The organism is Hyphomicrobium sp. MC1 (genome assembly GCF_000253295.1).
In the GTDB taxonomy this organism is placed as follows: domain Bacteria; phylum Pseudomonadota; class Alphaproteobacteria; order Rhizobiales; family Hyphomicrobiaceae; genus Hyphomicrobium_B.
On sequence record NC_015717.1, the window covers coordinates 3756286 to 3813956 of the forward strand.

Annotated in this window: 49 protein-coding genes (1 of these 49 running past the window's edge); 12 read left to right on the top strand and 37 right to left on the bottom strand. The window is 57.9% G+C overall.

What is annotated here, in order from left to right:
• Positions 1 to 207: 207 nt before the first annotated feature.
• From HYPMC_RS24565 to HYPMC_RS18180, 8 genes are all read right to left on the bottom strand, one after another.
• On the bottom strand, positions 208 to 1266 hold the full coding sequence (locus HYPMC_RS24565) for an ABC transporter ATP-binding protein (RefSeq protein WP_013949526.1): 1059 nt from the start codon (positions 1264 to 1266) through the stop codon (positions 208 to 210).
• The gene (locus tag HYPMC_RS24345) at positions 1263 to 1424 is read right to left on the bottom strand and encodes a hypothetical protein (protein WP_155831279.1); all 162 of its coding nucleotides are present in this window, start codon (positions 1422 to 1424) and stop codon (positions 1263 to 1265) included. Before HYPMC_RS24345 ends, HYPMC_RS24565 begins: the two co-directional genes overlap by 4 nt.
• Before the next feature lie 265 nt (positions 1425 to 1689).
• Positions 1690 to 3072 carry an ABC transporter substrate-binding protein gene (locus HYPMC_RS18155; protein WP_024276413.1) on the bottom strand — a complete coding sequence of 461 codons (1383 nt, stop codon included), beginning with the start codon at positions 3070 to 3072 and terminating at the stop codon, positions 1690 to 1692.
• 104 nt (positions 3073 to 3176) lie between these two features.
• Positions 3177 to 4127 (bottom strand): phosphotransferase, encoded by a 951-nt coding sequence (locus HYPMC_RS18160; protein WP_013949529.1) that lies wholly within the window; start codon positions 4125 to 4127, stop codon positions 3177 to 3179.
• Positions 4128 to 4299: 172 nt separating this feature from the next.
• Positions 4300 to 5136 carry a DeoR/GlpR family DNA-binding transcription regulator gene (locus HYPMC_RS18165; protein ID WP_013949530.1) on the bottom strand — a complete coding sequence of 279 codons (837 nt, stop codon included), beginning with the start codon at positions 5134 to 5136 and terminating at the stop codon, positions 4300 to 4302.
• 1 nt (position 5137) lies between these two features.
• Positions 5138 to 5971 (bottom strand): carbohydrate ABC transporter permease, encoded by an 834-nt coding sequence (locus HYPMC_RS18170; protein WP_013949531.1) that lies wholly within the window; start codon positions 5969 to 5971, stop codon positions 5138 to 5140.
• The gene (locus HYPMC_RS18175; protein WP_013949532.1) at positions 5971 to 6873 is read right to left on the bottom strand and encodes a carbohydrate ABC transporter permease; all 903 of its coding nucleotides are present in this window, start codon (positions 6871 to 6873) and stop codon (positions 5971 to 5973) included. Before HYPMC_RS18175 ends, HYPMC_RS18170 begins: the two co-directional genes overlap by 1 nt.
• Before the next feature lie 5 nt (positions 6874 to 6878).
• Entirely contained in the window at positions 6879 to 9272 is a 2394-nt protein-coding gene (locus HYPMC_RS18180) for an FAD-dependent oxidoreductase (protein WP_024276415.1), read from the bottom strand.
• A gap of 229 nt (positions 9273 to 9501) precedes the next feature.
• Between HYPMC_RS18180 and HYPMC_RS18185 the strand changes: the two genes are divergently transcribed.
• Together HYPMC_RS18185 and HYPMC_RS18190 are read left to right on the top strand one after the other, a co-directional pair.
• Complete coding sequence (locus tag HYPMC_RS18185) at positions 9502 to 10233, top strand: HAD family hydrolase (protein ID WP_013949534.1); 732 nt, start codon at positions 9502 to 9504, stop codon at positions 10231 to 10233.
• 354 nt (positions 10234 to 10587) lie between these two features.
• Positions 10588 to 11580: a Dyp-type peroxidase gene (locus HYPMC_RS18190; protein WP_013949535.1), complete on the top strand. Its 993-nt coding sequence runs from the start codon at positions 10588 to 10590 to the stop codon at positions 11578 to 11580.
• A gap of 187 nt (positions 11581 to 11767) precedes the next feature.
• On the opposite strand, the gene HYPMC_RS18195 is transcribed toward HYPMC_RS18190, so the two are convergent.
• The 16 genes from HYPMC_RS18195 to HYPMC_RS18270 all read right to left on the bottom strand — a co-directional run bounded on the left by HYPMC_RS18195 (position 11768) and on the right by HYPMC_RS18270 (position 27315).
• Positions 11768 to 12634, bottom strand: a complete 867-nt coding sequence (locus HYPMC_RS18195) for an urease accessory protein UreD (RefSeq protein WP_013949536.1) — start codon at positions 12632 to 12634, stop codon at positions 11768 to 11770.
• Positions 12631 to 13278 carry an urease accessory protein UreG gene (gene ureG / locus HYPMC_RS18200; RefSeq protein ID WP_013949537.1) on the bottom strand — a complete coding sequence of 216 codons (648 nt, stop codon included), beginning with the start codon at positions 13276 to 13278 and terminating at the stop codon, positions 12631 to 12633. The genes HYPMC_RS18195 and ureG overlap by 4 nt, the downstream gene beginning before the upstream one ends.
• 4 nt (positions 13279 to 13282) lie before the next feature.
• Entirely contained in the window at positions 13283 to 14995 is a 1713-nt protein-coding gene (gene ureC / locus HYPMC_RS18205) for an urease subunit alpha (protein WP_024276416.1), read from the bottom strand.
• 16 nt (positions 14996 to 15011) lie between these two features.
• The gene (locus HYPMC_RS18210) at positions 15012 to 15710 is read right to left on the bottom strand and encodes an urease subunit gamma (RefSeq protein ID WP_013949539.1); all 699 of its coding nucleotides are present in this window, start codon (positions 15708 to 15710) and stop codon (positions 15012 to 15014) included.
• A gap of 21 nt (positions 15711 to 15731) precedes the next feature.
• On the bottom strand, positions 15732 to 16409 hold the full coding sequence (locus tag HYPMC_RS18215; protein ID WP_013949540.1) for an urease accessory protein UreF: 678 nt from the start codon (positions 16407 to 16409) through the stop codon (positions 15732 to 15734).
• On the bottom strand, positions 16406 to 16858 hold the full coding sequence (ureE, locus tag HYPMC_RS18220; RefSeq protein WP_013949541.1) for an urease accessory protein UreE: 453 nt from the start codon (positions 16856 to 16858) through the stop codon (positions 16406 to 16408). The genes HYPMC_RS18215 and ureE overlap by 4 nt, the downstream gene beginning before the upstream one ends.
• Positions 16859 to 17151: 293 nt before the next feature.
• Positions 17152 to 17463 carry a hypothetical protein gene (locus HYPMC_RS18225; RefSeq protein WP_024276418.1) on the bottom strand — a complete coding sequence of 104 codons (312 nt, stop codon included), beginning with the start codon at positions 17461 to 17463 and terminating at the stop codon, positions 17152 to 17154.
• 5 nt (positions 17464 to 17468) lie between these two features.
• Positions 17469 to 18167, bottom strand: coding sequence for a tetratricopeptide repeat protein (locus HYPMC_RS18230; protein ID WP_013949544.1), 699 nt, complete (start codon positions 18165 to 18167; stop codon positions 17469 to 17471).
• The gene (locus tag HYPMC_RS18235) at positions 18148 to 19266 is read right to left on the bottom strand and encodes a dioxygenase Rieske 2Fe-2S domain (RefSeq protein ID WP_013949545.1); all 1119 of its coding nucleotides are present in this window, start codon (positions 19264 to 19266) and stop codon (positions 18148 to 18150) included. Before HYPMC_RS18235 ends, HYPMC_RS18230 begins: the two co-directional genes overlap by 20 nt.
• Before the next feature lie 79 nt (positions 19267 to 19345).
• On the bottom strand, positions 19346 to 21745 hold the full coding sequence (locus tag HYPMC_RS18240; protein WP_013949546.1) for a N,N-dimethylformamidase beta subunit family domain-containing protein: 2400 nt from the start codon (positions 21743 to 21745) through the stop codon (positions 19346 to 19348).
• Positions 21746 to 21873: 128 nt separating this feature from the next.
• Positions 21874 to 22314: a N N-dimethylformamidase small subunit gene (locus HYPMC_RS18245; protein WP_013949547.1), complete on the bottom strand. Its 441-nt coding sequence runs from the start codon at positions 22312 to 22314 to the stop codon at positions 21874 to 21876.
• Between the two features lie 96 nt (positions 22315 to 22410).
• The gene (gene urtE, locus HYPMC_RS18250; protein ID WP_013949548.1) at positions 22411 to 23115 is read right to left on the bottom strand and encodes an urea ABC transporter ATP-binding subunit UrtE; all 705 of its coding nucleotides are present in this window, start codon (positions 23113 to 23115) and stop codon (positions 22411 to 22413) included.
• A complete protein-coding gene (gene urtD, locus HYPMC_RS18255) occupies positions 23112 to 23858 on the bottom strand; it encodes an urea ABC transporter ATP-binding protein UrtD (protein WP_013949549.1) in 747 nt (248 codons plus the stop codon). The genes urtE and urtD overlap by 4 nt, the downstream gene beginning before the upstream one ends.
• Positions 23855 to 24964, bottom strand: coding sequence for an urea ABC transporter permease subunit UrtC (urtC, locus tag HYPMC_RS18260; RefSeq protein ID WP_013949550.1), 1110 nt, complete (start codon positions 24962 to 24964; stop codon positions 23855 to 23857). Before urtC ends, urtD begins: the two co-directional genes overlap by 4 nt.
• A gap of 43 nt (positions 24965 to 25007) precedes the next feature.
• Entirely contained in the window at positions 25008 to 25883 is an 876-nt protein-coding gene (gene urtB, locus HYPMC_RS18265; RefSeq protein ID WP_013949551.1) for an urea ABC transporter permease subunit UrtB, read from the bottom strand.
• Between the two features lie 124 nt (positions 25884 to 26007).
• Complete coding sequence (locus HYPMC_RS18270) at positions 26008 to 27315, bottom strand: transporter substrate-binding domain-containing protein (RefSeq protein WP_013949552.1); 1308 nt, start codon at positions 27313 to 27315, stop codon at positions 26008 to 26010.
• Positions 27316 to 27810: 495 nt separating this feature from the next.
• On the opposite strand from HYPMC_RS18270, the gene HYPMC_RS18275 reads away from it, so the two are divergent.
• Genes HYPMC_RS18275 through HYPMC_RS18285 form a run of 3 tightly spaced genes read left to right on the top strand, consistent with a single transcriptional unit; the run spans position 27811 to position 31335 of the window.
• A complete protein-coding gene (locus HYPMC_RS18275) occupies positions 27811 to 28470 on the top strand; it encodes a response regulator transcription factor (RefSeq protein WP_013949553.1) in 660 nt (219 codons plus the stop codon).
• Positions 28424 to 30007, top strand: coding sequence for an ATP-binding protein (locus tag HYPMC_RS18280; protein ID WP_013949554.1), 1584 nt, complete (start codon positions 28424 to 28426; stop codon positions 30005 to 30007). The genes HYPMC_RS18275 and HYPMC_RS18280 overlap by 47 nt, the downstream gene beginning before the upstream one ends.
• Positions 30008 to 30036: 29 nt before the next feature.
• Complete coding sequence (locus HYPMC_RS18285) at positions 30037 to 31335, top strand: ABC transporter substrate-binding protein (RefSeq protein WP_013949555.1); 1299 nt, start codon at positions 30037 to 30039, stop codon at positions 31333 to 31335.
• Positions 31336 to 31440: 105 nt separating this feature from the next.
• Here the strand turns inward: HYPMC_RS18285 and HYPMC_RS18290 are convergent, their stop codons facing one another.
• Positions 31441 to 32559: a porin gene (locus HYPMC_RS18290; RefSeq protein ID WP_013949556.1), complete on the bottom strand. Its 1119-nt coding sequence runs from the start codon at positions 32557 to 32559 to the stop codon at positions 31441 to 31443.
• A 603-nt stretch (positions 32560 to 33162) separates the two neighbouring features.
• Between HYPMC_RS18290 and HYPMC_RS18295 the strand changes: the two genes are divergently transcribed.
• The 5 genes from HYPMC_RS18295 (at position 33163) to HYPMC_RS18315 (ending at position 37655) form a co-directional block, all read left to right on the top strand.
• Positions 33163 to 33480, top strand: a complete 318-nt coding sequence (locus HYPMC_RS18295; protein ID WP_155831280.1) for a hypothetical protein — start codon at positions 33163 to 33165, stop codon at positions 33478 to 33480.
• Positions 33481 to 33601: 121 nt separating this feature from the next.
• Positions 33602 to 34888: an NAD(P)/FAD-dependent oxidoreductase gene (locus tag HYPMC_RS18300; protein ID WP_013949558.1), complete on the top strand. Its 1287-nt coding sequence runs from the start codon at positions 33602 to 33604 to the stop codon at positions 34886 to 34888.
• Between the two features lie 133 nt (positions 34889 to 35021).
• A complete protein-coding gene (locus HYPMC_RS18305; RefSeq protein ID WP_013949559.1) occupies positions 35022 to 35438 on the top strand; it encodes a RidA family protein in 417 nt (138 codons plus the stop codon).
• A gap of 4 nt (positions 35439 to 35442) precedes the next feature.
• Entirely contained in the window at positions 35443 to 36117 is a 675-nt protein-coding gene (locus HYPMC_RS18310) for a DUF1028 domain-containing protein (RefSeq protein WP_013949560.1), read from the top strand.
• Between the two features lie 32 nt (positions 36118 to 36149).
• A complete protein-coding gene (locus HYPMC_RS18315) occupies positions 36150 to 37655 on the top strand; it encodes an aldehyde dehydrogenase (protein ID WP_013949561.1) in 1506 nt (501 codons plus the stop codon).
• A gap of 26 nt (positions 37656 to 37681) precedes the next feature.
• Here HYPMC_RS18315 and argE read toward each other — a convergent pair whose 3' ends face one another.
• The gene (argE, locus tag HYPMC_RS18320) at positions 37682 to 38833 is read right to left on the bottom strand and encodes an acetylornithine deacetylase (protein ID WP_013949562.1); all 1152 of its coding nucleotides are present in this window, start codon (positions 38831 to 38833) and stop codon (positions 37682 to 37684) included.
• Positions 38834 to 39070: 237 nt separating this feature from the next.
• On the opposite strand from argE, the gene HYPMC_RS18325 reads away from it, so the two are divergent.
• Together HYPMC_RS18325 and HYPMC_RS18330 are read left to right on the top strand one after the other, a co-directional pair.
• Positions 39071 to 41200 carry an FAD-dependent oxidoreductase gene (locus tag HYPMC_RS18325; protein WP_013949563.1) on the top strand — a complete coding sequence of 710 codons (2130 nt, stop codon included), beginning with the start codon at positions 39071 to 39073 and terminating at the stop codon, positions 41198 to 41200.
• Positions 41201 to 41269: 69 nt separating this feature from the next.
• The gene (locus tag HYPMC_RS18330; protein WP_013949564.1) at positions 41270 to 43336 is read left to right on the top strand and encodes an NAD(P)-binding protein; all 2067 of its coding nucleotides are present in this window, start codon (positions 41270 to 41272) and stop codon (positions 43334 to 43336) included.
• Positions 43337 to 43406: 70 nt separating this feature from the next.
• Here HYPMC_RS18330 and HYPMC_RS18335 read toward each other — a convergent pair whose 3' ends face one another.
• From HYPMC_RS18335 to HYPMC_RS18385, 11 genes are all read right to left on the bottom strand, one after another.
• Positions 43407 to 44183: an ABC transporter ATP-binding protein gene (locus HYPMC_RS18335; protein WP_244421065.1), complete on the bottom strand. Its 777-nt coding sequence runs from the start codon at positions 44181 to 44183 to the stop codon at positions 43407 to 43409.
• A 101-nt stretch (positions 44184 to 44284) separates the two neighbouring features.
• On the bottom strand, positions 44285 to 45064 hold the full coding sequence (locus HYPMC_RS18340; RefSeq protein ID WP_244420921.1) for an ABC transporter permease: 780 nt from the start codon (positions 45062 to 45064) through the stop codon (positions 44285 to 44287).
• Between the two features lie 68 nt (positions 45065 to 45132).
• Positions 45133 to 46125, bottom strand: a complete 993-nt coding sequence (locus HYPMC_RS18345) for an ABC transporter substrate-binding protein (RefSeq protein ID WP_024276424.1) — start codon at positions 46123 to 46125, stop codon at positions 45133 to 45135.
• A gap of 282 nt (positions 46126 to 46407) precedes the next feature.
• On the bottom strand, positions 46408 to 47355 hold the full coding sequence (locus HYPMC_RS18350; RefSeq protein WP_013949568.1) for a LysR family transcriptional regulator: 948 nt from the start codon (positions 47353 to 47355) through the stop codon (positions 46408 to 46410).
• Between the two features lie 425 nt (positions 47356 to 47780).
• Positions 47781 to 48713 carry a uroporphyrinogen-III C-methyltransferase gene (gene cobA, locus HYPMC_RS18355; RefSeq protein ID WP_013949569.1) on the bottom strand — a complete coding sequence of 311 codons (933 nt, stop codon included), beginning with the start codon at positions 48711 to 48713 and terminating at the stop codon, positions 47781 to 47783.
• Positions 48714 to 48752: 39 nt separating this feature from the next.
• A complete protein-coding gene (locus HYPMC_RS18360) occupies positions 48753 to 50063 on the bottom strand; it encodes a porin (RefSeq protein ID WP_013949570.1) in 1311 nt (436 codons plus the stop codon).
• A gap of 4 nt (positions 50064 to 50067) precedes the next feature.
• Positions 50068 to 52725 (bottom strand): nitrate reductase, encoded by a 2658-nt coding sequence (locus HYPMC_RS18365; protein ID WP_013949571.1) that lies wholly within the window; start codon positions 52723 to 52725, stop codon positions 50068 to 50070.
• Positions 52726 to 52736: 11 nt separating this feature from the next.
• Entirely contained in the window at positions 52737 to 53078 is a 342-nt protein-coding gene (gene nirD / locus HYPMC_RS18370; protein WP_013949572.1) for a nitrite reductase small subunit NirD, read from the bottom strand.
• Positions 53078 to 55531, bottom strand: coding sequence for a nitrite reductase large subunit NirB (gene nirB / locus HYPMC_RS18375; RefSeq protein ID WP_013949573.1), 2454 nt, complete (start codon positions 55529 to 55531; stop codon positions 53078 to 53080). Before nirB ends, nirD begins: the two co-directional genes overlap by 1 nt.
• A 23-nt stretch (positions 55532 to 55554) precedes the next feature.
• Complete coding sequence (locus tag HYPMC_RS18380) at positions 55555 to 56871, bottom strand: nitrate/nitrite transporter (protein WP_013949574.1); 1317 nt, start codon at positions 56869 to 56871, stop codon at positions 55555 to 55557.
• A gap of 304 nt (positions 56872 to 57175) precedes the next feature.
• A protein-coding gene (locus HYPMC_RS18385) for a CmpA/NrtA family ABC transporter substrate-binding protein (RefSeq protein WP_013949575.1) crosses the window boundary here: on the bottom strand, positions 57176 to 57671 show its 3' end. It continues 728 nt past the right edge of the window; 496 of the gene's 1224 nt are visible here — the last part of the coding sequence; its start codon lies off the right edge, out of view — the gene reads right to left on this strand; it ends in the stop codon at positions 57176 to 57178.

Sequence of the window (57671 nt, forward strand, 5' to 3'; positions counted from 1 at the left end):
TGACTGAGCCCCGGCGCGTGATGACAAACCGTTAGAAAATAGAAAGCAGTTGACCTTGCAGACCCCACGCCTCGAAACCGTTCGCTGCACCGAATGAATCTCTTGTTGAGCCTCTACGAACATCCACTTCCGAGTAGCTCACTTGCGCTGGCGGCTTTAGGGCAGGCGGTAAAAACGAGAGCCGCGGGGTATTTGCGTAACAATCCGCTATCCACGTAATCTGTTGCCATCTTCGCGGAATGCGAGAATTTTTTCTGGAATCGGGTCGAGGGAAACCCAGTCGTCAAAACCGATCTCTTCCTTCCTCGAGCTTCTAACGGAGAGACCGCTCTCGCCGGTATCGATTTCGACGATCGTCTCAGGTCCGAGATGTTCTACTGCCGCGACACGGCCGACACCGACGCCTCCTTCGGATGACCGTTCCATACGCAAATGCTCGGGCCGAATTCCTATAAATTTCGCCTCCGGCGACGTCGCAGGATGCCCGTCCGGCAGCGAAATTGCGCGATCGCCAATCTCGAAGCCACTTGGACTTCGAGCGATAACGTTGATCGACGGCGTTCCGATAAAGCCCGCCACAAAAAGATTGGACGGATCGTCGTAGATTTCGAGCGGTTTGCCAATCTGCTGGACGACGCCGTCGCTCATAACAACGATGCGATCTCCCATCGTCATCGCCTCGATTTGATCGTGCGTCACGTAGATCATCGTCGCGCCAAGGCGATGATGAAGACGGACCAACTCGCTGCGCATCGCGTTGCGCAGTTTGGCATCAAGGTTCGACAGCGGCTCATCGAACAGAAACACTTCCGGCTCGCGCACGATGGCGCGGCCCAGCGCTACGCGCTGGCGCTGGCCGCCGGAAAGCGTCTTTGGCTTATCATTGAGCATAGTGGACAAACCTAATACGTCAGCCGCGGCGTTCACCCGTTCGGCGATCTCCGATCGCGGCACCTTCGCAAGCTTGAGCGCGAATTCCATATTCTCGCGCACCGTTTTATGCGGATAAAGCGCGTAGGACTGAAACACCATCGCAATGTTGCGCAGGCGGGGCGCAAGATCCGTCACATCGCGATCGCCGATCTTTATGGTTCCGCCAGTTGCTTCCTCAAGACCTGCCAGCATTCGTAAAGTGGTTGTCTTACCGCAACCGGACGGTCCGACAAGGACGAGAAATTCGCCGTCCGCAATATCGATCGATACGTCTTTGACGATAACGCGATCACCGAAACGCTTCGAGAGGTTCTCAAGCTGCACGCCACTCACGCGAATGCTCCGAGATGAATAAATTCAAGGGTGATGAAGACAACAACACCCCAAAATGCGGCCTCGCCCGGCTCCAGACGTTTCGTTCGATAATTCCATGCGGAAATGCCAAGCTGTAAAGGCAGAGCGCAGGCAAGCGTCACCAGATGGCCCATCATCGCAAGCCTCCGACACCGCGAAGTGTAGCTTGAATGGCCCATGCGCAAATCGGCAAACATAGAACATCGACGGCCGATATGATCAGTGGCGGCGCCTTGAGCGCAACCATCGCCCAACTGCCCAGCACCAAAAGCAGGGAATAGAGGAACGCGAAGCACCCCTCCGCATAGCGCCCTGCAACAAAGTCTCTGAAGCTTTTGCGAAGAAACCGTTCCGTTCGCACCGGTGAGGGCACGACATCCCCACCGGTACGTGCGCCCCCCATCATTTCTTCATGACCTCTTTGGCTTTCTCGGCAATTGCATTGAGTGCAACGTCGGGTTTTTCCTGATCCGCTCCGGCGGCACTGAGATGCTCCATGATAACCTGCTGCATCTCGATCCACTCCGGAAGCGCCGGACGCGGGTAGAGATAGTTTTTGGCGATCATCTCGCGGAAGAGCTGCACTGGGCCGCTGTCATCCCACTTGCTCTGAGCAAGAACGTCTTTGCGGAAAGTTGCGCAGCCAAACGCTTCGCAACGCTCTTGCACGTCTTTACTCGCCAGCCACTGCGCGAGCAGGAACGCCGCTTCCTTGTTTTGCGACTGCTTGGGGATCACGAAAGCATGCCCCTCAGAAACAGTCTTATGATTGCCGGGATGCAGAAAATATCCGACCTTACCCGCGACCTTGGGGCATTCCTTCGGCATCTCGAAAAAAGCGGTCGAGTCCGCCCAAGACGGAACGGAGAAAAGATTGCCCGCGCAAAAGTCGGCGTATTCCTCGTCCCAGGTGTATTCGCGATAGGATGGCGGCGAATAGGCCCGCCACGACAGCATGGTGTCGAGCGCCTTCTTTGCGACTGGCGAAGAAAACCCTTCTTTGCCATCGGCCGAAATCATCTCGCCGCCCATAGACAGGAGCATGCGCTCGTAGTCGAAGATGACGGTTAGATGGCGCTTGAACGCAGCCGCAGTTCCATAAACCGGATGGTCGAGCGTCTGTCCCGCGAGCTTTTCGCCGGCTTTGCGCCCGAAGAACGAGGCAGCATCAGTCCATTTCTGCCAATCGTCGACATTGACGATCTTGTCGCCGTTGAAGGGCGTGTCATAGCCGAACTTCGCCTTGAAGGCGGCCTGCTCTCCAGGATCCGCAGCGATATCCTTGCGGTAGATGCCGAACGGCGGCAAGAAACTGTAGGGCATAGCGATGAGCTCGCCCTTGTATTTCATCTGCGTGACGAGCGCCGGAACGATATCTTCGATCTTGAAAGACGGATCTCTGAGCTTGGCATCATCGAGAAACGGCTGGACGGGTGTCGCAAACTTTTGCCCGCCCCACACACCTGTCGAGAACGGATTGATCTGCACGAGGTCGTAAATCTGCGTGCCCGTCAACGCATCCGTCAAAATCTGCTGCTGGATTTGTCCGATGTCTCCAGCTTCGACGTGGACGTTTATGCCCGTCGCCTTCTGAAACTCGGGAATAAGTTTTTGATAGGCGATGCATGGCGCGTAGGCCTCGCAGGCCATGTTCACGGTAGCACCCGAATAGGGCTTGGCCGCCTCCGTAAGATCCCACGCTTCCGCCGAAGTGGATGCGAGGTTCGTGAAGAACGATAGCGCGAGTGGTATGACGGCACATATGGATCTGCGGAACGAAAGCATGACGGCACCTGGATCTTGTTGACTGATGACGTGCGCCGGGCTTCCCTGCCCGATCCTCGTTATTGTGCCTCCCAAACAGATGTCGGCCGCTTGCTGCGACTCTCTCACGGGCCTCCGAATTCCTGACGATGCTCCGCCAGGACCCTGAGGAAACGACGGTGATTGACGGCCCCATAGCCGACGTAATCGGCGGCTTCACCGGGAAAGAGATTTCCCATTGCAGCCGCGACTTTCTCTCCTGGAACAACGGAAACGAGTTCTTGCAACGGTGCCCAGAGATATTCGCGCAGCGTTGCGATAACGGCGAAAATCGAAAGCTGACGAACCGCGATCCGATCGGCTGGAACACCGTAGGCTTGCAGCGCATGAGGCCAAAGCTCACGCGGAATTTCGCTGTTGACCAGAAAGCCCGCTACATCATTGAAGGGATGGCCCACGCCGCCGTGATCCCAATCGACGAGCTTGAGACCGCCGCGACCGTCGCGAATGAAGTTTTGCGGTAGTGGATCGTTCTGCGTAAAAGCCGGCGCAAACGGAAGGACTTCATCTTCCAAGGCGTCGGCAAGTTTCTCGTATTCTGAAAGGTCCGGCGTAACCCGGCTTTCGAGCGCACGAAGCTGCCGGCAGTAGCCCCTGACGGTTTCAAAATAGGAAACGTAACGCGTTGGACCAATGAGCCTCGACGTGCCGCGATGGAGCGTTCGCAGCAACGAGAGGACTTGCTCGACCTGCACCCAGTTCTTGAGATCATCGAGCGACAGCGAACCACCTGGAACATACTCCATCACGGCAAGCGAAGGCTCGATGTGGCGCAGCTTGGGATTGACGCCAATGTCCGCCGCCGCACAGATCGCAGTACGGATGAACCGATCGTACATGTCATGCGGCACAATATCGAAGCCTACGCGAGCAACCGAGCGCGTCGAGCTATCGTCGATAAGCCAGGAAAGATTAGTGAGACCGCCAAGCAATGGCGTCGCGCGTGGCTCGCGCCACAGCGGAAGTTCGAGGATGTAGGCCTTGATCTGGTCCTGGGACCAGCCGGGATCGATCATGCCGATTACCCTGCCTCATTTCTGTGCCTGCTAAAGAATACGCCAACATTCAAATTAGTCCAACAATTTTTGTGGCAAATTCCACAAAAGAAGTTGGATTTTTTGCTGGCATTGGGCGCAGTTCACCCATCGCGGAATAGACCACACTCCACCCGGCAGAGATATTTCAGATTCAGTTGGAAACGGCTGCAGCAAGACCGGCTTCGTCGTCGCCCGCGACGAGCGCGATCCGCAATTCAACACCAGCCCGACGAATTGCGTTGTGTAAGTCGCCCTCGGGCTGACGATCGGTGACGATGACATCGATGTCATCGAGCGGGCAAACAAGATCGAGGCGGCGCATACCGAACTTGGTGTGATCGGTCAGCAGAACAACACGTTCCGATCGCTCCATCATCGCGCGAAGATTCCAGGTAATCCCGGGGATCGATTCAAAAGCACCTTCTTCCGTCAGGCCGCTCGCACCTATGAAAACGGTGTTCGCGCGGAATCGTGAAACGAAATTCGTCGTTTCCTGCCCGACGACGGTTGCTTCGCCGGGGTAATATTCCCCCGGCATAAGCAGAACGCGCGTTGCTGGATTGCTGCTGAGCGTTGTCGCGACATTCACGCTTGGCGTCAGCACAGTGACATCGATGGCGCTTGTCGCAAGGCGCTGCGCAAATCCGAACGCCGTAACGCCTGAACTGATCATCAACACTTCACCAGGCGAAACCAGGTTCATCGCCTCGCGCGCAATCGCAGCGCGCTCGGCTTTATTCATTTCCAGGCGCTGCTTTAATGTCGGATCGGTTCCAAGCGGCACGACGGAAGCTCCGCCGTGCGTCCGGTTGATGAGACCCTGGCTGCTGAGCTTATCGAGATCGCGACGGATCGTTTCGCTGCTGACGCCAAACTCGTCCGCAAGCTCATTTAGGCGAATCGTCGAATTCGCCCTGAGCGTCAGAAGGATGCGCTGAAGCCGGTCGGCGCCGCGCAATTTCCGGGACTTTTCCGAGTCTTGAACCATGCTAGCCTTTCACCGCACCGAACGTCAGCCCTCGAACGAGGTGCTTCTGAACGAAGAACGTGAAGATAATAACAGGAATCGACTGCAACGTTGATGCCGCTGCCACTTCTCCCCACAGCGTACTCGTCTGTGAAACCAGCGTCGGGATCATGACCGTAATGGTTCGCTCTCCGCCGGATGTCAGGATCAGGGAAAAGAGCAGCTCATTCCATGAAAACAGCAGGACGAAAATCGTCACGGTGATAAGCCCCGGCCACGCCATCGGCAAACTGACGCGAAAGAAGACGCCGAATGGACCACAACCATCGATTTCCGCCGCTTCTTCGACTTCGCGCGGAACTTCATCGAAGAATGCGCGCATCATCCACACGACCAGCACAAGATTGAAGCTCGCGTGGGCAATGATGATTGCGATGCCCGCACGCAGAAGGCCGAGCTGGAAAAACAACAGATAGAGCGGCAACGCATAAGCGACGGGCGGACCAAGGCGCGTCGAGAGGATCCAGAAGAACAGATGGCTCTTAGCCGGAATTCGGAAACGCGAAAATGCGTATGCCGAAAGCGTCCCGATGAATACGGCAAGTACCGTGCTCGTCACGCCGATGATCAAAGAGTTGAGAAGGTAGCCGTCGAAGTGCTTGCGAAACAGCACAGTTTCATAATTGCCAAGCGTCGGTGAAAATAGGAATGCGGGAGGCGAAACGAATATCGCCGCCCTCGGCTTAAAGCTCGACAGGAACATCCATGCATAGGGCACGAGCGCCGCGACGAGCAGAATCGTCAATGGAATACCCCACGTCACCAAGCCATGGAGATTTCCACGCCGCTTGCGCATCAGCGAGCCTCGCTTTTCGAAACGGCAGAATAAAAAAGCGCCGCCGCGACAATCGAGAGAAAGGCAAGCACCTGACAAACGGCGGCGCCGTATCCGAGCTGCCACGTGCCGAATATCGTCTTCTGTGCAAACAATGTCAGGGATTCCGTCGCGTTCGCACCCGGGCCACCCCCCGTCAATACGTAAATGGTATCGAACACTTTTGACGCGTCGATCGTGCGAAACAGCACTGCGATGATGATGAGCGGTCTCAGCATCGGAAGCTGAACGTGAAAGAAGATCTGCGTGCGCGTCGCACCGTCGAGCTCGGCCGCCTCTTGAGGTTCATGCGGTAACGCATTCAAGCCAGAGAGCAGGATCAGCATCATGAACGGAGTCCATTCCCAGATATCGATCAACATAATCGCGGCGAACGCCGATATTTCTCCGGAAAAGACAGAAGCGTCCGTGAAGAATCCAAACTTGTTCAGCACATATGTTAGGAGGCCGAAACTCGGCATCAGCATAAAGCGCCAAGTCATGGCAACTACGACCGGCGCAATCATCGTGGGAATCATCAGCAATGTCAGGACGAGCCGCCGCCCTTTGAATTCACGTGCGAGGAACAACGCAATCGCCATTCCAAGAGCCAGCTCGACAGGAACCACGATGACGACGAAGACGAGCGTCCGGACGACGGCGCTCCAGAATTGCGGGTCCTCGCCGAGCAGACGGCGATAATTGGAAAGCCCGACGAAAATGTCGTGGCTCCCGAAACTGGTCAATCGCCAGTCCGTCAGACTGTCCGAGATCGCCATCACACTCGGCACAAGCGAGGTAATGGTGAGAAACAAAACGACGGGCACCATGCAAAAGAGAATGAAGACCGATCGGTCGTTCCACATCCGTCTTTTGACGGTCATTGAGATCACTCCCCGATGTGAACCGGTTCCGATTGAAGGCCGTAGCCGGGCATGATCTTGACGGGAATGCGTGTCGCCCCTTTGCGGAGTTCAAACGTGCCATCAACATAGGAACCTGTCTCGCCGATTTCGCGAACGAACCCTATCGCCATGGCCCTGCCGAGGCGGGTCGACCAGCCGCCTACGGTCGTCCAACCGACGCACTTGTCATCGCGGAAGATTGCCTCCGCACCGCTCAGCATCGCGTCCGGATTTTCGCTCACGAAATGTAACAGACATTTGCCGGGGCGATTTTCCGGCGCCGACAGCAGAGCATCACGACCGAAGAACATCGGCTTTCCGAAATCGACCAAATGCTTAAGACTGACTTCCATTGGCGTGGAGTCGGCGCCGAAATCTCGCCCCCAGTCGACTATTCCGGCTTCGAACCTAATGCGTGCCAAAGCGCGGGCGCCTGCGAGCGTTGCACCACCGCGCGGTTTGGCGATCGCGTTCCAGACCGTAACCGCGTATTCGGAGGATACGAGAAGCAACCATTCCAGCGCCTGGCCGTCCGGCGCTTGAACTAACGTCACGGGCGCGCCGGCCACGATGGTAGAGATAACGTTGGACGAGCCGGGTGGGGGCACCTGGAATTCGCGATCCGATAACACGCGAATGACCTCGCGGGCTTCCGGTCCGGCCAGACCGAACGCGGAAATGCCAGCACTGACATCAACGCAAACGGCATCCTCCAGATCCAGCAAATGGCGCCGGATATGGGCTTCCACCAAAACGCCGCGATTTGCTGGCGCGATGATGAGATGATCATTCGGCGCCAATGGAATGGTGAGAACATCCGCCTGAATACGTCCCTGCACGCTTAGAAAAAAGGTGCGAGCGGCGCAGCGATTTTTGTCTATGTCCGACGTCGCCAGGTCTTGCAAAACCTCGGTAGCATTCGGCCCAAGAATACGAAACTTCGCGAGCGAACCGAGATCGAAAAGTGCGACGCTGCTCTGTGCTGCTGCCTGCTCATTTGCGATGGCATCCTCCATCGCCTCGCCCTTCGGCGCATACCACGCAGGGACTTCCCACCCCTGAATCGGTTCGAAGACCGCGCCAGCTGCTTCGCATGCCGAGTGCACCGCGCTCAGGCGCAACGGCCGTCCGGCCTTGAAGATCTCTGTCGGGTCTCCCTTGGCATAGTGGTTGGCGAAGCCCTCCATCGCGCGGACCGCCACTTGCCGATCAGAGCGCATGTATGCGCCAAAGCGACGGATATCGGCAGCCCAAAGATCATAAGGCTGTTCGCCTTCGAGTATCCAAGAGGCAAGCGCTTTTCCAGCGCCGCCGCCCGACGCTATGCCGAAGCCGTTGAAGCCCGCACCGACAAAGACGTTGCGAACTTCCGGCGCCTCACCAAGAATGAACGTACCGTCGTGGGTAAAACTATCGAGGCCGTGAATCCAAGTCTTGATCCCAACATTTTCCAGTGACGGGATGCGATGGAGCGCGCCTTCCATCAGGTACTCGAAATTCTCGATGTTTTCCTCAAAGAGCTTGAACTCCTCGTTCGGAAGCACCGGGCTCTCAAGATAAGGAACGGGCGTGCGCTCATAGCCACCGAACGAGAGACCTCCCACTTCTTCCTTGAAAAATGTACCGAGATCCGGGTCACGCAAGCTCGGCGCGTGCCGTGGCAATCCGGGCATCGGTTCGGTAATGGCGTATTGCACATAGGTTGGCTGAAGCGGAACGCTCACACCGATCGTCGCCGCGAGTTCACGCGTCCAAATTCCGGTACACAGAACCAATGTTTCGCATGTGATGGTCCCTTGATCCGTTGTAACGCCACGCACTTCGTTATTGACGACATCGATCTTCAGGACACGTGTCCGCTCGAAGATCTTCACGCCATTCTGACGGGCACCCTTCGCCATCGACATCGTGACGTCGCTAGGATTGGCCATGCCGTCACCGGGCATCCAAAGCGCGCAACGCACATCGTCGACCTGCATGATCGGCAGTTTTTCCTGCGCCTCTCTCGCGGTGATGAGATCCGCTTCGATCCCATAACTGCGTACAAGTGTGAGCATTCGCTCAAGTTCCACTTGCCGGCCATCGGACGATGCCAACCGCAACGAGCCCGTCTGCACCCAACCCGTCGCCTGGCCGGTTTCCGCTTCAAGCGTTTCGTAGAGGTCGATGGAATCTTTGACGAGGCGCGTCAAGCTGCTGTTGCCGCGCAGATTTCCGATGGCTCCGGCCGCATGCCACGTCGTGCCTGACGTGAGCTGCGCTTTCTCGATCAGCACGACGTCGGTGCAGCCCATCTTGGCGAGATGGTAAGCCGTCGAACAGCCAATGATCCCTCCACCAACAATCACGATACGCGCATGGGAGGGGAGGTTCGTCATGTGCATGCACCAGTTCGTCAAGGATGCACCGACGATGCCGCACACGCCACAACATTGCAACTGTTTTGTTGTAATTCCACAATTTATGTGGAATTTAATGACGAAATGGTTCGAGACGGAAAGCGAGATAGCGTAGATTGCGATCCCCGAGAGGATTGACGTCGACTTTTGCTTAAAGGATCCCTCGCGCTCCATATCGAAGACAGCGTCGTAAACGGTTGGGAAACTGATGCAGCAAATCAAAGGGCTTCTGTTCGATAAAGACGGCACCATCCTGGACTTCTACAAGACCTGGATTCCGATCAATCGGCGTATGGCTCTCGATGCTGCAGGCGGCGATCCGGACGTCGCGGCCGATCTACTGCGGGCATCAGGGCACGATCCTGATACCGATATCGTTGAGCCGGGAGCGCTCCTGATCGGCGCCGACGCAGCCGCAATCGCCGAGCACTTTGCCGGGTTCTTAAAAAACAGGACATCGTCCGACCTTTTCGAAGTCGTATCGCGCAATTTCAGGGAGGGCGGAGCCAAGCATGCGATGCTGATCGACGGAGCCACCGACGAGATTAAACGCCTTCGCAGGGCAGGTTACCGCCTGGGGCTGGCGACTAACGACACGTTTGATGGAATGCAAGCCTCTCTCGGCCGCTTCAGCGGGATACTCGACCTATTTGAGTTTTGTGTCGGCAGCGACAGCGGCCACGGCGCAAAGCCGGATCCGGGAATGGGCCTTGCATTCGCACAACACACCGGTCTCGACCCGGAAGACTGCGCAATCATCGGGGACTCTATTCACGATTTGGAAATGGGACGCCGCGCCGGATTTGGTCTGCGCATCGCCGTTCTTTCCGGCCCTTATAGGCAGGTCGATCTCGAACCTTATGCCGATGTTGTTATCGGCAGCGTCCTCGAGCTCGGTGCGCTTTTTAACTTACCAGCAAAGGTCGAAACCCAGATCTGAATGTCCGTGACGCGTTACGACTAGAGGAAAACATGCTTTAGTAGAGCGTTCCGTCACTACCCTCCAAAAAACTATTCTGATCTTCGCGGAGAACGCCGCAGCAGAAATTCTCTTCTCCATCATTTTCGGCGCGCCATTTCTAAAAAGCTCAATTAATTCAACTCTTGAATCGGCACCTAACCTGGCGAAGATGAGAAGTCTTCGTGGTATGCCGCGGCCGGCTGCGAAATTCGCATTCGTTGAGCGACCCGGTATCGCCACGAGCCAACGTGATAGAGGCGAATATCGTGCACGAACATCGGCCGGAATGCCGATGCGGCACGGGTATTTTATGCGCGGAATGGGAGCATTCGGATGACAGGAAAGAATTGGGACAGAGTGCCGATTGATGCGCAGAGCATCGATGCTCCTCTGTCGCGAGCGGCCGTCTTTCTTGTCGTCACTGTTGCGAACGAGGTGGACGCTCTTGCAAAAGTCTGTTCAGCGCTTGATGGACTAGACGATCTCGTCAAGACGGTAGGATTCCGAGATCTTTCTGCACGCCTCTCGTGCATCGTTGGAATCGGTCGCGCTCTCTGGGACCGCCTGCGCTTCGAGAAGCGGCCGCGAGAGCTCAAGGTATTTGCGCCGATAAAAGGCCCGGTCCATACCGCGCCATCGACACCGGGCGATCTTCTCTTCCATATCCGCGCCGAGCGTCCTGATTTCTGCTTCGAGTTCGAGCGCCTTTTGCTCGACCGTCTCGGCGAGAGCATCACGGTGGTCGACGAAGTCGCCGGCTTCCGCTATTTCGATGCGCGAGATCTTCTCGGTTTTGTCGACGGCACGGCGAATCCGACAGGCCTCGATTTACCCACGTCGGCGCTTGTGGGTGATGAAGACGGGGACTTTGCCGGAGGTAGCTATGTCGTCATTCAGAAATATCTGCATGATCTCGGAGCGTGGACGAAGGTGCCGACGCCTCTCCAGGAGGAAATCATCGGTCGTAGGAAGATCGACAACCTTGAAATCAATGACGACGATGCGCCCCGCAAATCGCACAAATCACTCGCGACCGTTGTCGATGACAGCGGCCATGAGTACGACATTCTGAGGGACAACATGCCCTTTGGCCGCCCGGGACAAAACGAGTTCGGCACCTATTTCATTGGCTATTCGCGATACCTTTGGGTCATCGAGAAGATGCTTCAACGCATGTATGTCGGCGATAGACCCGGCGCTTACGACCGGCTATTGGATTTCTCGACCCCGCTGACCGGCGCGACCTTCTTTGCTCCAGCTCGCCCGGCGTTGGAAGCCCTTGTCCAAGCGGCCCAGGAAAGGCTTGCGACTCCGTCTGACAGTTAATGGCGGGTCCTAGGCCCCTCGAACATGATCGGTTAAAGATGAGAACTTTCTAAAAGGGGTGCAGCCGCCACGGGCGGCCTATCACGTCAGTCAGATAAATCTCACTGACGTGGCGTCGATAATTGATCGGCGACGGATGGTTCGTCTCTTGTTCTCTCTGCCGCTCACTTCTCGATTTTGTTGGCGATCACTTTCGCCGCTGCGCAGGATCGCTCCCGAAAACGGAGCGTATGCTGATCGAAAATAGCTGATCGGCAATTTTACGAGCCGCAACGGCATCCCGAGCAAGACACCGGATTCCCCATCCCACATTGTTGGGAAGCTCGCTTACGCCAACGACCGCATTTTCCGTGCCGACAAACCAGCGCCGAAGCGCGTCCTGCGAAGGCAATTTCTCCGGACGTCCCAACAGCATGAAGCTCGAAACGAAGCTCCAACCGCGCATAGGAGAATGCGTCGTCGCCAGGTTCGCGCCTGTAATTTTTTGCGCATCGCGCGCGAGTAATTTCCCCTTCTCATCCCAGATGCTCACGTTTGAGACGTAAGTATCGAATGGATGCGAATTACCTTTCGGATCGTGCTGTGAGAACGCATCCGCCAACAAAACAACCGCCTGCGGTGCCATAGCGACATTCACTATGGTCGTGCAGGACGCTCCCGGAAAAAGGATAAACGGGTCGGGGGTGAGAGCCAGAAAGCCGTTTTCTTCCACGACAACGTCAACCCTTTGTTTGGCGGGCTGTCCTTGGCAGTCATGGATGATCGTTGCCGCCTGTGTCGTGATATGCGCTGCGGCGTCGCGCCTGACCAGAATACGACTTTCAAGCTCCTCGGCGCGATAAAGACCGCCGGAAGACGACTGCTGATAGACGGTCATCAGCTGCGGAATGAGAGGATCGAGAGCAAACGGCCGCGCGAGATGAAACGGATACGATACGAATTGGCGGCATATCGATGTGCGACTACCGTGGCGGATAAACTCAAGATCGAACCTTCCGGATAGCGGCAGACCATCTGTCGCCCCGCGGCGCAGCGTTGGCCATCCGATATTCATCGCAAAAGTACTTCTGAGAAAATGCGGTCTACGATCGGTTCAATTCCATCTTCTTTCCTACAATTGGTGAGAATGGGCGCGCGGCCGCTGCGAGCCGCAGTCGCTTCGTGTGCCATGCGGGCGAGATCGACACCGACATATGGCGCGAGATCGATCTTGTTGATGATCAGCAAATCGGACTTCAGCACGCCCGGCCCATTTTTGCGTGGGATGTCGTCACCTCCGGCGACGTCGATGACAAAGATCCACCAATCGACAAGATCGAGGGAGAATGTCGATGCGAGATTGTCGCCGCCGCTTTCGATCAGAATGAGCTCGACATCGGGAAACTTGGCTTCTAGTTCGTCAGCCGCGGCGATGTTAAGTGTCGGATCTTCGCGGATCACCGTATGTGGACATGCTCCTGCTTCCACCGCTGCGACGCGCGCCGGGTCGATAAGGCCCGAACGACGAATCCGGTTGGCGTCTTCGGCCGTGACGAGATCGTTGGTCACGATGGCGAGAGAAATGCCACGTTTGGCGAACGCCGGAATAAGCCGCTCAATGAGAGCAGTCTTTCCAGATCCAACCGGACCGCCGATGCCAACCCGCGCGGCGCCCGCGCGAGACGTCTGAACAGTGGTGAATGAGTGACTAGCATCCATGACATCATCTCAACATATAGCGCTGCGCGAGAGGCAATTCATGCGCCGGCCCACACGTAGCCAACTTCCCATCGACAAAAACCTCAAACGTCTGCGGATCAACACGGATATCGGGGCACGCATCGTTGCGCACCATATCCTTCTTTGAGAGGTCTCGCGTTCCACGGGAGGCGAGCAATGGCTTCTGCAAATCGAGCGCCTCGGCGATGCCGCCATTGATTGCCAATGGGTTGACGAAGCACGCCGACAAAGCCTTGCTTGCGCGCCCGAACGCGCCCCATTGCGGCCTCAGCATGCGCGGCTCGCAGGTCATCAGAGAGGCAGCGCTGTCGCCCATAGCGCCCCACGCGATGAATCCGCCTTTGATGATGAGTTCAGGCTTAATACCGAAAAATGCCGGATGCCAGACGACGATGTCAGCCATCTTGCCATCTTCCAGCGAGCCGATGTGCTCCGCGATTCCAAACGTGCGGGCCGCGTTGATCGTATATTTGGCGATGTAACGCTTGATGCGCTCGTTGTCTCCGAAACGTGTCTGTTCTTCTGGCAAGCGGCCGCGCTGCCGCTTCATCTTGTCGGCGAGTTGCCACGTCCGGCAAATGACCTCGTTGATACGTCCCATCCCCTGACTGTCCGAGCCGAGCATGGAAATGGCGCCGATGTCATGCAGTATATCTTCGGCTGCGATGGTCTGCGCACGGATCCGGCTCTCGGCGAAGGCCACATCCTCGGGAATTGCCGGATTGAGGTGATGACAAACCATCGTCATGTCGAGATGTTCGTCAAACGTATTTACCGTGTAAGGGTTCGTCGGATTGGTCGACGAAGGCAGACACCATGGAACACCCGCAACGCGAATAATGTCCGGCGCATGGCCGCCTCCGGCACCTTCGGTGTGGTACATATGAATTGTACGTCCGCCGATCGCTGCCAACGTGTTTTCAAGATAGCCGGACTCGTTGAGCGTGTCGGTGTGGATCTGAACCGGAAAATCCAGTTCATCGGCAACGCGCAAGCACATATCGATGGCGGCTGGCATGCTGCCCCAATCTTCGTGCAGCTTCAGGCCGAGGCACCCTGTCTCAAGCTGTTCGACCAGAGACGCCGGTTTGTGCGAATTGCCACGGCCTAGAAAGCCGAAGTTGATCGGCCAGTGCTCGGCCGCCTGCAGCATCTTGCCGACGTTAAACGGGCCGCCGGAGTCAATACCGACAGTGATTGGTCCCAACGAGCCGCCGAGCATCGTCGTAATACCGGACGCGATTGCGTGTTCGCATAGCTGTGCACTGTCGAAGTGGACGTGAACATCGATGGCGCCGGCAGTGGCGATCATTCCCTCGCAATCGCGGACTGTCGTTGCGGCCGACACGACAAGCCGCGAATCGACACCGTCCATGATGTCGGGATTTCCGGCCTTCCCGATTCCGACGATCCTGCCTTCCTTGATGCCGAGATCGCCTTTCACGATACCGAGCACGGCATCGATCACGGTGACGTTGCATAAGAGGAAGTCGAGAGCGCCTTCGCGACTCGTCACGCCGGCCGCGAGACCAATTCCGTCTCGCAGGGTTTTGCCGCCGCCATGCAGACATTCGTCGCCATAGACGGCGTGGTCTTTTTCGATGACCGCGACCAACGAGGTATCACCGAGCCTCACTCCATCACCAAGAGTGGGACCGTACATGGCGGCATAGTCGCGGCGCGATAAAGTTGCCAACGGATTCCCCTTATTCTCAGCTGCCGCGGAACTTCAGATCGCGCGCACGCGCAATGGCCGCGGCTTTCGCGGCGGGATCGTTGGCGAGACCATCAGAAAGTCCATTCAGTCCGGAAAGCTTCTGGTTGCCGCCAAACTCAACAAGCGAAACGATCTTGTCCTGCCCCGGCTCGAAGCGCACCGCAGTTCCTGCAGCGATATCGAGGTGCATTCCGAATGCCGCGGCCCGATCGAACTCAAGAGCGCTGTTGGCCTCAAAAAAATGATAGTGAGAGCCGATCTGAATGGGCCGATCGCCTGTATTCACCGCCTGCAGCGTGATCTTGCGACGTCCCGCATTGAGTTCGACATCGCCTTCTTCAGCGATAATAGCCCCAGGCTCGTGACCGTCCTGCGTGGCAGTGTCGGCGGTGGGACGGAGCGGCTCATGAATGGTGACGAGCTTGGTGCCGTCACGAAACGTTGCCTCAACCTGCAGCATCGGCAACATTGCCGGGACGCCGGGCATGACTTGGCTTTGCGTCAGTACCTGCGAACCGAGCGACATCATTTCCGCAACGCTCCGCCCCTCGCGCGCGCCTTCAAGAATTTCGTCAGATATGAGTGCCACGGCTTCCGGATAGTTGAGCAACAGCCCCTTTGTAAGACGCTTTCGCGCAAGCTCTGCCGCCGTAAAGATGGTGAGACGTTCAAGTTCGGTCGGCGTCAAGTACATCTGCTTGCAAGTTCCTCGAATTCAGTTGGAGAACAGTCTCTGACCGCTGGTGCCATGCATCGCGACCGCAATTTCCGAAAGTGGAATGAAGGATTGCAGCGGCTGCCCGGTCGCAACCGGATCGTCAGCCAACGCAGCAACCCGGTCCAGCGAACGTTCCAGCACAACCTGAGCTTCAATTGCTCCAACAAGCCCAAGTCGGATTGCGGCAGTCGTCAGTGACGTTGCGGCCTGATAACCGCTCATCAGGATGGCTGTCGATTCATCTATGCCCAAAGAGCGCCATATCAGACCTTGGACGACAGTGAGATGCCCGAAGGCCAGAGACGACCTGATCATCTCCCGGTAACGCGAAGCCTCCGGCCTGCCGATACGTGCGTGCGACGTCAGCAGACCGATGCCATTGCGGCGCGATCCTGCGCGCAACAAATCATTGCATGTCGACGCTTCGACTTCTGCGTCGACTTCGGCAAGTGTGCTCAAATCACCTCCGCACCGATAGGCTCGCACGAGCGCGACGCGATCGGCTCCTGCCCAGCGGTTGTTGATCTGAACAGTGACTGAGGTCTCCGGATCGAATGGCCCCAGCAAATCCTGCAGCTGCGACGCGGCTTCCAACCCTTGCGAAAAAGCAAACCCGCCGGAAGGAAATTGACTGTCGACGTGCTGAAACGCGCGAAGCAGCAAGCCTGTCGTCATTCGGCGACCTCAGAGACCGAAGCTCCTCCAGCCTTGATTATATGCTCGACGCGCGCGAGATAAGATGCGATCGGCCCATCTAACGCCACCATGATATCGCTGGCCTCGAAGCGAACGCGCCAGTGCAGATTTCCGGCGTGATAGCCCAGCTCTATGGCATCACGAAGCGAGCGCGGCGACAGCCGCATCCAACGTTGCTCTCCGGCGCGCACGACAATAGCTCTCATCTCGTCGACGTGAAGAACCGCGCCATCGAATAATTTCTCGTCACGCGGTAGCGCAATTGCTATTTCCTCGCCACCTTCCGTCCGCGCGCGCAACCGATGCCGGTCGAGATCGAGCGTCGAAAGCTCGACGATGTCGATTGATCCTCGATGTGAGAGATCGTGCAATTTCTCCCGCAAATACGGATCGGAACGATCACCAACGACACGATCTATGCGAAGCATCTGCGCAGCTCCTTCATTGCTGGTCGCGATCTAGCCCCCCTCAACTGAGCGGCTGCAGCCTTCGTGGACTTTTCATTTCTGTTTCTGAAGAAGCGATTGGCGAATGCATTCTTCGACCGGGCCAATCGCCCTTTCGATATCTGATGACGATATTCCTTGGCGTCGCGCATCTTTTAGACACCTATCTGCCAGCGCCGGAACGTCATCCGGTCCGCCGATACGGTTGACTACGTTCCATCGCAGCCAATCGGTCAGAAACTTTGTTATTCTCACCGACATGGGCTTTCAAAAACCTAGATTGCTTTCGCGCGCGCTCCGGCATCGGCCAGCTTCTTAAAAAGGAATATGTGCGCCCCCTGTGTTTCACCTTCACAGATGCGAACATTAAGCTGCTCCGTCAGATAGCGAAAAACGATCTTCGCCGCGGCGACCGAAAGCGCGGGCTTCCAGAGCCAGATGTCTCTCTCACGGTCGACACCCTCACGCTCGAACATCGCGAGCTGAGCGTCGGCGGCACATCCCACCTGCCACTCGTTCGGACGACCTCCAAATTCCTTAATGTAGCTGAGAAACTCGAATTTGATTTGTTGCGGACTAAAGACCATGGCGCTCATCCTAATCGAGGTTGCAAGCGGGCATGTCGCGAGATCTCGCTCGTGCGCGACCGCCACGCTTCGACCAATGCAAGACCTTGGCGTTTTTCCTCTGTCGACATTTGGCCGACGAGCGCTTCAAGCGAGTTCAACGCCGTTCCGACGCCATGTTGCGCTGCCAGCGAGAGCCACACATAGGCTTCGACGCGATCTTTCGTTACCCCAACGCCGTTCGCATAAAAAAATCCGAGGCGCGCCTGAGAGGGATAATGGCCTGCCTCGGCCGCCGCCCGATACCATTTGGCTGCGAGCGCATGATCGGCAGGTATGCCGTCACCTTTCGAATACAGCGTAGCCAAGTTGTATTGTGCGAAAATATCGCCTTTTTCGGCGGCCTTGGTCAGCCAGCGCACACCCGCCGCCTCGTCGCGCGCCGTTCCCTGTCCCATCGCAAGCATTGCGCCGAGATTTGTCTGAGCAAGAACGTTACCCGCCTCGGCGCTTTCGCGATAATATTCGACAGCTGTTGGAAGAGATGCGGTAACGCCTTCACCGTTTACGTACATCGCAGCGATCCACGCCTTCGCGTCAGAATTTCCTTGCTCGGCGAGATCCATGAACAGCGCGAACGCTTCCTGATAATCTTCCTTCTCATAGGCAGCTACGGCACTTGCGAGCGGTGAGCCATCGTCGATCTCAAACTTCATCGAGAGCATGTCGGTCAACCTCGTGCGTATTGAAATATTTGTTGCGGATTTCCTGCATGGATGCACGCGTGGCTCGCCAAGCAAGCATCCTCTGCATCCAAAGCCCCTGCAGGTCTTGCTGCACCGGGAGGGCCGCGCCGATCGTTTCAGGACGATAATTCGTCCCCCAACGGACGATATCCTTATGATCTTTACACGCCCCTACTGCGCGCCGTTCGATCTCCGCAGTCCAGAAGGTCGAATTGCTCTCTTCGACAGCGCCATAAATGAAATATCGGCAAATCGTTTGTCCAAGCGCCGACTGCTGCAAAACGACGGCGCATGTCTCATTCCCCGCGCGCATCAGCACGAGATTCGGAAAGAGCCAAGCCACGAGAGCAGCTTTCCCACCGGCGGTGGTTCGTACAAGCAGCCATTCGCCGTCCAAGTTCTCCGTCATCACCTCTCCCGCCGCGAGGTGCTGCCCCAGAATCTTCCAGTTCGCCGGAAATTCAAGTGTGCCAGAGGACACGCATTGCGTGTCACCGCGAAAGAAGCCGCCGGCTTCCGCAATTTCCGCAAATACCAAATTTGCGGCTGCAGGATTGACGTCGAGATTGACGAAGACAAGCGGCCCGAGACGCGCAGTGTGGGCCGTCAACAAGCGCTCCGGCTGCGAGCCGAGATACTGTTCCATTTCCGGCGCGCCTTCACCGAGATCGCCCGCCGCGATGGCCCCGCGATCGCGACTATAGCCGCAGGATGTGAACGAGCATTTTGTTTTCTTGCCTGTTTGGCACTGGAGCGGAATAGCGCGGCATCCGCCATGCTGCGCCTTGTTGAAGCGCGCTTTCAACTCCTGTCCTACACGTTGGACATGAATTCCGTGTATCCCAACGGTAAAAGGCAAGAGATCGCCTTCGCGGGGAATCTCATCTTCCGTCCCGATGCAAATCCAATCGCGCGTCCAAATCATCTCGTCTTCCAACAGACTGTAGCGAAATGAGCGGAAGACGACGGGCGGCAGTACGCGGGCTTCACCGAAACGCCCGAGCGCATCAGCATAAAATGATTCACTCGAAAGTTCCTGGCCTTCATCGCGGAAGCCGAGGTCGGGACGATAAAGCATCCGAGCTGACCCTCATTTCGTCGCAGAGAGAGAAACCGGTGCCCACGGACGAGCCGTGGGCACCGTCGTCGCCTTGTCTTCAGCTTTGAGAGACAAGGGCCGGGGTCTCGTAATCCGCGCGACCGCGATGCTTGATCGCGTTGGCCGGCGGAGGCGGCAGCGGTCCATCCTGCATGAAGCGGTTCAGAACATTCCCGACGAGCGTCGAGACATTGTTCTTGCCGTTGTTCCAGGGTAGCGAGCCGCAGAATGCGATCGATGAGAACGCAAAACATGCGCCGCCATTTGGCGTCTCATGGAAGGCGATGTCTCCGCGGACACGCGGATGCGTCGTGCCATCGAGACCCTGCTGGTTAAAGCCGAAGTCTTCCATGACGAGCAGGTAGGCCTCGGTATGGCGTCCCGCCGATGTCGCGACTGCAAGCGTGTGCGGAGGCGAGCCGAGCGTGACGTCAACGATATCAAGTTCGAGACCGGCGCAGCCGCCGCCGACGAGACCGAAATTACCGATCGGCTCTTCGTACGAGATGCCTTCGAACGCCCACGCAACGCGCGGATCGAGACTGTCTGGTGTACGGCTGTAGTAGGTCGAAACGTCGAAGCCTTCGTTCGTCATGCCGACGCCAGCGACCGAATAGAGCGAACGGCCGCGGAAGCGCCACATGCCGCCAAGCTCGCCCGTACCCTGGTGATAGTACTCGCCGGGTTCCGCACGCCAGGTACGGATGCCGGATTCGCAGCGCCGCATTTCGGTTATGATACCGCGGCCAACCAAGTTGTAGGCCGGGTGGTATGAGTGCACCCAGTACCACGCGTCGGCGCCCATATACATGAGACGACCGCCACGCTGCGTATAGTTATGCAGCGCATCGAGCTGGGTGCCCGAGTTGTGCTCTGGATGGGAGCCTGTGATGATGACATTATAGTTCTCAAGGCGAGCGAGCCCGTCGTACGTCACGTCTTCGTCGGTGATGACGTCGTATTCATAGCCCATCGTCTCCAGCCAATAGATGAGATGAAGATCGGCGGGATACTGCCACGGCGCCTGCGCGAGGAAGTGATCGTACTTCGGCCGGATCGACAGGATCGGGCGCAGACGGGACGACAGACAGATGCCCGAACCATCGGTGTGCGTATCGTAGATCGACCCGCCGTATTCGCGATGCTCGGCCAGGAACATGTTCTGATGCTGCATGATCGGAACGCGGTAGACGAACAATTCCGCGCCGCCGGCGTTACAGGCGACGTGCTCGTTCGCATACGCCATGTAGCTGATCGTCGGCACCATTACGGCGATCTTCGACTGCTCCTTGCCGATCTTCGGAACGACCCAAAAGGGAATGTAATCCTCGTCGCCTTCGGTCGTCGTGACCTTCAGGGCGTAGAAGCGGCTCTTGATACCGTCCGCCGGAACGTCCCATTCGACATCTGCTTCCCAGCGCGCGTTATCGACGTCGTCATCGTGGAAGTGGATCGCGCCGTATTCTTTCTTTGCATACTTCCAATCGAAGTTCTGGCCGCTCCAGTTGTAGCCTGTTAGAGCGCGCGTCGGACAGTTCACAAGCTGCGCATCGAAGCGATAGGGGCCATTGTCCTTGGCGACGATCGTGTCGATGCCGTCCCAGAAGTCCCAGGCCGCCACGATGGCTTCCGACAGCGCACCGGTCGGGCCGGAGTTACGCCGTTCGGTGAGGCCCGGCTGGGCGCCGCCCTTCATCTGCTCGATCTCGAAGCGGCTGAGCGCCTTGCTGCAAATGCGCGGGCTGTCGATCTTGCCGTTGTATTTGCCGGTAAACCAGACGCCGACCGGCAGAGACGACTTCGCCAACGGATCATTGTCAATTTTCTCGGCGTAGGCAGCCAGCGCAACGGGCGCAGACGTGTGTGCAATGGTTGTGTCAACCGTCGTTTTGACCGGCTCGACCACCGGATCGAGTGCGTAAACGATCTGCGGCTCGTGATAGAGCACGACTTCGCCGGTCTTGGAATCAAAGCTTGCGGCGACGAAGTGCCAGGCATGATCGCGGATCGGCACGCCCGTCGTGATCTTATGCTCGTTGATGCGAAGCTCGACGCAGCCCTCCTCGTTGATGAAGAGGCCGTAACCCTTGCCGTCCATCCATTTCGTGACGAGACCCTGCGCACCGTGTTTCCAGTAGCGCGGATGCGTTTTCGGCGTCGTCGGCCAGATCCAGCATTGCAGCGTGAAGCTCTCGACATGAAACTGCGGAGCGTCCTCGACATAGCCGTAGGAACCGCCGTGAATAATCTGCTTGCGGCCCTTGTATACGCCGGCGGCCGTCGACTCGATGGGCTTCTCCATAAAGCCCGGACCGCGCGGGTTCGTATCGCCATGAATCATCTGGACGACCTCGGCTTTGAATTCCGACGGGCCGTCGCAATTGACATAGAACTTAATCTTATCGCCAGGATGCACGCCGAACTTGTCAGCATATCCCGTCAGCCTCATGGCACACATAATCATTCTCCAGTTTTGACGTTCCCTGCCCAAGGCTCCGCCATTCACGTCTTCGACCGAAGACGCAGCAGGGATAGATTTTATTTGCGCAGAAAGGCCCAATCCTTCCCGCCCTCAACGCTGCAGGATCAGGTCACTGGCCAGTTGTCGTCGCGGTGCTTCCAACCTTCCTCGAAATTTTCCGGATTGCCGGCAGTTTCGGGCAACTCGTCCAGCCGCATGAGGAAGATGTCGTGCTGAATTTCCTGCTCGTCGTCGTAGACCTTGTCGTTGACGAACACGGGCGGCACGCCGCGAATGCCCGAGAGACGCCCGATGCGCCATTCCTTATCGACCTTGGTGCAGATGACGATCAGCTTGCCTTTCGGCGACTCACCGCGCATGCGCAGCAGAACGCGGCGAAGCACAGGATGCTCATGAACGCCGCCAGTGACGACTGTCGTATCGCCGGGCGTTTCGCACTTCAGAACAGAAAATCCTGCGACTCCTTTCATGGACTCGACGCATTCCTTGTGCAGGCGGATCAATTCCTCCCGCTCGGGCGTGCCCTTCTTTGGAATTGAGATCATGCGGTCTCCGTAAGTTGGTGTTTCGCTTGTCTTCGATCGTGGGGCGCCGTTCCGGTCTGTGCGGAACGGTGCCAAATCCCGGCTTCCTTTATTTCGCTAAATCGTCATGTGCCGCTCGACGAGTTCATCCGTCATTTCGGCGATCGGACCGCGCGCGACGACCCGGCCATTGTCGACCATGACGAACGCGTCTCCGAGTTTCCGCGCAACCTTGATGTGCTGTTCTGTCAAGATCAGGCTGATACCCAGCTCTTTGTTGAGCATCTTCAGAATTTCACCGATCTCGTGCACGATATTCGGCTGAATGCCCTCGGTCGGCTCATCGAGAAGCAGGATCTGCGGATCGACAGCCAGCGCTCGGGCGATGGCGAGCTGCTGCTTCTGGCCGCCCGACAGAAGCCCGGCGCGGCGATCGAGATTTTCGCGAAGATACGGAAAGATCTTGAGACACAGCTCCGGCACGTCGGCAACGTTGTCTTTACGTGCGAACGTACCGAGAAGAATGTTCTCTCGCACGGTGAAATCCGCGAGAATGCCACGGCCCTGCGGAACGTAGCCGAGACCATACGTTGCGCGGACGTAGGTTGGCTTGGAGCTGATTTCGTCGCCGTTGATTTTGATCGCACCCGTGGACTTATCGGTCAAGCCCATGATCGTGCGCATCAAGGTGGTTTTGCCGACGCCGTTGCGTCCAAGGACGCACACGCATTGCCCCTTCTCCAGATCGAACGAGAAATCTCTGAGGATCGGCGTCGCACCGTAGTACGATGTAACGTTGTTGAGTTCCAAGAGCCTGGTCATGCCGCCTCCTGCTCGCCGAGATAGACATCACGCACGCGTTGATTGGCTTCGATTTCGCTGATGCTGCCCTGTGCCAGAAGCGATCCCATGTGCATGACGGTTACGACATCGGCGATCTCGCGAACGAAACCCATGTCGTGCTCGACGACGATGAGCGTGGAAGTTTTTCGCAGCTCTTTGAAGATGTGCGCCGTTTTCTCGATCTCGCCTTCCGTCATGCCGGCGATCGGTTCGTCCATCAGCATGAGCCGGGGCTCCTGCATCAGAACCATGCCGATCTCCAGCCATTGCGTCTCGCCATGCGAAAGATTTCCCGCAAGCACATCGAGACGGCGCGCAAGCCCTGCGATCGCTGCGACCTCGTCGAACTTTTTCTTCAGACCAGCCCGACGGAACCTGAAAAGATTCCTGAACGGATTCGTCTCGCGGCTGTACGCGACTTCCAGATTTTGCCGCACCGTCATGTCCCGAAGCACGGCCGGAACCTGGAATTTCCGGCCAATTCCAGCACGCGCGATCACATGCTCATCCTCGCCCGTGATATCGTCGCCCACGAAAATGATCTTGCCCGACGTCGGCTTCACGCGGCCCGTAATGAGGTCGATCGTCGTTGTCTTGCCTGCGCCGTTGGGGCCGACGAGGCAGCAGATGGTCCCTTCGTCGACAGTCATGCTGAAGTCATTGATGACTTTTGTCGTGTCGAAGCTCTTCGACAGGTTCCTGATTTCCAGAAGTCCGCTCATCGATAGGCCCCCTCTTCGACGCCCATGGCTTCACCCGCGGTATTTGACGAAGGGGTGGGCCGCGAGCTGAAAAGCCCGAGACCGGCTTCAACGAGACTCGCGAGGCCGTTGGGAAGAAACCGCACGACGACAATGAAGAAGCCGCCGAGGACGAGAAGCCACGTCGAAAGAAGCGCGTCGCCCAAATAGCTCTGCGCGCCCTGGATTACAAACGCTCCGATCATCGCGCCAATGAGGGAATTGCGGCCACCGATCGCGGCCCAGATCACCATTGACAGGCTGAAGCCGACGTCGAGCTGTTGGGGAGAAACGTATTGGACGAGCATCACCCAGCAGCACCCTGCGATCGACGCGATCAAGCCCGAGATCGTATAGATCACAGTCTCGTATCCCGAGACGCTGTAGCCGAGGAAGCGCACGCGTTCGGCATCGTCGCGAATAGCCTGCGTTACGAGGCCAAACGAACTTTGCGTGAGAAGCTTGGCAACGATGGTGGCACCGCACAGCGCCACGAACACGACCCAGTAGGCTGTGGGGCTGTAGGGGTCGATTTCGTAGCCGCCGATTTGCAGCGGTGAGGGAGGCGATAATCCGTTGGCACCTCCGGTGTAGGCCTGCTGATCAAGAATGATCGTGTAGAATGCCGACAGCATCGCAAGCGTCATGATGGTGAAGAATACGCCCGACACGCGGGCTCGAAACATAATGGTTCCGAAAAGCGCACAGAAGAACGTCGGCACCGCAATCGCCAGAAAGATTCCGGCCACAGTGCTTTGGAACGGCGCCCAAAACCAAGGAAGATGATCGAGGCTGTTGTTGAGCATGAACGGCGGAATCGGATTTGATTCCGTCTGTGTCTGCATCTGCATGGTCATTGCCATGCCATAGGCTCCGAGGCCGAACGCGATACCCTGGCCGAGATTAAGAATGCCGCCAAACCCCCAGCAGAGGCTGATCGAAAGCGCGAGCATGCCGTAGACGCCATAGGTCGCAAGCTGGTTGAGAACGAAACTATCGCTCACAAACAGCGGCACCGCTCCGACGGCCGCGAAGAACACGGCATAGGCGATCCACTGCGCCGTCTTGTTATGATAAAGATTGCCCATGATTTCCGATCCCGTCCTCAGAATGGCCAGCTGATGATCTGCTTCATCGCCTCACGCCGCCCTGGGCAAAAAGACCTTGAGGCCTGAATCTGAGAAACACGACGATCAGCACGAAGATGATGAAGCGAGCGAACGTATCGTTCGTGAGTGCCGCAAAGACGGACTGCATCTCACCGGCCATGCCGCTAGCGGCAACACTGCCCGCGAGCGAACCCCCGCCGACGATCACCATCAGGAACGCCTGCACGACGTAACTGGCGCCCATTGTCGGCAACACGATTGCGAGCACACCGAAGAGCGAACCAGCAACACCTGCGAGCCCCGCGCCGAGTGCAAACGTCATCATGTATATCCTGCCGGAGTTGATGCCGAACGAGGATGCCATCTCCTTGTTTTGCACAACCGCACGGACTTGAATGCCGAAACGCGTCTTATAGAACAGAAACCAGAGCGCCAGCACGAGCAGCGCGGTTATGGCCAGGACAATGACGCGGAACGTCGAGATGGAGGCCGATCCAAGAGCAATATTGGTTGAGAAGATCTCGGGCACGGATATGTATTTTGGGTCGCTGCCGAAGATCAGCCGCACGCCCTGCATCAGCACAAGCGACACGCCATAGGTGGCGAGAAGCGTATCCAGCGGTCGTTTATAGAGATAACGGATCAGCCCACGCTCCAAGGCGAGGCCTACGAGCGCCACGATCACGAATGATGCGGGAATACAAAGCAAATACGGAATTTTTAGATACGACTGCAGCATGTAAGAGCTGTAGGCGCCGAGCATAATGAACTCGCCATGAGCCATGTTGATCACGCCCGCCGTGCCGTAGATGATCGTCAGCCCGAGCGCCGCGATGAGCCAAATGCTCGCAATACTGACACCCAGGATAAGCGCATTCACAAGCGAACCGAGATCCATGGCGAGTATGTTCCTTACCAAGAGGGCGCAGACCTACGCCCCCGCACTCGAATGAGCGCGTCTGCATTTCAACGTTGGTCATGAGGCGGGCCCGCGTCGCGGGAAAGCGCGGGGCCCGCTTTCGTCAGATGACGTTGGTGCGGATTTTCCCGTCAGGCGCTTTCAGACCGTCCTTGGTGCAGGTGCCTAGGTTCGGGTAAATCGAGTAAGGATCGGGCGCCACGTTCTTTTCCGCGGACTTCAACACCTTAAAGGTGCCGTCGGCCTGGCACTGGCCGATCTTCGGCTTCAGCCACGTGTTGAAGTTATTCTCGTCGATCCAAACCAATCCTTCGGGCGATACGGCATCTTCAACCTTGAGGCCGCCCGAGTGATCGCGAATGGCGCGCGGCGTGACGTTTTCGATGCCTACCGCGGCGGCGGTCTTCTCCAAGCCGTATTTGAAGACGTACGCGGAGAGGTATGTTTCCTCCATGTTATAGTGCGTCACGCCGTTCTTGCCGTACTTGCTCTTCAAGAAGCCCTCGACGAACTTGTGGTTGGTCGGGTTATCGAGCGTCTGGAAGTACGGAGCTGAGAGGAAGTGACCAGCGCCAAATTCGGCGCCCATCGCGCGGGTTTCGATTTCGCCGGTGGTAAGCGATGCAATCGGCATCGAATCCACTTTGAAGCCTTCCTGCTTGAACTGCTTATGGAAGGCGATGTCCGACGCACCGACGACCGTAGAAAAAATGAAGCTCGGCTTGGTGTCCCGGATCTTGTTGAGGACGGGACCGAATTCGGAGCTGCCGAGCGGGATGTATTCCTCGCCCAGCAGCTCTCCCCCTGCTTGTTCCAGCCAGATCTTCGCGTTCTTGTTCGATTCCTTCGGCCATACGTAGTTCGAGCCGACGAAGAAGACCTTCTTGCCGAACTTCTCGACCATGAAAGGGATGAGGTCTTTTGAGTGCTGGTTGGCGAGCGGACCGGTGCAGATGGTGTTCTGCGTGCACTCCGCACCTTCGTAGCAAGTCGGATAGTAGAGCAGATGGTTGCGCTGCATCACTGTCGGTAGAATGGCCTTGCGGCTCGCGGACGTGTAGCAGCCGAACAGCGCGATGACCTTTTCGCGAAGGATGAGTTCTTTTGCTTTCTCGGTGTAAACGTTGAAGTCGGATTTGGCATCGACGATGACGGGCTCAACCGGCACACCATTGACGCCACCGTTCTTGTTGATCTCTTCGAATGCGTATTGGAGCACCAGCGTCGAATCCTCCTCCGGCACGGCGAGTGCGCCGGTGAGAGAGAACAGCAGGCCGACTTTGATCGGCTCGCCTTTTTTGAGCGTCGCCCCCCAGGCCTCGCCCGACTTCGGCAACCAAACGTGAGGCATCGCTACGGCTGCAGAAGCAGCGAGCGTCGTCTTAAGAACTTTGCGGCGAGTGAAATCCATTTATCCGGTCCCCTGCATGGCGGAGTGGCGGCGCCCCCCGCGACACCAAACGCTAGACGTTTGAGCTACGATCTAGCCGCTAACATCTAGATAATTCACGAGGAGATCGGGAGCGTCAATTATTTTTCTTGCCCGCCGAGAAAATAATTCTCTATCTAGATATTCTTGATGAAATATCGTGCGTATCCCGCATTTTTGACGTGCAGGCGGCTGAAATATCGGGCAAAAATCGGCGATCTAGAGAATTCAAAAGAGCTCGGATTTTTACTTCGTCCCGCAACCGATTTCGGCCTTAACAGCCATTGACGCGAGCATTGCATGTGTGTTTTTGCCTTCAAAAATTGTCGCTCGCCCTTTCGCTTTCCAGGAATCATAGGTGGAATGCGAGCACAGGTCGGATGATGGTTACTTACGAATTGAAAAGGTGGCGCTAGACGTGTCGTCCCTTCTAGACACACGCAGGGCGACTATATTGGGGAGCTAGCGTTTTCGGGCATGAAAGTCATAATTGCAGACGACCACTGGGTGGTCAGACAATCCCTCAAGCAAGTGATGCGCAGATTGGAGCGCACCCTTGAGACATATGAAGCCGAGACCTTCGGCGAATTGGTCGCCCTGCTCGCCGAGCATCCGGATACGAGCTTGATCCTGCTGGACCTCGTCATGCCCGGTTTCGATGAATTGGGCGGATTGCACGCCCTGCGCTCAAAGTTCCCGGAAGTGCCTATCGTCGTCGTGTCCGTGCACGAAGATATTGAGCACGTCATCCGCTCTCTCGAACAGGGCGTAATCGGATATATTCCGAAGTCGGCGCCCGGCCCTGAGATCGAACGCGCTCTTGAGCGCGTGCTGGCGGGAGAGGTTTCTTTTCCGCGCCGGATTATTGAGCGCTCATCGGCGCCGCCGGAACGTCCGCAAGAAAGTTCTTCCGAACGCGACCACGGCGTCCTCACGGAACGCGAGCGCGATGTTCTTGTGCTGCTTGGCGGCGGTTCGTCGGTCAAGACCATTGCTGAGGAGCTTGGCTTGAGCAGCCAGACCGTGCGCATCCATCTCGGAAACGCAATGAAGAAATTGAACCTTCGCGATCGAACGAGTGCCGTGCATTATGCAGTTACGCACTTCGGTCGCGCCGCAAGTGCAGCCAATGGATGACGGCCCACCTACAAAATCGGCAGCTGAGGCAATCTGGGCCGGATTGGACGCCATCGACAGCGGTATTCTCGTCTGGTCGCCTGATCGCTTGCTCGTTTATATCAACGACGCTTTCTACCGGAACTGCAATCTGCCCGTCACTCTTGGCATGCGGTACGAGGAGTATGTGATCGGCGTCGCCCATTCGCATGAATGGGTGCTCTCTTGCCCGCCTGAACAATGGGCCTCCGAGAAACTCGAAGATTTCGGCTCCATAAGTGATGCGGACTTCCAATTTGCTGCGGGCAATATCATTCATGTCGCACAACGCCCCACGTCGGCAGGCGGCATGGCCGTTACATTTACCGATGTCACTTCGATCAAACATAACGAGCACGAGTTGCGCAAAGCCAAGGAATTGGCAGAAGCAACGGACGAGGCGAAGTCGCGGTTCCTCCGCGCCGCCAACCACGACCTGCGCCAACCGCTCGCGTCACTGAAAATACTCATCTACAATTGTCTTCACGCCGAGGACGAAGAACAGCGACGCGAAATTCTTCACGCCATGGGCGTCGCCGCGTCCATTATGGAAGATCTCCTCGGAGCACTCCTACAGATCGGGCAGCTCGACGCGGGAAGGATCCAGCCGCGCATCACCTCTTTTCAGCTCTCAGAACTTTTCGAGCGCCTGAACATTCAGTTTCGTCATCAGGCCCAGGAGAAGGGCCTTAGTCTCAAGTTCGTGCCATCGTCCAAGACCGTCTCGACGGATCGCGCGCTACTTGAGCGCATCCTCAGTAATTTCGTCGCCAATGCCATTCGTTTTACCGAAGTGGGTGGCATTGTTGTGGGCTGCAGGAGAGAGGTACGCGGCATACGCATCGAGGTTGTCGACACGGGACGCGGTATAAGGCCCGAAGACACCGAACGCGTTTTCGACGAATTCTACCGCGTTGCCGACGGCAAGCGTTCTCAGAAAGACGGCCTCGGCCTTGGCCTTAATATCGTCAAGCGACTGGCTGCATTGCTGGAACATCCAATCCGGCTGCGCTCTCAACCTGGAAAGGGTTCGACTTTCTCGCTTTGGATTCCACTGGGAAATATCTGGCACAGCGATGTTGCCGCCACGACCGACATCAGCGAGGCCGTCGCCGGAGAGTTTGCAGGAACTCCGGTGCTGCTTGTTGAGGACGACGAAATTCTGCGAGAATCCATGGCGCAACTGCTCCGCCGTTGGGGGATTGATGTGCATGCAGCTGCGAACGAAACCGATGCGAAGCGGCTTGTCTCCGAAGGCGCCGTCGCACCCGAACTCATCATTGCGGATTACAATCTCCAGACCCGCACCGGCCTTGATGTCATCAACGTGATACGCGACCTCGTTGGCGATCAAATACCGGCGATCGTCGTTACCGCCGACGCCGATCCAAAAGTAGTCAGCACTATTCGCGATGCCGGTGTTCCTGTGCTTATCAAGCCCGTTAGTCCGCCGCGACTGCGGGTGTTGATGCACAACCTCCTATTCGAGCCCGAGTTACTCAAGCAGATGGGCCATTGAGCTCTTTCGAGTAAAGGACAATCGTCAAAGTGGAAGACCGCTTAACGCCCGTGCCGATCGGCAGCATGATTCCCCTCACGGGGCCATCAGCCGCGGACGGGGCTGAGTTTCGAAACGGAATGATCCTGGCGTGCGAAGAGTTGAATGCCCGCGGAGGATTACTTGGTCGCCCTATCCAGCCGATCTTCGCCGACACCTGCAGGCAGACGGCGAAAGAAGTCGTCTCCGCGGCGCGGTGGCTGATCGAAAAGCATCGCGTCCACGCCATCGTCAATGGCTATAACATTGGCGCACAAAATTCGGAATACGAGCCGATCGCCGACGCCGGCATCATTTATGTTCACGCCAATACGCTTCTTCAGCACCACGACACCGTGATGAGCGACCCCGAACGTTACTTCGGTTGCTTCATGGCGGACCCGGCGGATTATTGGTATGGCCCAGGATTCATAAAGTTCATCTCCTGGCTGCGCGACAGCGGACAATGGACGCCGAATTCCGATCGCCTCGCCATCATTTCTGGATCAACTCCCTACAGCATAGTCATTTCCAATGCGATGGCGAGTTCTGCAGCGAGCTTTGGCTGGCGCGTTTGTTTCGGCCCCAAGATCGTCCAAACGCCAACGAGCCAATGGCGTGATGTCATTGAAGAAGTTCGCGCGACAAATCCGGCGGTATTGGCCAACACACATTTCTACGCCGGCGATCTCGCGCATTTTCAGCGGCAGTTCGTGGAAAAGCCCATGGATTGCCTTGTCTATCTCCAGTACGGGGCAGTCCATCGAACCTTCACGGACATCGCACAGGAAGCGAGTGTCGGCGTCATCGTCTCGTCCGTGATCGGGCTTCTCCGCGACGAGATGGGCAAGCGTTTCGAGGCACGTTACAAAGCGCGCTTCGGAGATGGCTCGACGCCGACAATCGGCTGCCAGTCCTATAGCAACATGCATCATTATGCGGTCGGCGCCGCTATGGCCGGAGGCTCCGGTCCGCCTGGTGACTTCGAGCAGAACAAGAAAGTCGCGTTCGCCTTAAAAGGCATGATCTACCGCACTGTTCACGGCACCATTCGCTACCATCCCGACTGGCAGGCTGTCGTTCCATACCCGGTCATGACGCGTGATCCATCGCTCGGCATGCCGCATATCTTCTATCAGATCCACGACCACCGGGAGCCGCTGTCGATGATCGCTCCCGAACCCTATAATACCGAGCGCTTCATCTATCCGCCATGGATGAACAAACGACCGCTCAAAGTGATGCCTGTCGCGAGCAAATCTGCGGACACGGATTTGGGTTCGGCTTCCGGCGAGCAGCCACGACGTTGATCCGCTAGAAGATCAAATTCGATCCAATAAAAAAGAGACATGCGAGCTTCCATGTGTTGGACGGAAAGCTGCGCATGTCTCTGTTCTTGTAGAACGAGGTTGGCTTTAGAAGTTAACCTGGATCGTACCGATGAACCGGTTGACGTCTTTGTTGCCTGCTGTGTCCTGGTTCGCTTTCGAATAGAGCGCTGACATCATCATGTCGTGCCCCTTGATGATGTAGTTCGTTCCAACGGAGTACTCACTGATGTCGGGCGAAAAATTGTGATCGAATTCCTGATAGCGAAACACCGGCTGGAACTTACCTGGCCCAACTTTCTGATTGATCAGATAGCTCGTGAGAAACATGTAGGAATTGCCGTCCGGAACGCCATTTCCTGTCACAAGCGAAGTATCGATGCCGCTCGTATCGTAGACGTAATAAGCACCTTCGAGCGTGAAGACGTCGCCGCCGAAGACCTTCTTCTGCATCAATACATCGGCACTGAAGCCCTTATAGTCTCCCGACCTGATGCCATCCGTGGCGGCGTTGCTCTGGAACTGCCCGACGAGGCCAACCGATAGCAACTCTTTCTCGCCGTAGTAGTCGCTCGACGTATAGTAGCCGGCTTCTTTGTCCCAAAAGTCATATTGCACACGACCAGATACGAGAGGGCCGTGGGCATCTGGATTGGCACACGAGTTGTCACCCGCCGTGCAGCCCTGGAAACCGCCGATCATGTATTTGAACTTGCCGATATCGCCCCAGACGGAACCACCATTGTCGCGGCCGCCGAAGAGCTGCGGGAATACGCTGATGAACGGATATTCGCCGCCGTCCGCCTGATAGTAGGGTCCATCGAGGTTCACGCGGTCAGTGGGAGGCAACATTCGGCCGGCCCAGACATTGAACGATGGATTGAATTCAGCGCGGAGAATAGCGTCTAGCGTTCGCACGCGAGAGATGTCGGACGTGTCATCCGGCGCATGATCGATTTCCGTGTTGTAGGTGAATCCCCAGACTTTGTTGAACTGCCCATTCACGTTGATGCGGGCACTGGTCAGAGCAAAGTCGTCTGTATTGCTAACGTCTGGGTTGTAGATGTATTGCGCTTTGACGCTAGCTCCGAAGCTTATCCAGGACTGATCGTCCCAAAGCTCGAATCTCTCTCCCGCGTGAGCACCGGAGTTGCTTGCGAGACCTAACCCAATGGCCAACAACGCCATTCTTCGCGTGTTACGCATTAAAATCCCCCTGGATCTAAAAGTGCGAGCTCCCAGCAGACGTGACGGCAAACCCCGGGTGACGCCACGTCCGCAGCCAACTGAGAGTAGATCCTAGAACCAAAAATTCCGAAGTAATTACAATGACTTGGTCGCACAAAAATGAACCGGCCGCTGCTCAAATAACAGCCCAGACATCGAGAGCGACGGATGGAAGAGAAAGTTCTTTTGATCAATACGTTAGGGCTAAGTTGGGGGCTCGATGTGCCGCGGACGCCATAACACGACATGATCAATAATTAGACATTTCTCGTGTTTTTAACTAGACGTATTGACGTAAAATAAAGCCGCATAAGTATCAATCTCGCAACTCATCTAGGTTATTCGTCTAGATATATAATTATGCGATTTGATTAGATGAATGGACGCACTGCCTTTCGACGTTCGAGAATGTCGGCGACGAAAGCTCGCTGTCCTCAACCGACTTTCGCCACGGCTCAGAGCTCATAACAGGGATGGAGGGCGCCATGGTCCCGACGCAGCACGGATGGATTGCCGGTGCCGCGCACTGCTGTCCTAACGCGACCCGCCGAGGACAAGTCGGCCACGTGCCAAAGAGCGGGATTGAAACATTCGGCAGGCAAGCGTCGGCGCGAAGAAAATCGGCAACGGCTCGAAAGAGCGTCCAGCATCAGAGAAGCTGACACGGGTCGATGGGATCGGCATGCCGACGATGCGATTGCGGAAGAGCTTCAGCTTTCGGTTTACGCTTTGGGCGTGCCGCCGCTGTCATCGGTGCCGCGATCAGGCCATGTATGGAACGGCTTCGCGAAGTATGCAAACCCGGATGACCGCACAGGCCGACTGCAATACCTCTCTCTAAGCGTTAAGTTCGACCTGATCCAGGCATCGCCGGTGTTTCGGCGCTTTCTGCGCTCATAGGCAGAGCCTAACCACTGCTACATGAATTAATAATTCTCGTCATTGCGTGGCTCTCATAGAGAGATTTCTGGGCAGGCCATCTCCGCGACCATGGCGGATGGCCCCAGAAAGGGACGCGAGTATGCCGGTAGAAACGATCGACACCCTCATTATTGGAGGTGGACAGGCTGGCATTGCCATGAGCGAACACCTGAACAAGAGCGGTGTGCCTCATATCGTTCTGGAACGGAAACGGATTGCGGAACGGTGGCGTTCGGATCGATGGGATTCGTTGGTGACGAACGGTCCGGCATGGCACGATCGTTTTCCGGGGCTTCAGTTTTCCGATGTCGATCCGAAGATCGGACCCGACGATTTCGTGCCAAAAGAAACCGTGGCCGACTACCTGGTCGCCTATGCCAAGAAGTTCGCGGCGGCAATCCGCTGTGGCGTCGAGGTATTGAATATTGAAAGGAACGTCGGCCGTCTCGGATTCGTGGTCGAGACTTCAGACGGCGTTATTGAGGCCAAGCGGGTTGTTGTCGCGACTGGCGCCTTCCAACGTCCGATCGTACCATCGATTGTCCCGGCGGAAAGTGGCATTGAGCAATTGCACTCCACGGGATACCACAAGCCCGAACAGTTGCCTGAAGGCGCGGTGCTGATCGTCGGGGCCGGATCTTCGGGCGTGCAAATCGCAGATGAGCTCTTACGTGCGGGACGACGTACTTATCTTTCCGTCGGGCCTCACGAGCGCCCTCCGCGTATGTATCGGGGTCGCGACTTTTGCTGGTGGCTAGGCGTGCTCGGAAAGTGGGATGAGCCGGCGCAGGAGCGCGGCAAGGAGCACGTCACGATTGCTGTCAGCGGAGCCTATGGTGGCAAGACGATCGACTTCCGGCGCCTTGCGGCACAAGGACTGACGCTCGTCGGCGGCACGCTGGCTTACAACGATGGTAAAATGCGCTTCGCACCGGATCTCGCGAAGAACTTGGCGCAGAGCGACGCCAGTTATCTTTCACTTTTGGATGAGGCAGACGCGTATGCCGCCAGCAATGGGCTGGATTTGGCTGAAGACCCTCATGCACGCGACGTCTTGCCAGACCCTGATTGCGTGACCAATCCGCTTTTGTCGTTGGATCTCGCAAAAGCGGGCGTTACGTCGATCATCTGGGCAACGGGATTTGTCGCAGATTATAGCTGGATAAAGGTCGACGCCTTCGATGACAAAGGTCGCCCCCGTCACCAGCGCGGCGTATCGAGCGAACCGGGCATTTATTTCCTCGGTTTGCCCTGGCAATCGCGACGTGGGTCGAGCTTCATCTGGGGCGTTTGGCACGATGCCGAGTATTTGGCCGACCATATCGCCACACAACGCAAATACTTCGCCTATCATGAAAAATCTGAACCCAAATTCGCGACGACGTAGTCGGGCTTGGCTCAATGTTCGGAGCCGATGCTCTGCTATGTCGAGCAACCCAGCCCACAGGTGCTAAACCTGCGAATGCATTGACTGGACCTCATGGCGAGAGCGTCTGGTCGCAGCCTCAAGTGAGACGTTCATGGCGCATACCCGTATCCGCAAGTTCAATACCAAAGACACGTATCCGGAACAGAACCTGGATAACGACCTTGCTCAGGCCGTGGTGACACAAGGCGGAAAAATCGTCTGGCTGCGAGGCCAGTGCCCGCAGAATCTCGACGATGCCGTCAACATCGATAGCCATGATCCGGTCGCGCAAACCCACAAGGTCATGCAGAACATCAAGCAGCTGATCGAAGAGGCCGGCGGCAAGATGGAACATCTGGTCAAGGTCGTCGTTTATCTGACCGATGTCCGTCATCGCGAGGCGGTCTACCGCACGATGGGCGAATATATCAAAGGCGTGCATCCGGTTTCGACCGGGCTTGTCGTTCAGGCGCTGGCGCGCCCGGAATGGCTGGTCGAAATCGACGGCACCGCCGTTATTCCGGACTAGGCCAATGACATTTTCGATCGTCGCCCGCTGCCGCAAGACAGGAATGTTCGGCGTTGCCGTAACGTCATCTTCACCTGCTGTCGCCGCGCGTTGCGCCTGGGCTCGGGCTGGCGTCGGCGCCGTTGCGAGCCAAAACGTGACCGATCCGGCCTTGGCGTCACGCGTGCTGGACCTGATGGCTGAAGGCGCGACTGCCACCGAAGCCGTGGCGACCGTTGCGCGCACGGCCAATCACATCGCTTACAGACAACTGCTGGCAGTGGATTCTGCGGGAACGAGTGCCGCCTTTTCGGGGGAGAAGGCGCTCGGCATCTGGTCGCACTACCACCAAGACGACGTTGCCTGCGGTGGAAATCTCTTGGCGGACGCCAACATTCCTCGGGCTATGGCCGAGGCGTTCACAGCGTCGGAAGGCCCTCTTGGTGACCGTCTCATCGGTGCTCTGCGCGCGGGGCTTGCGCACGGCGGCGAAGCTGGCCCGCTACATTCTGCCGGTATGATGTTGGTCCGGGAGATGTCCTGGCCTGTCGCAGATCTTCGTTGCGATTGGACGGAGGATTGTCCCATCGAGCAACTCGCGGCGCTCTGGGAACGCTACAAGCCTCAACTCGAATCCTATGTCACCCGAGCTATCGACCCGGAAGCGGCGCCGAGCTACGGCGTGCTTGGGGATCCGTGACCCGCATATAAATCCAGCGACGAGAGGACAAGATGAACCAACTCAGCCATCGCGATTGGCTCGGCGCGGCATCGGCGATCCGTTTTCGCAACAAAGCGTTCATCGACGGACAATTTGTGCCTGCCCGCTCCGGCAAGACGTTCGCCAGCGTCAATCCTGCCACCGGCGAAATCCTAGCGGAGATCTCGTCATGCGATCATGAGGATATCGATCTCGCCGTTGCCGCTGCTCGCCGGAGTTTCGAATCCGGCGAATGGTCGCGAGCAGATCCCGCGCACCGAAAGGCCGTCTTGCTGCGGCTAGCCGAGCTCTTGCGCGAAAACTTGCAGGAGTTCGCGCTGCTCGAGTCTCTCGACATGGGCAAGCTGGTGCAAGACGCTGCCACCATCGACGTACCCGGATCGGCCGGAATTTTTCAATGGTACGCCGAGGCCATCGACAAGGTCTATGATGAGATTGCCCCTTCTGCAGATGGCAATCTCGTTATGGTCACGCGAGAACCGCTCGGCGTCGTCGGCGCTGTGGTGCCGTGGAATTTTCCACTTGATATGGCGACCTGGAAGTGCGCCCCAGCGCTTGCGGCAGGCAATTCCATCGTCCTGAAGCCTGCCGAGCAATCGCCGCTTTCCGCGCTGCGCCTTGCTGAGCTTGCCATCGAAGCGGGACTACCCGCGGGCGTTCTCAATGTCGTTCCCGGCTTTGGCGAGACTGCAGGACAAGCACTTGGCCGTCACATGGATGTCGACTGTCTCGCATTCACCGGCTCGACCGCCGTTGGCAAACTTTTTCTCGAATATGCCGGCCAGTCGAACATGAAGCAGGTCTGGCTGGAAACGGGCGGCAAAAGTCCGAACCTCGTCTTCGCCGATTGCAGCGACCTCGATGCCGCGGCCGACATGGCAGCCTTCGGCATATTTTTCAATCAGGGCGAGGTCTGCTCAGCCAATTCGCGCCTGCTCGTCGAGCGTAGCATTCGCGGACCATTGCTCGAACGTCTTGTCCAGCGAGCGAAGGCGACGCAGCCGGGCGATCCGCTCGATCCTGCCTCGAAGATGGGAGCGATGGTCGATGCGCGTCATGCAGAACGGGTCGTCTCTTTCATCGACGCAGGCCGAAAGAGCGCCAAGCTCGTTATCGGCGGCGAAGCGACGAAGGTAAATGGCCGTGGTAGCTTCGTATTGCCGACGATCTTCGACGAGGTGAAGCTCGATGATCCTCTTGCGCGCGAAGAAATATTCGGGCCGGTTCTTTCCATCGTTGCATTTGATACCGAGGAAGAAGCGGTGCGCATTGCTAACGACACGCCCTACGGTCTGGCGGCGTCGGTTTGGACCGACAATTTATCGCGTGCTCATCGTATCTCGTCGCGTTTGCGAGCAGGCACGGTCTCGGTCAATACCGTTGATGCTCTGAGCCCCGCGACGCCCTTCGGAGGTTTCAAGCAGTCGGGCTTCGGCCGGGATCTGTCTCTGCACGCGCTCGACAAGTATACCGGCCTGAAAACCACGTGGATCAAATACCGGTTGAATGGACATTGAGCTAGCGCCGCCGTCCTGGCGGCGTTTCAGTGTGATGCGAGACGCGCGATCAAGCGGTCCAGCATGGCGTCACATTTGCGAATTTGCTCGATCGATACGAACTCGTCTGGCTTATGGCCCTGTGCCATGGAGCCCGGTCCGCAGACAACGCTCGGTGTGCCAAGGTCGCGACTGAACAGGCCGCCCTCGGTGCCGAACGCGACCTTGATCGTGCCGTTGGAACCGGTGAGAGAGCGGACGAATGCAACGGCTTCGCTGGACGCTGATGTATCTAGTCCCGGATAGCTGTTGACGACGCTGATCTCTATCGCCGCCTCGGGTGCCTGACGCGCAGCGTTGTCAGCGATAATGGCTGCACGCCTTCGCAGATTATCGAGAATTTCTTCCGCGCTGTCGGCAGCGACGTTTCGGATCTCGAAATCGACCTCACAACGGTTCGGAACGATGTTGAGCGCCCGGCCCCCGTCGATGCGGCCGACGTGAATGGTGGTATAGGAAATATCATAGTCATCGTCGCGCGCGCCTTCTTGGGCGAGGTGCCGTTGCTCCTCCCTTAGCGCCGCGACGAAATCACATGCCAGGTGAATGGCATTAAGAGCGAGGGGCGCGAGCGCCGAATGGCCTTCGCGGCCGATACAGACCGCGCGGGCGGCGATCTTTCCTTTGTGACCGGCGGCAACCTTCATCGACGTCGGCTCGCCGATGATGCAGAGCGATGGACGCACCGCCGATTGCCGCAAGCTGTCGATCAGGCTTCGCACGCCGAGGCAACCGACTTCCTCATCATAGGAAAGGGCAAGGTGCAGTGGTCGTGCAAGCGGTGCTTTAGCGGCTTTTAGGCCGGCGGCCAACGCGCACGCGACGAAGCCTTTCATATCTGCGGTACCGCGGCCGTAGAGTTTTCCGTCCCGCTCCGTCATCTCGAACGGGGGCACGGTCCAATTCTGGCCATCTGTCGGGACAACGTCCGAGTGCCCCGAAAGCATGACGCCCGACACATCCGCCGGACCTATCGTGGCGAACAGGTTGGCCTTGCACCCGTCTTGGCTCTCGATCAGCTGCGTATCGATTGCGGATTGCCCGAGGAGATCTGCGACGTAATGGATGAGCGCCATGTTGGATGCACTGCTCACCGTCGGAAATGCAATCAGCTTTTCAAGGATTTCAATGCTATCCATGTCCAATCGTCACCGCACCGTCGCTAGCGTTAAAGGGGCCTTGGTTGCTTTATGACGCTCGACGCCGCGTCAACCATTCGAATTTGCCTAAACGGCGCTTCGTGCGGTCCGAGGCATTACCCCTGCTTAGGTCGAGCCTAAGCTTTGCTAAAGGAATCCCTAGTTTCGGTTCATCTCTCGCGGCCACAAAATTCATCTCCGCCGCCGCTTCCAGGAAACTTCGTCAAGGCACACCACATGCGCGACCCTCGCTATGACATTCTGTTCGAGCCCGTAAAGATCGGCCCGGTAACGACTAAGAACCGCTTCTACCAGGTGCCGCATTGTAACGGCATGGGCTATCGCGATCCGACGGCGCTGGCGACGATGCGCGCTATCAAAGCTGAAGGCGGTTGGGGCGTCGTCTGCACTGAGCAGGTTGAGATCCATCCGACCGGCGACATCGCGCCCTTCATCGAATTGCGCAACTGGGATGATCAGGACGTTCCCATGCTCTCGCGTATTGCCGACGCGATCCATAGTGGCGACGCCCTTGCCGGACTTCAGCTCGCGCACAACGGCATGAATTCGCCCAACCAGTATTCGCGCGAAATTCCGTTCGGGCCGGTCGATCTGCCGGTCTTCAGTATTTACAATGACCCCGTGCAGGCGCGCGCGATGGATGCAACCGACATCCGCAATCTGCGTCGCTGGCATCGCGAGGCGGCAGTGCGAGGAAAGCGCGCCGGCTACGACATCATTTATATCTATGCAGGAAAACTGTTCGGCGGCGCGATGTTCTTTCTGTCGCGGCGCTACAATACGCGAACGGACGAATACGGCGGCAGCTTGGAAAACCGCGCGCGCCTGCTGAAGGAACTGATCGAAGACACCAAGGAAGCGGTGGGTGATCGTTGCGCTGTCGCATGCCGCATCTCAGTCGACGAATTGATCGGCGAAGAAGGCCTGCATGCCGCCGAAGCGCGCGATATCATTTCGCATCTCGCCGAAATTCCCGATCTTTGGGATCTTACGCTGTCGAGCTGGGACAATGACAGCCAGACATCGCGCTTTTCGGAAGAAGGATATCAGGAACCCTTCGTAACGGGCATCAAGGCGCTGACCACCAAGCCGGTCGTCGGCGTCGGGCGCTTTACATCGCCCGATACGATGGTGCGGATGGTCAAATCCGGCGTCCTCGATTTGATCGGCGCCGCGCGTCCTTCGATAGCCGATCCGTTCCTGCCCAAAAAGATCAACGAAGGCAGGCACGACGACATCCGCGAATGCATCGGTTGCAACATGTGCGTCTCAGGCGATCACAACATGACGCCGATCCGTTGCACGCAGAATCCGTCCATGGGCGAAGAATGGCGCCGGAATTGGCATCCGGAATATATTCGGCCGTCGCAGTCTGCCAATAAAGTCCTGGTCGTGGGCTCGGGACCGGCTGGACTCGAAGCCTCGATGATGCTCGGCCGGCGCGGATATTCGGTTGCGCTTGCGGAGCGCAATAGGACACTCGGCGGACGCGTCGCGCGTGAGCGTCGCCTGCCCGGACTTTCCGCATGGGGCCGCGTTGCCGATTATCGCATCGCCCAGTTGGAAAAACTCAACACCGTCGAGATCTTCCGCGAGAGCGATCTCACGGCCGACGATATTCTCTCATTCGGATTCGAGAACGTCGTGATCGCGACGGGGTCGCACTGGCGTTCGGACGGCATCGGGCGCCATCTGCTCCGTCCGGTTCCAGTCACCGGCGACGTCGAGATCCTGACGCCAGATGTCCTGATGAACGGCACGCGTCCGCGGGGCAAAAACGTCGTGATCTATGACGACGATCACTACTATATGGGCGGCGTGCTTGCGGAGCTGCTAGTCAAGGAAGGCTGCAGCGTCACTCTCGTTACTCCCGCCGCACTTGTGTCCATCTGGATGCAGCTGACGATGGAGCAGCACCGCGTTCAGGCACGGCTGATGGAACTCGGCGTGAAAATCGTGCCGCAGCATGTCGTGACGGCCATCTCCGAGAAAGGTGCGGAGACGATCTGTCTCTTCACCAATCGACCGACGGTCATCCCGGCGGAAAGCATCGTGATGGTCACGGCACGGCTGCCTGATCACAAGTTGGCAACCGAGCTTGAGGCGCGCCGCAGTGAATGGTCGGCCGCCGGTCTCATGAGCGTCAGCACTGTCGGCGACGCCCTGGCGCCCGGGACGATTGCCGCTGCGGTTTTCGGTGGCCGGCGCTATGCGGAAGAACTGGATGCTCCCGTCAACGAAACAGGCCTTCCGTTCCGCCGCGAAGTCGCCAGCCTCTCGATGGGGCCGCTACCGTGGCAGAACGCATCGGAGCCCGAGGCAGTTCGGGTCGACGATCGGGTTTAAAGTCACCGATATTCTGGTTCATCGCCAACGATAAAAATTGCGAAGACTGCAATAGAACAGGGCACTGCGATGCGCGATCCTCGCTACGATATTTTGTTCGAGCCGATAAAGATCGGTCCTGTGGTCGCGAAGAACCGCTTCTATCAGGTTCCTCACTGCAACGGCGGAGGATATCGAGATCCTTCGGCGGCGGCCGAGATGCGCCGAACCAAATCGGAGGGCGGCTGGGGCGTCATTTTCACCGAACAAACCGAGCTGCATCACACTTCGGAAATCACGCCCTTCATTGAACTGAGGTTGTGGGACGACGCGGATATTCCGGTCCTCGCCAAGATGGCAGACGCGATGCACGCTCACGGCGCATTGGCGGGCATTCAGCTCGCCTATTCCGGCGTGAATGGCCCCAATCTCTATACCAAGGAAGTTCCGCGCGCGCCGTCCGCGTTGCCGATCCGTACGTTTACGAACGATCCCGTCCAGGCGCGCGCCATGGACAAACAGGATATTCGCGACTTGCGGCGCTGGCATCGCAACGCGTTCCTTCGCGCCAAGCGAGCGGGCTTTGATCTTGTCTGTCTTTATGGCGCGCATGGCTTCGGCATCATCCAGCATTTCCTCTCAACCGCTACCAATCAGCGTAACGACGAATATGGCGGATCGCTGGAGAACAGGTCGCGTCTGATGCGAGAGCTCATCGAGGAAGGGCGGGACGCTATCGGGGACACCTGCGGCCTGACACTCAGGCTCTCGCTCGATGAAATGATTGGCGAGCTTGGATTTGCCAATTCTGAAGTGCGCGATCTGATTGCAATGCACGCCGATCTGCCCGATCTCTGGGATCTCGCCCACGGCGCTTGGGAAGATTGCTCCGGTCCTTCCCGCTTCAAGGATGAGGCGGCGCAGGAGAGCCTCGTTATGGGAATCAGGGCGCTGACGACAAAGCCGGTTGTTGGTGTCGGCCGCTTCACGTCACCAGATACCATGGTGCGGATGATTAAGTCCGGAACGCTCGATTTGATCGGGTGCGCCAGGCCCTCAATCGCCGATCCATTCTTGCCCAAGAAGATCGAGGAAGGGCGTATCGAAGATATTCGCGAATGCATCGGGTGCAACATCTGCATCACGGGCGACATGACGATGTCGATCTCACGCTGCACTCAGAATCCGACATTCATGGAGGAGTGGCGCAAGGGTTGGCATCCGGAACGCATGCAGGCGAAGGGTGAAAGCGAGAGCGTTCTGATCGTCGGTTCCGGACCAGCCGGACTCGAAGCGGCGCGTGCGCTCGGCTTGCGGGGCTATCAGGTGGCGTTGGCGGAGGCCGGAAAAGAGCTTGGCGGTCGCGTCGCAAAGGAGTGCAAGCTGCCGGGTTTGTCCGCGTGGGGACGAGTTCGTGATTATCGGCAATATCAGATCAGCCAGATGAGCAACGTCGAGATCTATTTCGACAGCCGCTTGACGGCCGATGATATTCTCTCGTTCGGCTATCAGAATATCGCCGTTGCCACGGGTTCGACGTGGCGATGTGATGGGGTCGGTCGAGCGCACGTTGTACCGATGCCGATCGATCCGGGCATGGCGATCTTCACGCCCGATGATCTGATGGCAGAACGGATGCCGTCAGGGCACGTCGTGCTCTTTGACGACGACCACTACTATATGGGCGGCGTACTTGCCGAACTTCTGGTGTCGCGTGGAGCGCTCGTGACGCTTGTTACGCCGTCAGCCTATGTCTCAGATTGGACACGCAATACCCTGGAGCAGGCGGCGATCCACCGCCGGCTCGCCGGACTCGGTGTCCGCATCGTGCTCAACCAAACTGTGACGCGTATTGCAGCAGACGGCGTCGTCACGGCTTGCTCCTACACGGGCGAAGAAGACAGCATCGAGGCTGACGCCGTCGTTCTTGTCACGTCACGCATTCAGAACGACGGTCTGTGGCAGGAGCTGAAAGCGCGTCAAGCTGAGTGGGAAGACGCTGGTATCCGATCAATAAAAGTCATCGGCGACGCGGAAGCACCCGGGCCGATCGCGTGGGCAACCTATGCCGGGCATCGCTTCGCTCGCGAGCTAGACGAAGCCGACATCGGGGACACTCTCCCGTTCCGGCGCGAAGTCACTGCACTCGCAAGCTGAGCTGAGACGCAAACCGCCACGGCGTTTGTTGTCGCCGCGGCGGATCGGACATTCAATCCATCGACGACGATCAATGGTTCTCGTCGATCTCGTCGTGCAGCAAGCTCAGCAACTGCCGCTTGAGAGCGATGAATTCCGGTTCAAGGATCAGATTGGTCGTGCGAGGCCGCGGGATATTTACCTTCACCTGAGCCTTGATGCGACCCGGCCGGGCCGTCATCACCAGCACGCGGTCGCCAAGAAGAAGCGCTTCTTCGATGTCGTGCGTCACGAACAGCACTGTCTTGTGATGGCGCTCCCAAACGCGCAGAAGCAGCTTCTGCATCGTCGTTCGCGTCTGGCTATCCAGAGCGCCGAACGGTTCGTCCATCAAAAGAACGGCGGGATCGTTCGCCAACGCGCGCGCAATCGCAACGCGTTGCTTCATGCCTCCGGACAGCTGCGACGGGTAATGGTTCGCAAACGCCGTTAGGCCGACCTCTTCAAGGTATTGGTCGACGATCTTGCGGCGCTCGGGCGCCGCCATTCCTCTTCGCTTTGGGCCGTACTCGATATTGGCCCGCACGGTTAGCCAGGGAAAAAGTGTATATCCCTGAAAGACCATGCCGCGCTCACGACCGGGCTCGAACACCTCATGCCCGTTGACGAGAATGCGTCCAGACGTGGCGTCGTGAAGGCCGGCCGCCAGATAAAGCAGGCTCGACTTTCCGCATCCTGACGGGCCCACAATGACGCAGAATTCGTTATCGGGCACGGTGAAGGATACATTGTCGATCGCCAGAACTCCAGCGCTGCCGCCATAGCGCAGTGAGACGTTCTCGACGGCGATTTGATCGCTCGTGGACATCGCCACGGCCTGCTGGTCAACGGCTTGCATCATCTTGTCCGCGACGGAGGCTTCCCTGTCCAAATCGGGTTGATCGATTACCATTCGCTGCGCGTTGCTCGTCATACTGCCCACGGCGCGGCCCTCCGGCGTAAAATTCTGAATGCCGTGTCGGTTATCAGTCCGAGCACGCCGATCGCGGCGATGGCCATGAAAATGATGTCGACCTGGAAGCCGCGCATCGCCTTGAGACTGATGTAGCCGAGGCCGCTCGATGCTGCGACGAGTTCAGCGACGACCAGATAGGTCCAAGCCCAACCCATCGTCACGCGCAATGTGTCGAGAATTGACGGCAGAGCCGCCGGAAAGATGACGTGCCAGACAACCTCGCGCCGACGCGTGCCGAGCGTATAGGATGCATTGACGAGGTCCTGAGGGACGTTACGCGCGCAATCGGAAATCATCACAAGCTGCTGGAAGAAAGTGCCGAAGAAAATCACGGTAATGCGCTGCTCGATGCCAATGCCGATCCACAGGATGAACAGTGGAACGAAAGAGGTTACAGGCAAATAGCGGATGAAATTGACCAGCGGCTCCAGGCCGGATTGAACGAGCTTGTAGGTGCCCATCCACAAGCCGAGCGGAACTGCGATCAGCGACGAGATGATGAAGCCCAGGATGACGACCTCGGCACTCGCCATCGTGTTTTCCAGAAGGCTGCCGTCAGCAGCCTTCTCGATCGTTCTGGTGACGACGGCGCTCGGTGTGGGCAAGAAGGTGCTCGCCACCAGACCGCCGTAGGACAGAATGGCCCAGGCGCCGAGAACGAGCAGCCAAACCAACGCTGCGGCTGCGAGACCCGTGCTCTGCGGTATGTTGCCGAAAGGTGTGGTCAAGCGCATCCAAGCGGATTTTCGTTGTGGCATGCGAGTGCTCGTCTCGATCAGGTAGGCCGGTAAGGAAGGTTCGATTATTTCACATCAATGAAGCGCGCATCGACGAGCGTCGAAGCATCCTGCTTCATTTTCAGTTTGCCGGTCGAACCCAAGAAATCGTTGGCGAACCCGATCAGCTTGGAAAGCCCAGAGGAACCATCGGCGGGACCCATGTAGGCAATGTTGCGCTCACGATCGTAGTAGAGCACGCCCTTCGCCGACTGGGCGAAGTCTTCCGGCTTCTCAAGATAGCCACCAACGCCTTTGGCCATGATCGCGTATGCCTCAGTCGGATGCTGCTTGAGATATTCGATGGCCTTGTAGTAGGCGCGAACGAAGCCTTCGACCTCTTTGGGGTTCTTCTCGATCACGTCACAACGCAGCGCGACGACGTCGACGATGGAGCCAGGCGTGGTGGACGAGTCGATCAGGACTTTGCCCTTTTTCTGCTCGCGTACGAACGACAGGTGCGGTTCCCAGGTGACGGCTGCGGGAATGCGGCCAGCGATGAATGCCGCTGCGGCGTCATCTGCCGTCAAGTTTGTAATCTTGACGTCGCTTTCGGTCATACCCTCCTTTTTGAGGAGAATATTGAACCAGAATTCCGAAATTGATCCCTCATTAAGCCCGACTTCTTTTCCTTTGAGATCCTTGAGAGACTTCACGTCATCCTGCGTGAGGACGCCATCTCCGCCGTGGCTCTCGTCGAGGGCCAGGACATACTTGAAGCAGAGGTCTTTGGAGCGGTATTTTATAAGCTCGTCGACCGTTGAGGCCGCGCCATCGAGATCGCCGCGTGCCGTAGCTGCCATATAGAGCGAGGCCTCCTCGATGATCTTGAGGTCGACGTCCACGCCCTCTTCTTTGAAATAGCCGAGGTCGCGCGCCAGAAAGAGCGGGCCGTAGCCGACCCAGGTCGTCATGCCGAGACGGAGCTGTCCGGCATTCGCCGCCAACGGATTGGAAATGCCGATCGACAACGCAATCGCGGCAGTGAAAAGCGTCTTTTGCAGCATTCTTGCAATCATGTCGGGTCTTTCTGGATTGGTCGGCGCCATCGCCCAGGACGGGCGAAGCCGATGTTGCTGGTTCGAAGTTCCGTTCTTGAGCTTCCGCGAAAACCCCGGTTTCGTGAGCGCGATCGGTATTCGTCGCCGGAGCCAAATGACAACTCGGTGATAAAATCACCCTGGTGGCTCGGGACGAATTACTCATTTCATCTGCCCTGCTTCGACAAAGCCGAAGCAACACCCAGATCTCGCTGTTGCGGAGTTTGGAAAGTCCGAAGCGCCGGCCGACGGTTATTTTGGCTATTTGCGCGACCAACGTTCAAAATTTGGAGCCGCCATGCCGGGAATGTAGGCATCGGAGACGTGGGCACGACAATGTGCCTCAAAGGCCGAGATCAGCCTCGATTTTCGCAATTGTGATAGTGTTGCGATGCCGATCGTCATCGGCCGATGGTCACCCACCAGCCGCAACCGAACGACGCGTCGGCCGTCGAGCGCAAAGTCTGACCGTGGCCGCACATTGGCGAGCGTGTAACCGTAGCGATTTGCAACCATGGTGCGGACGACATCGGGGTGCGGTGACCGCATTGCGATGGAGGGCTCCAGCCCCTCTTTCAAGAAGAGGGCAAGGAAGTACTCGCGGCTAAGCGGCAGGTCGAGCAAAACGAGCGGCTCTTTCGCTAAGTCCTGCAGGCTCACCGCGGGCTGGCTTGCCAACGGGTGCGTCTCGGCAACCACGACGTGGACCGGCAAGCTCGCCAAAGGCACGAATTCGATATCGTCGGCGAGTTGCAGATCGTAGGTGACCGCGACATCGATCTCGCCACGGCGCAGACTGTCGAGCAACTGCTCCTGATTGTTCTCGACCAAACGGATTTGCGCCGCCGGGAAAGCCGAAACAAAGGAATGAGCAAGTTCGGGCATGACCATCGGCGTGATGGTAACGAAGCTCCCGACCGTCAGCTGTCCTCGCACCTGATCGATAGCTTCGCTCGCTGCGGTATAGAGAGCGTTCGCCTGTTCGATGATGCGCTTTGCCTCAAGCAGCAAAATGCTGCCCGCCGGTGTCAGAGACAGGCCCTGCGCATGCTGCCGAATGAACAACTGCACGCCGAGTTCCTGTTCCAGACTGGAAATTGCGGTCGATATCGACGGCTGGGAAATGTTTACGCGCTCGGATGCGAGGGTAATGCTCCCGGTCTCGGCGGTGGCGATGAAATATTCGAGCTGTCTGAATGTGAAGCGCATAATTCTGGATATATCATGCACTAACGACAGGGAAAGCTCACCAAAGTCGCAAGGCAAACTCTGGGGGTGGCGTCTACGCCAAACCGGCTCGATACGTTTCGCGCTGCGCTAAGCGAAGGACGCCCTAAGACTTTCGGCCCCACGAACGAACGCATTTATGTTAATAATGAAGCCGCCGACCATCGGCGGCGCATCGGGCTCACGGATGAGGTTTAACCCCGCGCCTCTGGGCTGCAGAAAATTCGATAGAGCGCCTGAACGAGGAGCGCGTTTTTTTTCCGTCGGACGATAGAAGATCTGCTTCGCCTCGCAACGCGTCTCGACAACGCCCGCCTCGGATCGACATTATACATTTTTGCATAATGTATAGCGTCGCCCGATCAAGGCTCCCTTTGGAAAATGATTTTGCTAGGCAAAGTTCGCGGTCAAACAGCCGCGCATCCGCTCCGAGACAGGGAAGATGCGGTTAGCGGTTCCGTTCCCGCGTATACCGATCCGACACCAAGTACGAGCGGTTCCGAGCGATCGAACGTCTCAACAACACTTTCAAGCTCTTTAAGCTGACCGCGCGCAACCTTCTGATTTTGACGACTGAGCGAAGACGCCACACCAACGGGTGTATCCTCTGACATCCCGAGCGCGATGAGGCGCTTGGAGATTTCTGCGGCGAGAGGCGCGCCCATATAGAAGATCGTCGTCGCCGAAGGATCGGCGATCGCCTGCCAATCGAGATCTTCCGGCAGACCGCCGTTTTTCGAGTGCCCCGTCACGAAGCGTACTGATTTTGCGTGATTGCGATGCGTCAGCGAAATTCCGAATGCGGAAGCCATCGCCGATGCCGCTGTTATGCCGGGTACAATCCGTGCCTCCAGACCTTCTGCTGCAAGATACGATACTTCCTCTCCTGCCCTTCCGAAGATCGCGGGATCTCCGGCTTTCAGGCGAACGACATGACTGCCCGCGCTGGCGTATTCGACCATCAGCCGATTGATGTCGTCTTGGCGGCAGCTCGGCCGTCCGCCTCTTTTGCCAACGCAAATCAACTCGGCGTGTCGCGGCGCCAATTCGAGTATGGCGTCAGACACAAGCGCATCGAATAGAATGACGTCCGCTGCTTCTATGGCTCGCAACGCCTTGATCGTCAGAAGCTCGGGATCACCAGGCCCCGCGCCGACCAGCGTAACGCAACCGCGCGACTTGTCGCCTTTTGTTGCCGAGCCGATCTTCGCTGCTGACCCCTTCAGCATTGAGGCAACCGGCGCGACGGCTGCCTTTAAAGCCAAACCGAACATTCTGAGCAATGACAACCGTCCCGGACTTGCCTCCGGTTGCAAAAACGTCGTCGCATCTGATTGCATGAAGAAGTCCTCAGCTATCGCCGATCCGAATTTCAGGCTTCAAAAATTGATCAGTCCACCGAAGCTGACGAGGTCGAGGCCTTCGAGGTCGGATAGACTGGACACACCCGACACATCCGCATCGTAGTGCTGATATTTGACGTAGACCGTCATCGCTGCTGCGTCGATCTCCTGGGCTATGCCACCGCCGTAACGCTGGAACGAGCTCCCCGTGGCGCCAAGCGCCAGCGCAGCCGGTCCAAGCTGGTCATCGTATTCGGCATAATCGCCATAGACGATCGTCGCACCCAGCGGCGTCCAGTTCCGGCGAATACCCGACTTGATGTACCAGTGATGGCTGTCGGGTGCGGTCGCGCCGTTCACAAGCTTTGCGTCGTTGTTGTCCTCACGGCCGTACGCGCCGTGGAAGAACAGACCCGTCGGCATATGCTCGATGTAGCCGCCGGCCTGGAAGTATTGACTGTCCTTCGAGGTCAAGACTGCCGTGCCGCTGATGCGCTCATCAGAGTTCTCAGAATAGCCGACGCCAAGGTTGACCTTGAAGTCGTTCCACTTGCCGGCATAGCGCGCTGCAAGTTCCCAGTCGTCGTCTTCGCCCCAACTCGCCGAGACAGAGAAGCCGCCGAACACAGGTGAATCATAGCGCACCGCGTTCATCACGATGCCATCGCAATCGCCGCCGATCGGCGCATCCTGCGAATAACAATAAGACAGCTGCCCCCACGTCATGTTGCCTGGTGCATAGCCGCCGCCCTTCTGGCGCAGCTTGAACTGCGGAAAGCCGTCGAAGAACGTGTAGTTGTCGATGACCTGCGTGCCGGATTTGTCCGTGAACATCGCCGCGCTTTTTGAAGCGTTCGCCTGACGGCCGACGCTCAAGCTGCCCAACTGGTCGCTCTTCAAATACCAGAACGACATCTGGACATTGAGGCCTTGGTTGAAGTCCGCCGAGTTCTGGTTCATGGCGTCGCCGGTCGAGGCGTTGCGGCCAAACGGATTATCCGCAAGGTTCTGGATGCGAATCAGGTAGCCGGCGGTCCATCCAGGCAGGATCTGCGCCTTGCCGTTGAAGATCACATGCGTGGCCTGCGTCGGGCCGAGGCCGTGCAGGTAGACGTTGCTTTCAGCACCATCGTCCCACCAGGTCATCTCTTGAGCCACATAGCCTGAGATCGTCAGCGAGACCTTGCGGTTGCCTTTGCGCGCCGTCGTCGCTTCAAGCTCGGCAACGCGTTCTTCCAAATCCGCGCAGCAATCACCGCCAAGGTCGGCTGCCCGAGACGGGGTAGAGAAACTCAGCAACGCACCAAACGCCAGCATCACAGAAAGATATTTGCTTGCTCGCTTCAAAGATTCACTCCGCTGCCTGAAGGTTCTGCGCTTCGATAATGGTTTTGATTTCGGCACGGCATGAGCCGCAATTTGTTCCGGCCTGCAGCGTTTCTCCGATCTCTGCAACGGTGCGGCAGCCGCGCCGCGCGGCGGCTGCGATGTCATTGGCGCCGACGCCGAAACACGAGCAGACCGTTGCGCCCTTGTCGGCACCGCCAGCGCCCGGACGACCGGCGATGATCTTGAATCGGGCAGCGCGCTGATGTGCTGTCGCGAGTTGCGCAACGGCCCAATCGCGGGACACGGCCACCGGCTCCGGTGCGAGAAAAACAGCGCCCAACAGCGTTTCATCGCGATAGCAAGCGAAGCGGTAGCGTGCACTTTGGCAGTCGTGAAAGGCGATCGTATCGGCGTCCGACGACGAACCGAAAAGCGCGTTGGCGAACGCGGCCCAATCTTCGCGTCCCGACGCAAAGCCAAGCTCGATGCGCCAGCCGCCGTCACACTTGGCAAGTGCCCAGTATTCCGCATTGATTTGCTCGGGCTTGCGGGCAAGAACCGCAAAGCCGTATGTTTCGGCGACGAAGCGCTCGATACGGACAGCAACGTTCTTCGCAGCCGGCTGACCCGAGATCGGGTCAACGATAGAAGGCACGAGCATATCGACCCGTGCCTTCGAAGCGAACTGATCCGTCCAATGCATCGGAACGAATATCGAGCCCCGTTGCTGGCGCGCCGAAATCAACGCGCGCACCAGGACAGCCGCAGAGCCCGTCGAAACGCGAACGAGATCGGCATCTGCAATACCGTGACGCTTTGCGTCATCTGGATGGATCTCGGCGAACGGCTCACCGTAGTGCTGCGACAGGCGTTGACTTTTGCCGGTGCGCGTCAGCGTGTGCCAATGATCTCGGATGCGACCGGTATTGAGGGTCAGCGGAAAAGCTGAACGTTCGCGCCACACGCTCTCGAGTTTCGTCGCGACAAAGCGTGCTTTACGATCGGGCGTGAAAAAGTTTCCGTCCGCAAAGAAACGGATGCGGGAACTCTCGCCTCTCCGGCGAGGCCACTGACACGGTTCGAGTGCGTCGAAATCATCCCCGGAAATATCGCTGAATGCGCCGATATCGAAATCGCGGGTGCCTTCATTCTCGAATGCAGAAAGCGCCGCATGCTCAGCGAAAATCTCTGACGGCGATTGGAACGCGAAGGCGCCCCCGAATCCCATGCGCTTTGCGACTTCGCACATGATCCACCAGTCGGGTTGTGCTTCGCCGGGTAGCGGCAGGAAACTGCGCTGTCGCGAGATGCGTCTCTCGGAATTGGTGACGGTGCCGCTTTTCTCTCCCCATGCCGCGGCTGGAAGCGTGACATGAGCATGGCGCACCGTGTCTGTCTTCGCGATGACGTCCGAGACAACAACGAACGGGCAGTTGCGCAGGGCGTCTTCAACGTCGCCTGCATCCGGCATCGAGACGACGGGATTCGTCGCCATGATCCAGATCGCCTTGATGCGTCCATCGGCGACGGCGCGGAACATATCGACGGCTTTGAGGCCGGCCCTTGCCGCGATCACCGGAGATTGCCAGAAGCGTTGGACGCGGTCGCAGTCGCCTACCCTGTCGAATTCCATATGAGCGGCGAGCGTGTTTGCCAGACCGCCAACTTCGCGACCGCCCATGGCGTTCGGCTGGCCTGTAACGGAAAACGGCCCGATGCCTGGCTTACCAATGCGGCCCGTCGCGAGGTGGCAATTGATGATGGCGTTGACCTTGTCGGTGCCGCAGGACGACTGATTGACACCCTGGCTGAAGATGGTGACCACTTTTTCCGTGCGCGCGAAGATGTCGAAGAAGTCCTTAAGCCGTGCGTTCGACAGCCCGGTTCGCTCAACGATGGTCAGCGCATCGACAGATTGCGCAGTGTTGAGGGTGCCTTCGAACTCCGATGTGTGTGCGGAAACGAAGGCGTCGTCGATTGCGCCCACATCAGCCAGATGATTGAGCAGGCCGACGAACAGCGCGACGTCGCCGTCGGGCTTGATCGGCAAATGCATCTCGGCGAGATCGGCTGTCATCGTTCGACGCGGATCGATCAGCACGATCTTCATGCTCGGCCGCTTCTCTTTCGCTGCGACGATGCGCTGATAGAGAACCGGATGACACCACGCGAGGTTCGAGCCGACGAGCACGATGAGGTCCGCGCATTCGAGATCCTCGTAGCAGCCCGGCACGGTATCGGTGCCGAATGCGCGCTTGTGCCCGGCGACCGACGAGGCCATGCACAGCCGAGAATTCGTGTCGATATTCGCCGAGCCGATGAAGCCCTTCATCAGTTTGTTGGCGACGTAATAGTCTTCGGTGAGAAGCTGGCCGGAGACATAAAACGCGACCGAGTCCGGACCGTGCTTGGCGATCGTCTTGGAAAAACCAGAAGCGACGAGTTCGAGCGCCGCGTTCCAGCTCACGCGCCGACCGCCCACTTCGGGATATAGCAGGCGGTCATCGAGAGCGACGGTTTCGCCAAGCGCCGAACCCTTCGAGCACAGCCTGCCGAAGTTCGCCGGATGATCCGGATCGCCGCTCACCGCGACCGTGCCGTCGACCGACGCTTCCGCAAGCACACCGCAGCCGACGCCGCAGTACGGACACGTCGTCTTTGTTGGCTGAGGCATGGCCATCGATATTTGCCTCACGCCGCGCGATGCGCTTTGGCTTCGGAAGCCAAGGCAATAAAGAGTTGGTCGCCTTCGACCTTGACCGGTATCGTCCGCACGCTGCCTTCATCGGCGCCGAGCGCTTTGCCGGTTTCGAGCGAGATGACCCAGTTGTGCAGCGGGCATGTTACGGCGGCACCGTGGACGATGCCCTGACTCAGCGGTCCGCCCTTGTGCGGACAATGATCTTCGATAGCAAAGATGCGATCTTCTGCCGTGCGGAAGACCGCGACCTTGCCTTGCGGTGTCTCGACACAGCGTGCGCCGCGCCGCGGAACATCGGTGATGCTGCCGATCAATGCCCAGCTCATGTCCATCACTCCGCCGCGTCTGCCATGCCGATGGTTGCCATCGGTTTGAACTCATGCTTGTGCAGGCCGGAAACGCGTTCCGACCACGGGTCGACCTGTGCAAATTTCTGCGAATAGACGAAGCGGTCGTAATAGCCGCGGCGCTTCTCGGTATCATCGAGAACCTGGCGACGAATCTCGTCGATGGTGACACGCTTTGCCCATTTGTAGATGCGTTCGAGATAGCGCGCCTGCTCACGGTACATCTGCACGAGCGCAACAATGACTTCGAGGGCTTCGTCCTCGGTTTTGACAAGACCCAGAACTTCCGTGCCCTTGATGTCGAGACCGGCCGCACCTGCAAAATGAACCTCGTAGCCGGAGTCGACGCAGATCACGCCGACGTCCTTGCAGGTTGCTTCGGCGCAATTGCGTGGACAGCCCGAAACGGCCATCTTGACCTTCGCGGGCGTCCACGAGCCCCACATGAATTTCTCGATGCGGATGCCGAAGCCGGTCGAATCCTGCGTACCAAAGCGGCACCAGTCCGTGCCGACGCACGTCTTCACAGTGCGCAGACCTTTCGCGTAGGCGTGCCCCGAGACGAAGCCCGCTTTGCCGAGATCGGCCCAGACAGCGGGCAGGTCCTCTTTCTTCACGCCCAGCATGTCAATGCGCTGGCCGCCGGTTACCTTCACGGTCGGGATATTGAACTTGTCCACGACGTCAGCGATGGCGCGCAGCTCATTCGCACTCGTCACGCCGCCCCACATGCGCGGCACGACCGAATAGGTGCCGTTCTTCTGAATGTTCGCGTGCACGCGCTCGTTGATGAAACGCGATTGATAGTCGTCGGCGTATTCGCCGGGCCAGTCGCAGACGAGATAGTAATTCAACGCCGGCCGGCACTTGGCGCAGCCACACGACGTCGTCCACTCTAGCTCCTGCATGACGGCGTAAATGTTCTTCAGGCTTTTCGCTTTGATCAATCGGCGGACATCGTCATGGCCGAGGGTTGTGCATCCACACATCGGTTGCACGGCGGTCGGGTTGTAGGCATCCCCGAGCGTCAGAGACATAAGCTGCTCAACGAGGCCCGTGCACGAGCCGCACGAAGCAGAAGCTTTGGTGTGAGCGCGGACGTCATCGAGCGACGTCAGGCCCTTCTCCTGAATGGCACCGACGATCTTGCCTTTGCACACGCCGTTGCAGCCGCAGATTTCTGCGTCATCGGGCAAGGCTGCAACGGCCGCCATAGGGTCGAGGGGCGTTCCTCCCTGATAGGCCTGGCCGAAGATCAAGGTGTCGCGCATGTCGGAGATATCGACCTGCTTTTTCTTCAGGTCGTTGAACCACGCGCCATCGGCGGTTTCGCCATAAAGGACGGTACCAATGATGCGGTTGTCCTTCAGGATGATGCGCTTGTAAACACCAGCCGAAGCATCGCGCAGGACGATCTCGTGCCGGTCTTCACCGTCAGCGAAGTCACCGAGCGAGAAAAGCTCGATACCGGTGACCTTGAGCTTCGTCGGCGTGTCGTTGTGGACGAACGCCGCCATGCTTTTTTCATCTGCGAGGTGGGCCGCTGCCACGCGCGCCATTTCGTAAAGCGGTGCGACGAGGCCGTAGACGTGCCCACCGACTTCAGCGCATTCGCCGACGGCATAAATATCAGGATCGGATGTCTGCATGCCGGCGTTGACGAGAATGCCGCGATTGGTGGCGAGACCGGCTTCTTTTGCGAGCCCGGCATTCGGCTTGATACCGGCCGCCATGACGACGAGCGTCGCCGGAATGATACGACCATCGGCAAGCTCGACACCTTCGACACGTCTGTCGCCGAGAATGGCTTTCGTGTTGGCCTTGCAGATGACCTTGATGCCGCGGTCTTCAATCGCGCGCTGCAAGAGATAACCTGCCGCTGGATCGAGTTGGCGCTCCATCAGCGTCGGCATTAAATGCAGGACGGTGACGTCCATGCCTTGTGCTTCAAGACCTGCCGCAGCTTCCAACCCCAAGAGGCCGCCGCCGATGACGACCGCCTTGGCCCGCGACTGCGCCGCCAGCAGCATGGCGTTGACATCATCCAGATCGCGGTAGCTCAAGACGCCGGGCAGATTGTGACCCGTCACCGGCAGAATGAACGGCACCGACCCCGTCGCGATGACGAGCTTGTCATAGGATTCGACGACGCCGTGATCGGACATCACGGTTTTGGCGTCGCGATCGATAGCGACGATCTTGTGGCCCTTGTAGAGCGTGATGCCGTTCTTGATGTACCAGCCGTCGCCGTGAATGATGATCTGCTCATAGCTCTTCTCGCCGGAAAGAACGGGAGAGAGCATGATGCGATCGTAATTGACACGCGGCTCGGCGTTAAAAATCGTGACGGCGTAGCGGCCGGGCGATGTCTCGAACAGATGCTCAAGCATCCGCCCAGGCGCCATGCCATTGCCGATTATGACGAGTTTTTCCGTCATGACTGTTGTTCCCGCTCTTATGCCTAGCCTGCGATTTGGGCCAGGGCGCTGTCGGTATTGGTTGCAGATTTCGGGGAGACGCCTTCGCGCTCCATGCGTCGGATCGAAACGTGCATCCAGACGAACAGGGCGACGACGATGACGAACAGCAGCATGAAGCAGCTCGTCCAAAGCCCCGTCACCTGATTAAGAAAGCCAAAGGCGATCGGGAGAACGAAACCGCCCAGCCCGCCGATCATGCCGACGAGGCCGCCAACTGATCCGACGTTGTCGGGATAGTATGTCGCGACGTGCTTATAGACGGCGGCCTTGCCGATGCTCATGAAGAACCCGAGCACCATCGCGATCCCGACGAATATCAAGGGACTGATCTCGAAGTGCGCGGAGATCGGCCCGTGGGTGCCGTGCATGACGTAGTCGGTCGGCGGCAGCGACAGAGCTAGCGTCGCGATGGCGGATACGCCGAAGCACCAGTACATGACGGCACGGGCGCCGATGCGATCCGACAGGACGCCGCCGTAAGCGCGGAAGATGCTTGCTGGAATCGAATAGGAGGCAGCGATCATGCCAGCGGTTTCGATGTCGAAACCATAGACGCCGATCAGGTAACGCGGCAGCCAGAGTGCGAGGGCGACGAAAGCGCCGAACGTGAAGAAGTAGTAGAAGGAAAACCGCCAAACGCGGATATCCTTCAGCGGCGCGAGTTCCATTGCGTACGCCTTTGGCGCTTCGCCTGTGCGTCGGCGCTCGGCGGTGACCGGGTCGTCGGTCGTCGCAAACCAGAAGACGATGGCCATCACCGCCAGTACAGCCGCCCAGATCAGCGCGACGGCATGCCAGCCCCAGGCGACAAGTGCGAACGGGGCAAGAAATTTGGTGACGGCCGCGCCGACGTTGCCGGCGCCGAAGATACCGAGTGCGGTGCCTTGCTGTCCGGATTGATAGAAGCGCGAGACGTAGGCGATACCGACCGCAAATGAGCCGCCCGCCAGACCAACGCCAAGCGCCGCGACAAGCATTTGCGTATAGGTGTGCGCGAAAACGAGAAGCGCCGTCGCAATGCTTGCGGCGATCATGTTGAGCGTGAACACGACCCGTCCGCCGTAGCGGTCGGTCCAGATGCCGAGGAAGATGCGGGCGAGCGAGCCCGTCAGAATGGGCGTTCCCGCCAGCAGGCCGAACTCGGTTTCATTCAATCCGAGCTGCGCCTTGATGCGAATGCCGATGATCGCGAAGATCGTCCAGACTGCGAAGCAGGCCGTGAAAGCGATCGTCGAAATCCAAAGGGCGCGCCCTTCGGCCGTGGACAGCGATAATCCCGAACTTTCCTGTGTGCGCATCGATTGCTCCCGGTCGTGGCGCCAAAAACAAAAAAGCTGCCGGCCAAGCGCTCGCACCCTCGGTAAAGAGGGTAGGAAGGCTTGAACGGCAGCTTTGCCTATTGAGCGCCCGTCATTGGACGCGGATGAAACCCTAAGCGCGGAAATCACGCTGCTTAGGCGAGCTGAAATTACAAACCTTCAACTCGAGTCCCTGCCAGGATTGCGGCAGTAGCGAACACTTCGCAAGTCCAAACATTCAGCAATTTCACGACCCGTCGGCCGCAAATTTGTGCAGCGCACGTTTGACGCAGGTCGGGGATCGTCACCGCTTCTGGCTTGCGATGTAGGCGTCGAGCTTGTCGGGATCGAACAAGCCGCCGTCGAAGAACCCGTCCGGCCCGAGCACCAGGCTCGCGCCGGATGAACCGACCGGAGTGGGCGCCGTCAGCGCTCCTTCGACCTTCGCGTTCGCCACCGGGAGCGCAATGCCAGACGGCTTCAGCGCGACACGGTAAAGGTCTGGCCGATACGTTTCGCGCGCAATTTTTGCATGCTCCGCGCTGTGCTGCACCTGCCCCCAACGAACCATCTGCGAATAGAACCAGAGCGCATGACTCTTCCAAGGGAACGTCGCTGCTTTAGCAAACGGTACAAAGAAATCCGAGACGGCGACGGTGCGTTCTCCGCCGACAGGCAACTGGCCTAGCAACGCAGGAAGCATCCATTCGATAGGCTGAGCGACGTATATCTTCTCGGCCAGAATGCGCGCTAGATCGTTATGATTGCGCGTGTCTGCGCACCATTGGGCGGCATTACGC

What these genes read in the sequence shown, in the direction of transcription:
- HYPMC_RS24345 (WP_155831279.1), bottom strand. Translation starts at nt 1,424, where the DNA reads ATGATGGGCCATCTGGTGACGCTTGCCTGCGCTCTGCCTTTACAGCTT.
- HYPMC_RS18155 (WP_024276413.1), bottom strand. Translation starts at nt 3,072, where the DNA reads ATGCTTTCGTTCCGCAGATCCATATGTGCCGTCATACCACTCGCGCTA.
- HYPMC_RS18160 (WP_013949529.1), bottom strand. Translation starts at nt 4,127, where the DNA reads ATGATCGATCCCGGCTGGTCCCAGGACCAGATCAAGGCCTACATCCTC.
- HYPMC_RS18165 (WP_013949530.1), bottom strand. Translation starts at nt 5,136, where the DNA reads ATGGTTCAAGACTCGGAAAAGTCCCGGAAATTGCGCGGCGCCGACCGG.
- HYPMC_RS18170 (WP_013949531.1), bottom strand. Translation starts at nt 5,971, where the DNA reads ATGCGCAAGCGGCGTGGAAATCTCCATGGCTTGGTGACGTGGGGTATT.
- HYPMC_RS18175 (WP_013949532.1), bottom strand. Translation starts at nt 6,873, where the DNA reads ATGACCGTCAAAAGACGGATGTGGAACGACCGATCGGTCTTCATTCTC.
- HYPMC_RS18180 (WP_024276415.1), bottom strand. Translation starts at nt 9,272, where the DNA reads ATGACGAACCTCCCCTCCCATGCGCGTATCGTGATTGTTGGTGGAGGG.
- HYPMC_RS18185 (WP_013949534.1), top strand. Translation starts at nt 9,502, where the DNA reads ATGCAGCAAATCAAAGGGCTTCTGTTCGATAAAGACGGCACCATCCTG.
- HYPMC_RS18190 (WP_013949535.1), top strand. Translation starts at nt 10,588, where the DNA reads ATGACAGGAAAGAATTGGGACAGAGTGCCGATTGATGCGCAGAGCATC.
- HYPMC_RS18195 (WP_013949536.1), bottom strand. Translation starts at nt 12,634, where the DNA reads ATGAATATCGGATGGCCAACGCTGCGCCGCGGGGCGACAGATGGTCTG.
- ureG (WP_013949537.1), bottom strand. Translation starts at nt 13,278, where the DNA reads ATGGATGCTAGTCACTCATTCACCACTGTTCAGACGTCTCGCGCGGGC.
- HYPMC_RS18210 (WP_013949539.1), bottom strand. Translation starts at nt 15,710, where the DNA reads ATGTACTTGACGCCGACCGAACTTGAACGTCTCACCATCTTTACGGCG.
- HYPMC_RS18215 (WP_013949540.1), bottom strand. Translation starts at nt 16,409, where the DNA reads ATGACGACAGGCTTGCTGCTTCGCGCGTTTCAGCACGTCGACAGTCAA.
- ureE (WP_013949541.1), bottom strand. Translation starts at nt 16,858, where the DNA reads ATGCTTCGCATAGATCGTGTCGTTGGTGATCGTTCCGATCCGTATTTG.
- HYPMC_RS18225 (WP_024276418.1), bottom strand. Translation starts at nt 17,463, where the DNA reads ATGGTCTTTAGTCCGCAACAAATCAAATTCGAGTTTCTCAGCTACATT.
- HYPMC_RS18230 (WP_013949544.1), bottom strand. Translation starts at nt 18,167, where the DNA reads ATGCTCTCGATGAAGTTTGAGATCGACGATGGCTCACCGCTCGCAAGT.
- HYPMC_RS18235 (WP_013949545.1), bottom strand. Translation starts at nt 19,266, where the DNA reads ATGCTTTATCGTCCCGACCTCGGCTTCCGCGATGAAGGCCAGGAACTT.
- HYPMC_RS18240 (WP_013949546.1), bottom strand. Translation starts at nt 21,745, where the DNA reads ATGTGTGCCATGAGGCTGACGGGATATGCTGACAAGTTCGGCGTGCAT.
- HYPMC_RS18245 (WP_013949547.1), bottom strand. Translation starts at nt 22,314, where the DNA reads ATGATCTCAATTCCAAAGAAGGGCACGCCCGAGCGGGAGGAATTGATC.
- urtE (WP_013949548.1), bottom strand. Translation starts at nt 23,115, where the DNA reads ATGACCAGGCTCTTGGAACTCAACAACGTTACATCGTACTACGGTGCG.
- urtD (WP_013949549.1), bottom strand. Translation starts at nt 23,858, where the DNA reads ATGAGCGGACTTCTGGAAATCAGGAACCTGTCGAAGAGCTTCGACACG.
- urtC (WP_013949550.1), bottom strand. Translation starts at nt 24,964, where the DNA reads ATGGGCAATCTTTATCATAACAAGACGGCGCAGTGGATCGCCTATGCC.
- urtB (WP_013949551.1), bottom strand. Translation starts at nt 25,883, where the DNA reads ATGGATCTCGGTTCGCTTGTGAATGCGCTTATCCTGGGTGTCAGTATT.
- HYPMC_RS18270 (WP_013949552.1), bottom strand. Translation starts at nt 27,315, where the DNA reads ATGGATTTCACTCGCCGCAAAGTTCTTAAGACGACGCTCGCTGCTTCT.
- HYPMC_RS18275 (WP_013949553.1), top strand. Translation starts at nt 27,811, where the DNA reads ATGAAAGTCATAATTGCAGACGACCACTGGGTGGTCAGACAATCCCTC.
- HYPMC_RS18280 (WP_013949554.1), top strand. Translation starts at nt 28,424, where the DNA reads ATGCAGTTACGCACTTCGGTCGCGCCGCAAGTGCAGCCAATGGATGAC.
- HYPMC_RS18290 (WP_013949556.1), bottom strand. Translation starts at nt 32,559, where the DNA reads ATGCGTAACACGCGAAGAATGGCGTTGTTGGCCATTGGGTTAGGTCTC.
- HYPMC_RS18300 (WP_013949558.1), top strand. Translation starts at nt 33,602, where the DNA reads ATGCCGGTAGAAACGATCGACACCCTCATTATTGGAGGTGGACAGGCT.
- HYPMC_RS18305 (WP_013949559.1), top strand. Translation starts at nt 35,022, where the DNA reads ATGGCGCATACCCGTATCCGCAAGTTCAATACCAAAGACACGTATCCG.
- HYPMC_RS18310 (WP_013949560.1), top strand. Translation starts at nt 35,443, where the DNA reads ATGACATTTTCGATCGTCGCCCGCTGCCGCAAGACAGGAATGTTCGGC.
- HYPMC_RS18315 (WP_013949561.1), top strand. Translation starts at nt 36,150, where the DNA reads ATGAACCAACTCAGCCATCGCGATTGGCTCGGCGCGGCATCGGCGATC.
- argE (WP_013949562.1), bottom strand. Translation starts at nt 38,833, where the DNA reads ATGGATAGCATTGAAATCCTTGAAAAGCTGATTGCATTTCCGACGGTG.
- HYPMC_RS18325 (WP_013949563.1), top strand. Translation starts at nt 39,071, where the DNA reads ATGCGCGACCCTCGCTATGACATTCTGTTCGAGCCCGTAAAGATCGGC.
- HYPMC_RS18330 (WP_013949564.1), top strand. Translation starts at nt 41,270, where the DNA reads ATGCGCGATCCTCGCTACGATATTTTGTTCGAGCCGATAAAGATCGGT.
- HYPMC_RS18335 (WP_244421065.1), bottom strand. Translation starts at nt 44,183, where the DNA reads ATGTCCACGAGCGATCAAATCGCCGTCGAGAACGTCTCACTGCGCTAT.
- HYPMC_RS18340 (WP_244420921.1), bottom strand. Translation starts at nt 45,064, where the DNA reads ATGCGCTTGACCACACCTTTCGGCAACATACCGCAGAGCACGGGTCTC.
- HYPMC_RS18345 (WP_024276424.1), bottom strand. Translation starts at nt 46,125, where the DNA reads ATGATTGCAAGAATGCTGCAAAAGACGCTTTTCACTGCCGCGATTGCG.
- HYPMC_RS18350 (WP_013949568.1), bottom strand. Translation starts at nt 47,355, where the DNA reads ATGCGCTTCACATTCAGACAGCTCGAATATTTCATCGCCACCGCCGAG.
- cobA (WP_013949569.1), bottom strand. Translation starts at nt 48,713, where the DNA reads ATGCAATCAGATGCGACGACGTTTTTGCAACCGGAGGCAAGTCCGGGA.
- HYPMC_RS18365 (WP_013949571.1), bottom strand. Translation starts at nt 52,725, where the DNA reads ATGGCCATGCCTCAGCCAACAAAGACGACGTGTCCGTACTGCGGCGTC.
- nirD (WP_013949572.1), bottom strand. Translation starts at nt 53,078, where the DNA reads ATGGACATGAGCTGGGCATTGATCGGCAGCATCACCGATGTTCCGCGG.
- nirB (WP_013949573.1), bottom strand. Translation starts at nt 55,531, where the DNA reads ATGACGGAAAAACTCGTCATAATCGGCAATGGCATGGCGCCTGGGCGG.
- HYPMC_RS18380 (WP_013949574.1), bottom strand. Translation starts at nt 56,871, where the DNA reads ATGCGCACACAGGAAAGTTCGGGATTATCGCTGTCCACGGCCGAAGGG.